The organism is Chryseolinea sp. H1M3-3 (assembly GCF_029360725.1).
Taxonomy (GTDB): domain Bacteria; phylum Bacteroidota; class Bacteroidia; order Cytophagales; family Cyclobacteriaceae; genus Chryseolinea.
Genome location: NZ_JARKMY010000010.1, coordinates 691774 through 749444 on the forward strand (window position 1 = coordinate 691774; position 57671 = coordinate 749444).

Consider the following 57671-nt stretch of genomic DNA (forward strand, 5'->3'; position numbering starts at 1 on the left):
CAATTCCTTTACGACCGAAAGATAAAGCTGCGGAAATGCGGCCGATGTAGTCTGCTCGACACAACCGTGGGGGTACTCCATAAGATAACGCAAGCGATAACCAAGGTTAATAGGGGGAATAGAGGAAACTTCCAGCACTGCTGAATTCGTTCCAGCAAGCCCTACCGGAATTACGTTTCCTGTCCATGATTTACCCGCTTCCAAAAACGTATCAGCTACCTGGCTTACCGGAGGATTCGGATTTCGAATATCAATTTCGATTTCATCCGAAGCAGTAAACGATCCTGACGAAGCTTTGACAGTAATTTTACCGACCCCAATGGCGGCTTTCACGGCGAGTTCAAAATCAACGGTCAGATCGCCGGATGCTGACATCGATACGTTTCGGGATGCATCACCAACCAGAGCAACCGGGCCTGTTACTTTAACTTCGATCTTAACATTTTTGATCGATTTGTCTTGCGTAAATAAAGTAATGGGCAGTTTCACATTTTCTTCCGGACCTAATACGCGTGGCAGCGTAGCGAGCACCATCAAGGGCTTACGAACCGGCGTTACTTTTTCGGCCTGGCCATATGCACCTTCGTAGCCGGCTACAACCATCGTTTTTACTGAACCGATGTACTGAGGCATCGTGAACTTAAAATCTTTCGTCTCGCCGGCATCAAGCGTAACAGGTCCAAAGTATTTAACAACAGGTTTGAAACGATTTGCACGGGGATCTTCCTCATTCGCCTCTAACTCTGCATCTCCCCCAACGGCGAGCAAACGTTCTATCCGCGATCCAAAAGCACCCATTACGTCGTCATACAAATCCCATGTTTTTACGCCAAGTGCCTCGCGCGCATAAAACTTCTTCCACGGATCGGGTGTTTTAAATTTCGTGATATCCAAAAGTCCTTCGTCTACCATCGCTAGTGTGAAGGTCATTTTTCGTTTTGTCTTTTCTGATACTTTAATAACCACCTCCTGACCTGGTTGAATTTCCTCTGCCATTGAAATAACTGGTTCCAGATGAGTAGCAGGATCCTCCACACCGATCGGCACGACGCCATACAAACGTATAGGGAGATCGTTAACGGTTTGCGAATGCGGTTGAAGCAAACTGACGTTCACAAAAATATTAGGCGTCATTTCAGCTGTGGCATCAATTGAAAATTGATTATCTCCCTTTTGGGTTTGGATCCAATATGTGGAAAGAACTTTACTGCCATTTTCCACAGAAATCAATGCCCTTCCTTGTCCACTTCCCGGGATCGTAAGATTTATTTTGTCACCAACATTGTACTTGGCTTTATCAGAAGTAAAGGAAAGTTGTGTGGCGCCACCTTTATCTTCGCGGCTGTAACGGCCATAATAACCGGGCTGATCAATGTATACTGTTTTACCGGTACAATGCCCTGAAACAGGATCGCAAACGCGGATATAATACGTTCCCCAATCCGCAGAACCAATTTTAAAGGACCAGTTTGCCTTACCGTTGGGTGCATTTACTTTACCTGAACTTACTAACTGTGCGTTTTGACCTTGTATATAGTTTGCAACGTTATCCTGAGCATTGTCCCACCACCAATAACGATTTAAGCGATATACGCCTATCGTCGCGTCTGTACGTGATACCGGTGCTCCGTTGATATCCAGAAATACAACGTCTAACCGTTGCGTTGTATCGGTGAATAACATGCCACTGTACCGTTCACCGGCCGGTGTTTTCAAACCCGCATACGATTCATAGGGAAAATACGGCATACTAATCCGATCGATACTGAAATTTCCGCTTTCCTCGAAAACTTTTCCACGGAATACGGCCGTCATAAAGCCGGGGAATCCTTCAGACGAAGGAAGTGTCGCATTAAATGTTGCCTTGCCTTCACCATCCGTGCTTCCCTGAAAAATAGATTGTGTCTCCGATGTATAAGTACCCGAAGGCTCCTCAAATACGTAAGCATCATACTTGGGAAAGGATGTATTTGCCCTTCCTAGTGTAACTTCAAACTCTGCCTTAAGATTTTTGCCAGGGGCACCATGCAGCCATTTCACTTCCAGGTTCCCGGTAATGTCTGGTGAAAGAATTTTATCGCCTCCAAAATCCAGGTTAATCTTTAGCCTGTTAGGCTTGATCGTTTCGATTTTTACTTGCTGATTGAATTCCGCACCCCCAACTTTTATACGTGCCATCCAATTGCCTGTCGGAGCATCAGGATCCGTAGCAGTTGCCAGGCGGTAAAATCCATTCTCCGATGACGATTTAACCTGGCGATTAACGACGGTACCCTGTGGATTCTGCAATTCAAATACAACAGGATGAGCCGCAGGAAGAATTTTATTTTTGTCCTCTAGTATAAAACTAAGATAGACAGAATCACCCGGTCGCCATACGCCACGTTCTCCATAGATAAATCCTTTTAATCCTTTGTTGATGTAATCGCCCGACACATCAAAACCACTGAGCGACAATGATTCGCCATCCATCATTCGCATATATCCACGCTGTGATCCATTTTTCGCAACTACAGCAAAGGGTACATCCTTCGAAACAAACAGCGCGCGGCCATCTTGTGATGTCGTCATAGAGCCAAGCAGTTGTTGCTGGAAGTCATAAAACTCCAGCGTGACGCCGTTCATGGGCTCGGTTGTTTTTAAATCGTTCACGATAACAGTTGTACTTCCATCATTGCCCCGCTTCGCCAGCAGCCCAAAGTCGGAAGCCAGGATATTTTTCTTAATAGTTCGTGAATTAGTATAATAGGACGAATTGCATGGATTGTCCCGCTGGTCCCAATCGTAATCCTCACCATAGTAATATTCTTCCTCATAATAACCTTCCCCATAATTCGAGTCTTCCAAAATTTCATCCTCCACTTCGGTTAACTCTTCAGACGAGTCTCCATCTTCACAAACGTAGGCCGCATAACCCTTTTTGAAACTGATTGAAAGCTGATAAATAGCACCCGGCTCGGCCTGAATAAATTTCGAAAGATCCAATGTATACCGGTTCCATTTTCCGATGTCTGTTATCCCGGTATTATCCAATTGAATTTTTTGCTTCAGCAACCTTTTGCCTACACGGTTAAGATCATAATTGCCGTCGAGGTTATTTACCTGGAGAAACTGCAGCATGTTGTTTTCAAAAATGCGGGTAACGGTGAGGTCGATCGCCTTCAGGTTTACTGCTTCAAAGGGTAGAATTAATCCATCGGTGCTCGGTAAAATGGTACCTTTGCCAACAAATCTTGCCAATGGCTTAAGCTGTTCGAAGACCACGGCGGAAGATGATGCAACCTTCATTCGATAATCATTGATATTGCGTACACCCGCTTCAACATAAACCGTTTTCGTGCCTGATTGCCTTACGGGGGGATAAACCCAAATTTCATTGTCGTGTATTTCATACTCCAGAATGAGGCCACGGTCTTCTTCTATAGAAATCAATCCCCGTAACTCCTGTTTTTCTTTTAAAGGGTCTGAAAACTGAAGCACAACGTATTGGTTAGGGTTTTGTACCACTTTCGCATTCACAATTTTAAAATCGCCAAGCGCGGGTATCTCGACCTCTTTTTTATCCTGCAAGCTGATGCCTAGGTTTTTACCATCGACAGATAAAACAACTTTACTTGCCGCTTCCTTTCGCACAACGTCTTCAACAATGAACATGTGTTGCTTTCCTTCGGCGGTATGTGACCAAGTTACTTTCAGGTTCTTCCCTTCTTGTTCCGCCGCAAGCATGCTTTCGATGGTAGCATCTTCAGCAAAATCTGCTGTGTTAAGAACTCCCTCAATGCGCTGGCGTGTCAGCTCTGTTTTCACATAAGGCTTAATGTTCTCAACGGCGACATCAAAGTTTTGAGGCATGATCTGAAAAGAGAACTTGAATTCAGACAACTCTTTGGCTACTGAAATTAATTTCGATAATTGAAAACCGACCTCATAAATCTGCCCTGATGTCATCCTTGACTCCGGAACAAATTCAACTGTACGCTTGTCAACCCAAACAGTCTTTCCTTTAAGGGAAGGCTCAAATGAAAAAAGGGATACACTCGATTCCTGACCAATGAAAGTCGAGTCAACGGCGTCATTGGCTAAAATAATCCTGATAGCAGAACCGGAGGAGACTACCCCTGCCGTATAGGAAGTTATGAATTCGCTGAAAGCAGGGTTGATATAAGTTTCAGTATGTTTTTTACCGCGGCTGTCCGTGATGTAGAATATTCCAAAAACAACAATACCAATGGCTATCACACCAATGGCGATCTTTTTCCAGGGGAAAGTTTGCATAAAGAGAAAATGAATTTTTGGAAGATCGAAAAAAATATAGGACTGACTAATACCCAACGCATTTAATTTGCATGGATGTATGAATCGCCCTCAGAATTTATTTTTTCCCTTACAGACACGAAGCAAAAAGCCTCTTACCAAGGGTAAGAGGCTTTATAAATGGGAGCTAACGGCTAAGGGAGCCAGTAGTCCCGCGTGTCCTTGGATGAAATATTCGAAATAATCATTCCCAATGCGTAAGGAATGTGTTACGAAATCTAAACCTAATTTGGAGCCCAAGGCTTTCCATCGGCAAGTACATCGTCAGGATCTGACACCTTATGGTACTAAATATACTGATAGCTTGCCGTTAAAGGCAACAGGTTTTCGTAAAACCCCTACAAACCGGGGGTTTTAAAAATCATTAAAATACCTGTTTTTTGCTGTTAATAAGCCGATTCTTTTAACTGTATCCAGGCCCCCACTCCTCTCTGTGTGCTTGTGTGCACGGCAACTTGAGCCCTAATATTCTTTCCCGGAAGGAATTGATACGCGTTTAATGAGTCAAAAAACGATCACAAAAAAATCAGTTTTTTTACAAAATATAGCTTATCGGTACAAAGGGCTGGTTAAAAGAAAGCACATTATACGAGCGTATTGCCGGGTTATGATGGCATTTCCCCCGATTACTGGGGTTGTAAGCGCTCCTTATTTAAGGGATATTTGAATTGATTTGTTTATATTTTTAGGCTAACCCAAAGAGTGAAGACGAATATTACTGTACTCGTAGCGGATGACCACTTGTTCATGCGAGAGAGTCTTAGAGCAATGCTTGAGAAAACTCAGTTTGTTAAAAAGATTTACGAAGTAGAAAATGGACAGAAAGCAGAAGAAATACTTTCTCAACACAACATCGATGTAATCCTCCTCGATATCAGAATGCCGGTTATTGATGGGTTTGAGGTGATCGAATACATCCATAAATTAAAATTATCCACCAAGATTATCGCATTGACAGCGTTCGACGAAGAGGCCATGATTTTCAATCTTATGCGCATGGGCATCAATGGAATTTTATTTAAGAAGACTACCCATCAACAAGAAATTTATACGGCGATCATAACAGTATTAGAAGGCAAGCACTATTACAACGAAAAAGTTAATATCGTTTTACAATCTAAACCAGATGGCCTGCAACATCCGCCGAGAATAAAATTGACGGCACGTGAATTTGAGGTAATTGTATTGTTAGGTCATGGTTTAAGTACGAAAGATATAGCCGAAAAACTTTTCTTAAGTGAACACACGATAGAAGGATATCGAAAAGATATTTTAAGAAAAACCAATACAAAGAATACGAATGAGCTGATCCATTTTGCACTTGGCAATGGAATCATTTCATCTTAGAATTTATAAGACACGATGAATAACGTTCCTTTGGGAATGTCTTCAGTCGTTACGGTTGCTCCAATTATTTCTGCTCTTTTTTGAATACCGACCAGCCCTCTTCCTGAATCGCGCCGGCCGCTTGCAGCTGCTTTTTCTTTTCCGACACCATCGTCTTTTATCTCAACTTTCAATTGCTTGTCGGTCCAAAACATTTTAATGTAAATGTTCCATGCCAACGAATGCTTCATGGCATTGCTCGTGATCTCCTGGATAATTCTAAAAAGCACAAGCTCAACTTCACTGCTAAATCGTTTTACTTGTCCCATTTCCAAAAACTCAATGTGAAATGACCGTAATTCTCTTAATTGGTCACACATTTTCCAGATGGCATGGGAAAGACCTTTCTCCTGAAAAGTTTCTGGTGCAAGGTTCCAGATAATATTTTGAACACGATTGAGAAGATCATTTAAGTCGTGATCGATCCTTAGCAAGAGACTTTTATTTCGACCAGAAAGTGTTGGTTCTAAACGAAGGTTCCCCAGCGCCAAACGGGTTCCGGCCAGTAATTGGGCAAGATCGTCGTGTAAATCGTGTGCAATACGCGCGCGCTCTTCTTCAAGCATCTGCTGTTGAGCTTTCAACACATTCTTAATTTCTTCGTTCTCTTTTGTCAGGCCTTCCTCACGCAGTTGACGTCGTGCCGATTGACTTAAATACATCGCTCCCAGCACCGCCAGAAATGCAACCATTGATAAAATTAGAAAAATATTGTATTCCATTTCGTGCTAACGACTAAAATGGAAAGTTAACGGCAATAAGTAACGCTCACAAAATTTATTTCACGAATTTTGCCAATCGGGTAACACCGCTCTACGTTAATCTGTTATCCTCAACTGAGAATCAACTTTATTGGTACTGTAATACTGTTTGTTATGAATGATGTCTTATCTGAAGTATATTTTGGCAACACCGTTCAAGATTATTTGATCGCCCTGGCAATAATCGTCGGAGGAATATTAGTACTCCAACTGTTCAGAAAAATAATTGTTACACGGTTAAAACAATGGGCGGACAGAACGGAATCGACCATAGATAATTTTGCCGTGAGCGGGCTTGAAAGATTTGCTCTTCCGGCTCTAAATTTTTTTATAGTTTACCTGGGCATTAACTACCTTTCTTTATCCGACAAGGCTGAGAAGGTTGTAAAAATCGCTGTAGCCGTCATCATTACTTTCTTTCTACTCCGGCTAATTTCCTCCATTGTTTTGCACGGCCTGCAAACATATGTCAGAAGACAAGAACAAGGCGAGGAAAAAATAAAACAGCTGGGGGGAATCATGCTTATCCTGAACGGCATCATCTGGATTATCGGGCTCATTTTTCTTTTTGACAATCTGGGGTACAACGTAGGGGCTATTATCGCAGGACTTGGTATAGGTGGTATTGCCATTGCACTGGCGGCCCAAAACATACTAGGAGACCTATTCAACTATTTTGTTATCTTTTTTGACAGGCCATTTGAAATTGGTGACTTCATTATTCTTGACGACAAAATGGGCACCGTTGAATACATCGGCATCAAAACGACACGTCTAAAAAGCCTTTCCGGCGAACAACTTATACTTTCGAACAGTGATTTAACGAAGTCACGCGTTCATAATTATAAACGCATGCAACGCAGAAGAATTCAATTTGATATAGGCATCGTGTATCAAACTTCCCTAGACCGTATTCAAGAGGTCCCGGCCATCATTAAAGATATTGTCACGTCAATAGACGGAATTACTCTTGACAGAACTCATTTTAAAGGATATGGCGACTTTAGTCTTATTTTTCAAACTGTCTATTTTGTAGAGAGTCCCGACTTTAATATATACATGGACAAGCAACAATTAATAAACTTGAGGTTGTTCGAAGAGTTTGAAAAGCGAAAAATCGAATTTGCTTATCCTACACAATCACTTTTCCTAACGCCCACAACGAAGGAAAATCACAATGATCAGCTTGTTTCGGAACATCGATGATGCTGGCCTATATATTATTGAGCCTCATGCTTCAAATTGCCTCATTCAAAGAAACCCAACGTCAATACAGTCGGGTAAAGACCGCGTATGAGGAAAAGGAACCCACGGTTGAAAATTATTTCAAAGACAAAAAGCTAAACACTTCTGAATTCAATCTTTTCGTGCGGGCTTTTAAGCATGAGAAAGAACTTGAAATTTGGATTAAACAAAAAGGCCGAGATACTTATGATTTACTGACCACTTATTCATATTGTGCAAATTCCGGAACGTTAGGTCCAAAACGAAAAGAAGGTGATTTGCAAATCCCGGAAGGCGTCTATCACATCAATCACTTCAATCCGGAAAGCAATTTCCATTTGTCGCTGGGGTTGAATTATCCCAATGCATCTGACAACATATTAAGTGATCGAAAACACCCCGGTGGCTCCATTTACATCCATGGCAACTGCGTGACTATTGGATGCATTCCCGTTACGGATGATAAAATAAAGGAGCTTTACATATTAGCGGTCGAAGCTCGGAACAACGGACAGAAAAAAATTCCAGTCCATATTTTTCCCACGAGGTTTACGAAGGATGGGGCTTTGCTGTTGAAAAATTCCTTTGCCCATACAGGCAATACAGACTTCTGGAACAATTTAAAAGAAGTATATGACGATTTTGAACGCACCAAAAAGTTGAGGACCGTACGAATAAATAGCAAGGGTGAATACTTTTTCGATGGTGTTTGATGAAACAATAACAGTCCCTTCCGACAGACCAAGAGCACCGCTCATTTCAACCTCCATCAGACTGTGATAAAACATCCATCTCGAAGATTCTCGTCAAAACTGTAATTCGCCAAAATTATTTCTTTTCCAGCACCAATGTAATTTTGTTAAAATCAGCTGCTGCATTTACTACTTTTCGAAAATCTTCATAACGAGAGAGTGGCGCGTAAATCTGCTTGTAGTATTCCTCAACGTGGACTTCAAGAAAGTTATCCTTCAATACGTAGTCAGACTTAAACAGGTATGGAGTTTGATCCTTCTCGTTGTAAGCGATATTTAATTTTAGATCTGCGAGGTTTTTAACCTGGTAACCTTTCGGCAATTCAATTTTGATAATACGATTATACATTCTGTTGAAATCATTTTCAACTTCCGAAACACGTTGTTCGTCTCTATACATTTCAACTTGGGGACCAATCAGTTCGCCAACCTTAAAAAGAATACGAGGCCCGGCCTTTTCCATGAAATGGGAAGATTCGAAATTTACATCTACTATGAAATTATTTGCTTTGGAATTTGGAACTGGATTGGCAGTCCATTTCTTGATCACTGCATCGGGTGCTATTTGCTTTGTGAGTTGATCGATCATTCCTATGCGCTGATCGGCCGACATCATATCATAATACGGTGAGAAATAAGCTGCGTTATATCCACCAAAGTCCCGTTTTTGACGAATTTGATTGGTAGCCAAATCATCATTAAAGGCAACTTCAATTTCCAAATTATCAGAATTGTAGGAAAAGTCAACGGCAGGAATTTCACCAATGGAAGAGAGCGCAGACTTCACCTCTCCGATTTGGAAGGGTTCAATAAATAATCCTTTTTGTGCGGTGAACTCCGGCTGAATCAGCGGATACCGAAACTCAAAAACATAGGGCGCCAAGAACTGTTTGGTTTCAGGAAAATATAGAACGTAATCATCAAGGTATGCCCATGAATCAAACTCTCCATCAAATTTTATGTTTTCTCTGCTACAGGTAATGACAGGGTGACATTGAATTTTTAACTTATCAAATACACCCAGAAACAACCGCGTCATACCTTGATGGGATGCTACTTTAACCTTAAGGATAGACGCAATTTGACTGAGTGACTCGCCAGCACCATCTTTGTTAACCTGTATTGTGGTTTTAATTTTATTCTCGATGGCCCTGATTCTATCCTCGAGGTTTTTAGCTGGATCGTCCGCAAGTGTCTTCACAAATTTATCCAATGCTTTTTGATCGTCTTTTGAGACCTCTGTTAGCATGGTGTAAAATGTTTTAGCCGCTTCATCCCAAGTGTATAAACGCGCATCTGATCTGGCAGTGTTGTACGCCAGCTTAAACTCGATACGTTTACGATTCGGGTCGAAATTAGAAAAGGCTTCTGTTTTCAATGCCGGCACATCCGTCATTGAAGTTTCGTATACATTCATTTCATCGCTATCCGCTTCTTTTACTTCAGGGAAATTATGGTATGTCTTAAAATCAAACTTCAAATGTTCAGGACATGTTAAGCGAAATGAATTGTGCTTTACAGGCACGTCAAATTGTACAAAAACTCTATCGAACACACTCGGACGCATCTTGCGTACGAAATAATATTCAATCTCACTTCCCATCTCGATGCCTTCAATAGCAAAAATTTTGAACGCCTTGCCAGTCTCTTCATCAGCTAGTTCCTTCAGATTACTTTTGTCAAAATAAACTGCTTTACCTTCTTTATTAATGGAACGTGCCTTCACATCGATCAAATCAAGTGCATTACCCATGGAGATTACAATACGGTTATGCTTCTGTACAGCTTCATTATTATTGACATAAATGATCCTGTGAATTGTAGAGTACAATACGAATTGATTGTTCTCAAACACATATTCATATTGGGTGTGTTGTTTCAAGATAATTTCCGAAAGGGCTCCGTCTTTTTCAGACAATTTATAACGCGTCCTTTCTTTCTCCCATTCATAAGGCTTGAAAGCATTTCCAAATAATGTTGTCGCAACAATGCAGCATGCTGCTACGCCTAAAAGTTTCACAAACTTCATTTTATTTCTTCTTTAAAATAATAGACTCTTTGTACGCCTCGCTGAGTGGCTTGACCGATGCATTCCAATGTTCGAACTGTTGAGGCTGCATCAATAAATAATTCACATAGAATTTTTTCCTGAATACGATTTTACCATTCTCCGATGTATATTCTGTTTCAAATCCCAACAACTCACCATCAGCTTTTGCGTTTGGAGGCAAGTATTCGACACTGTACCCTTCCGGGATGGTCAACTCACAGTATTCTATCTTCTCGTATTTATAATCACGTTCTTTTGGTGTTTCCCGCAGTGAGAGATTGATAAAGTCATTGTAATGCTCTTTTGTTAAGTTCATATTCACATACAACTCGTCACCAATCTTTTGAAAATAATCACCTATACGGAACGAATAATCGATCACTGTAGGTTTGTCCCTGTCATAAGCATCCGACAAAGCATAATTGTCGAGATAAAACTTGTTGCTGCCTTTTCCGATTAACCGGGTTACATACCGCTTTATATCCTCTTTTTCCGAACGATCAAGGGCATAACCGCCAAACACTTTCGGATAGCCGCCTAATGAACTAATACCCGATCCCACGATTTGATTCCCATCAAGTCTGATAGAGACAGAATCTGTCATAATGTTTCTTTCCTTCGGTATTTCAGGAATGGCCTTGATCTCATAATGTGTTGGGTCCAGACCAATCAAAGCCTCTTTTCCCTGAATCATGGAAGAGGGTAAACCGAAGGGAGTATGATCGCTTGTTGCATCGAGAAAATAATACTGTTTATCCGAGCTGATGTAGGTTGCAATCATATGATTATCAACCAACGGTGTGGGTACCTGACTATACTTGTATGGAAGATCTCGCGTTCCAATCCAGGTATGATATGATTTCACATCAGCAAGCCGAAGCATCGTCACTATAAGATTAGCCATATCCTTGCAGTCACCATAACGCTTCTCACATACATAAGAACCATGATGGGGGATGAAACCACGCATTCCTTGCTCAAAAGCAACGTACTGAATGTTTTCCTGTACCCAGTAGAAAACATTTCTTACAATATCAATTTCGGTTTTGCTGCTTTGCTTGATCTTATTTACAATTCCAATGAGTTCAGCAGATGATTCTTTATTCAAATCTTTAACAAAAGTGTTATACCAGGCATATAAATCATCCAAACTGGAAAGGACATTTACTTTTCCACTTTTGTTTTCATATGATTTCACATAACAAATAAGATGTGGCGTGAAGTATCTTACAGAAGGGCTCTCATCTTCATTTTTCCGGGCAGGTACATCCGTTGCCGTCCATTCATAAAAAACATAACCACCCTTCTCATACTTTTTGAAATTGATCGTATGTTTAGGATCATTCACAACCTCATAAACTAATTCGACCTGTCTAGTAGTCTTGATAGTGTAGGTAGCTTTTCCCTGAGGGATATAGCTTGTGAAAATGTATCCTGGCATAAAACGCGCATCCTTCATCATGGTGCGATACTGAAGATGTGTTCGATTACCCAACGAAACAGAGGGAAACGTAAATGAGTAATTGTAGGAGTCGTCGTAAAAAATACCATCAGCCTGATCATGGTTTTTCTTGAATTCAGTGACGTGCATCTCCTTGAATTTATTCTTTTCCCAAATGAGCGTTTTTGCTTTCAGATCTTTTACCTCTGTGAAATGCGAACCAAAAACTCTACCTGTTGAATAAACATCCGTTTGTGATTTCAGGTGAATCATGTCTTCCAATATATCACCAAAAATTTCAAGCGAGTCATTCTTTACCAATATGGCGATGGTTTCGGAACGCTCGATAAAAGCTGCTGGAGCATCCGGAAATTTCGCGGAATACTGTTTTAAAATTTCGGATTGCTGAGCGGGACTCGTACTGAAAAAACTAACGGCAATAAAGATGCTGGCAAATATTTTATTCATCGATCAGTTGTTGATATATTTAAGTCGGTCTACCATTGGCAACTCGAAGCAGTTGAAACGTACTGAATCATCAATGCCCACGGCGTTCATCATTTGCCAGATTAATTATTGCATGCTTGTCTCAAAAGGTAAACCACCAAAAAATTCATACTCCACCTTCTTCTGACCCTTTTCGAACAACACTGTTTTTCCATTTTTCGAACCCATCGCGTATTCTTCTTTCAAATGCAACGATCCATCGTCATTGTATTTTTCAACAACACCATGCAACTCATCGAACTTGTAGGTACCCTTCTCAATCAATCGACCGTCGGCTTGATGAATACGATATTCGCCGTCATAGTCACCGAGCACATAATTATACTCACTAAACAAGTTGCCGCTTTGGTAATAAAGTCGCTTTGGTCCCGTTAAAACTCCATTTTTGTATGTCTCCTCGTATGCTTTTTTTCCATTATCATAATTGATAATGATCTGCGCATTACCCGTAAAAGGCCTCCATGCTTTTGCAGCTTGTGTTGGGGTGATTTCACGAAAGCCAACGAGATGTCCTTCGATGTACAATTTCTCGAGCAGCGGTGTGCCTTCTGGCCCGAAATATCTGGTTATTCCATTGCGTTCGTCATTTCTAAATTCCGCGATAGAAGAAATTTGCCCATTCGGAAAATAATATAACCATGTGCTGTCATGCTTTCCAGACAAGTAAGCTCCTTCATAGTCCAGCTTACCATTTTCATAAAATCCTTTCCACCAACCTTCCTCCTGTCCATTAATAAAGTTTCCTTGAAGGAGTGTCTTACCTGTAACTGCGTTATATTGATACGGGCCGTCCTTTTGACCATTTAAAAAACTGAAGGCGTAGAAAATTTTTCCATCAGGGAACCACTTCGTAATTTTTGTGTAATTGCCGCATGTGGTTTCGAATACTGTCTGTTGCTTACCGCTGATATATGTGGTCTGAAATTTCACGTTCCCGGCTTGCTTAGTCTTTTGTGTGATGGCGGTGCCGTTTGAATTATAATTAATGATATCCTCCAGTTGATCAGCTTTATATTCACTTAAAGACGATAGTGTCCCCGTTGTGTTGTAATCAAGACACAATCCTGACAATTGGCCATTCAGATAATAATAATCCAATTCAAGTACACCATTAGGATAGTACGATAACCATTGCTGCTGGCGATCTCCATCGGTAAACCATCCTGCCTGTTTTAGCTGCCCATGCGGATAGAATTCCTGAAACCCGCCATCAAATTTACCATCTTTGTAGTTGAATGCGTATTTCTTTCCGCCAGACTTAAAATACTCTACGGCTGCCCCTTGGGCCAGACCATTTTCATATACGTACTCACTATGTTTGGTGCCTTCGGGGAAGTAATATCGCCAGGGCCCATGTATTTTACCTTCCTTGTAAGCGCCCTCGCCAGATAGCTGACCCGTTGGGTAAAATTGCTTAGCACTAAAATTACCGCTTGCGTGCCCAAATTTTCCCAGTTGTTTTCCAAGTGTATCCAGATATACAACGCCAATTAGCAAATCATTCTTGTAGTTGTTGATGTAGTGAACTTTACCATTGTGATAAATTGTATTGTCTCCGTTGAATTTGCCTGTAGCATCAAAATTCCTCTTTTCAATAAGTACGCCGCGTTCGTTATAGAATGTCCATTCACCAGCAGACTTTCCTTCGTGATATTTACCGGTGCTTTCAAGCCTGCCATTAGGATGATAATATCTCCACAAACCCGTTATCTGATCATTCGAGTAATTGCCTTCGGATTTCAATTTTCCATTTGCATGATTTTCAGCGTAGCGTCCCTCAAGAATGTCAGCTTTGTAGGTTAACACATTTCTTATTTTGCCGCTTTCGAAATAATTCGTAAAGACCCCCACGACTTTATTGGAGTCATAGGTATACGTCGATTTTGTGTTTCCATTGGCGAATAACGTTTTACCGGGTCCATGCCTCCGACCCCGATCATAATTCAAAATCTCATTTAGCGTACCACATGCGTCAAACAATTGGACCTTACCATGGATCTTTTCATTCTTCAGAAAAAAATGTTGATTTAAAACTCCATCATGATAAACATTCACTTCTCCTGTTTCTGAATTTTCTATGCTGCTGACAGTTCCATCATCGTTATAGTATTTCCATACACCAATTTTTTTACCGTTGTCTGCGTACGTGCCTTCAGCAGAGCGTTCATAATTTTGTCTGAAGTAAATCCATTTGCCTTTGCGCTTTCCTTGGGCATCTTCATTACCAATAGCCTCGATGCGATTATTCGCAAAATACCAGGCTTGTGTGGGCTTGTCGAAGTTTAAAAGTGGAGAGACAATAAGCTCACGCTTTTTCTTAAGCGACAGGTTGGTAACGTTATAAAATCCCTCAAGCTTCTTTTGATTTTTGTGATGCCATTTTTTAACGAGTTCAATGTTGGCTGATTTGAGAATATGAAAGATGAATGGCTCTACCATTTCATTTTCTTTTAAGGCTTGGTAAACGGGCAAATAATAACTGGCCCATGGATCGTCGGTATTAGCAGATGCAGTCCCCAACTGATCGAAGAACATTTGATATTGTTTTACCAGCGCGACGTCAAGATCAATTTTTGATTTATAATTCTTGTCCATCGCAATTTTCGCCCGGATGATCTGATCTAATTTTTCAAAAGCATTCGGATTAGTAGTGGGTAACGAGCCTTCCTCTGTAAACTGATTAGACACATATTTTTCCATAAACACCAGTCGTTCATTATCGTCGTTAGCCAACCCGAGGTACATCCCGAACGATAACATAGCGTGTGTTTTTTTACCTTGCCCTGCAGAAATTCTTCCGAGATTCAAATGACTTCCGGGATGGAACGGATTCATCTCCAGCACTCGAAAAAAGCAGGATATTGCTTTATCATAATCTTTATGATTGTAGTGTGTAATGCCTAAGTTATAAACGAGAATAGCATCGGTAGGATAAGCTTCAATAGCCTCGGTAAATAACGTGACTGCTTTATCATAATCCCCTTTGCGATCTGTGGCGATCGCTTGCGAACGCAGGAGGTGCGCGCGATACGGAGACGTCTTTCTTAATCCCTCCTGACAACTTGCAAGCGCCTTATCGAATTCCTCCGCGGCGATATAAGACAATGCAATTTCTGACAGCATATTTATGTATGCAGTGTCCCGTTTGGGAATAGTAAGATATTGCTGAATGGACTCCTTGTATTTACCGGAATCGTACAACTCCTTTCCTCGATTAATGACTTGAGCTGCATTAATAAAGGTTGGCTCCTGGGGATAACAAGGTAGAGAAATCGCTATAACGATGATTACCAGGCAAAAACGAATCATACGGAAGTCAAAAAGTTTGCTTGACTAAAGGAAAAAAAATTAGCGTTATGCTTCCGTTTGAAAATGACAGAATAAACCCTTCTGTAAGAAATGGCGGGTTTTAGTCAAAAAAATAAAATCCATTTGTGAGCAATTGTAATAGGGTAAAATCGCAAAAAGGCCGCAGAAAAAAGATTCTGCGACCCGTATGTATACTGTTTCGCAACTATGTTAAACGCGCGCTTCTGTTTTGTTCATCACCTTAGTTTGAATCTGGATAGATTCCTGGTGGATAAGTTTTAACAGGTCGCTTGTGAAGTCAGGGCTTAGTCCCATCGCTTTACCAAGTTGAACACGTGTTTGAATAATTTCCTCCCAGCGTGATACTTGGAGAATCGTAACACCATTTTCTTTTTTATACTGGCCAATCTTTTCGGATATTTTCATTCTTGCAGCCAACTTTGACATGATCTCGTCATCGAGGTGGTCAATCTCATCGCGAAGGATGCTGAGTGTATCTTTGAAAATCTTATTATCAGAGGACACGGAACGTACGACCAGGCCATCAATGATTTTAGACAAAACAGCTGGTGTTACTTGTTGCTTGGCATCACTCCATGCGGCATCCGGGTTAATATGCGTCTCAATCATCAAGCCCACCATGTCCAGGTCAAGCGCTTTTTGAGAAATGAAAGAAATTAATTCACGGTTACCGGCAATGTGACTTGGATCGCAAATGATGTCCAACTCAGGAATTCTGGTTTTCAATTCGATCGCCATATCCCACATTGGCGCATTTCTGAACGGACCTTTCTCAAACGCAGAGAAACCGCGGTGAATTGCTGCCATCTTTGTAATACCTGCTTTGTTCAAACGTTCCAAGGCACCAATCCAAAGTTCAAGGTCAGGATTTATAGGATTCTTCACCATCACCGGGATGTCCACTCCCTTTAAAGCATCAGCAACTTCCTGAACGGAAAAAGGATTTACGGTTGTCCGTGCTCCTACCCACAAAATGTCGACACCTGCCTTTAAACATGCGTCAACGTGAGCGGCATTCGCAACCTCAGTAGTGACCGGCAAACCGGTTTCCTTCTTAGCTTGAATGAGCCATTTTAAACCTTCGGCACCTGACCCTTCGTACTGGCCCGGCCTGGTACGTGGTTTCCAGATACCCGCGCGTAGTGCGTGTACTTTCCCCGTTGCCGCTAACTGTTTTGCAGTCGCGATGGTTTGTTCTTCTGTTTCTGCGCTGCAAGGACCACTGATGATGATGGGTTTGCTGGCGGTAGGTAACCATTTTGAAATGGATTCAAGCTGCAATGCCTTTTTCATATGTATTCAATTTTATTTTTCTTGTACTAATTTGGTTTGTTTATATTCTATGCCGTTTAAAATTTCTCTGATACGGTTAGCATCCTTCATGATGCGTTGAAGCTCTTTTCCATCTCTCTTCATTAAGAAATACTGAAATTTTTGCAGGTGCATGATGTACTCCAGCAATGCCTGACTTAAATATTCGGAATTTTGTTCAAAGATCGGTGCCCACATATCGGGTGAACTCTTGGCAAGACGAACTGTGGATGCGAAACCACTTCCAGCAAGCGCGAAAATATTCTTTTCGTCACGTTCAATATCCAACACCGTTTGACCTAACAAAAAGGAACTGACGTGCGACAAATGTGAGACATAGGCCACATGCTTGTCGTGCTCTTCGGGCTCCATGAAGATGGTGCTCATTCCTAACACAGTAAAAATTCGTTCTGCCAATTCAAGTGCTTCTTTGGAAGATTTCTCTTTCTCGCAGATGATATTTGTTTTGCCCCGGAACAGTCCTTCAAATGCCGCTTCCGGTCCGGAATTTTCTGTACCGGCAATTGGATGTGATGCTACAAACTGGCCCCTATTTGGATGGTTAGCAATCGCACGGCAGATCATTCGCTTGGTCGAGCCAGTATCAATAACTACTGCTTTCTTTTTGATCGAATCCAAAACTGATGGGAGCAATTGAGCCAATGCATTTACCGGTATAGCAAGGATAATCAGATCAGAAGTTGTAATGGCTGTTCCTTCGCTTTCAATGGAATCCACCAGCCCCAACGTTACTGCCTTGGCTGCATTTGCACCATTCAGATCCACGCCAACCAGTTCGGTGGCGATGCCTGCCTTTCGAAGATCGAGTGCAATTGATCCTCCGATTAATCCTAGTCCGATAACGGTTGTCTTCATGCTAAGCGTTGGTGTTAATACCTACCTCTGATTTTTTTCAGCTTTATCAGACGTTGACTTCAAAAATTTATCAATGCGGATAAGCGCTTCCCGTAACATCTGCTCAGTGCAGCACAGCGAAACACGAATGTATCGTTTACCTGCATCGCCGAAAATAAACCCAGGTGTAATAAACACCTTGGTGCCGTAAAGAATTTCATCGATCCACTTTTCAACATCGACAATGTGCTCAGGTGCCTTCGCCCAGACGAATAAACCAGATTGTTTGGAAGAAAAACTACAACCCAAACGCGTCAACAGTTCGCACGCAATTTTCTTACGTGCTCCATAAACTTTGTTAAGTGCAACAAACCATTCATTTCCGCTCTTCAGCGCTTCAACAGCGGCATGTTGTAAACCCAAAAACATGCCTGAGTCCATGTTGCTTTTGACTTTTAAAACAGCGTCAATATATTCTTTCTTACCAGCAACCCAACCGATCCGCCAACCTGCCATGTTGTGCGACTTGCTTAGCGAGTTCAATTCCAATGCTACTTCGTCTGCCCCTTCAATTGCTAAAAGGCTCAACGGCTCGTCATTCAGAATCATGCTGTAAGGATTGTCATTCACGATCAAAAATTGATTTTCACGAGCGAGGCCAATCAATGCTTTTAGTTCTTCACGGGTAGCAGTTCGTCCTGTTGGCATGTGTGGAAAATTAATCCACATCAGTTTTACTTTTGATAAATCACTTTTCCTGAGCGCCTCGATGTCGATGCCCCAGTTTGAATCCTCGCGCAATGCATATGGCCTCAACGTTGCACCAACAAGGTTTGCAACCGAGGAATATGTTGGATATCCTGGATTTGGAATCAACACTTCATCTCCTTCATTGACAAATGCCATCGAGATGTGCATGATTCCCTCCTTTGAACCCATGAGCGGAAGAATCATACTTTCCGGATCGAGGGTGACGTTGTAAATTCGTTGGTACAAGTCGGCGATACCTTTTCGCAATTGAGGAATACCTTTGTAATTCTGATACCCATGGTTTGAAGGATTTTTTGCAGAATTGATCAATGCGTCGATCGTAGACGGATCCGGTGCCTGATCAGGGCTACCAATTCCTAGATTAATCACACGCCATTCCGGAGAATCGAGACCCCTTACTTCAGCGAGCTTTCTGCTGAAATAGTACTCTTCAACATTTGCGATCCTTTTTGCAGTTTGTATCATATACTGTACTGTATTCGACTATTGTTTTGCTATTTGTATTCAATCTTGGCCTTCTTATACTCCCCTAAAACATTCAGATTTTTAACCTGGCGAAGAACCTGATGCATGGCATCATCGTAATTTTTTCTTTTGCGCCATTCTACATCAATATGGATGGAGTATTCACTCGGCCTTCCAATAATAGGTATGGATTGAATTTTAGTTAAGTTGATGCTGTTATCTTTTAGCGTCATTAAGGCGTCAGCCAGGCTTCCAACTTCATTTGCTACTTCAAAAGAAATCGATGCTTTGTTTGCATCAGCCTTACCGTTACTCCGTTTGGTCAAAATTAAAAATCTTGTAAAGTTCTTTTTATGAGTTTCAATCCGCTTTTCCAGTATCTGAAGTCCATATTTTTTCGCCGCATGTTCGTTCGCAATGGCAGCAGTATCCCTTAACTTAAGTTCTGACACACGTTTCGCAGAAAGTGCTGTATCATCGCTTTCCCGGATCTCCACATTTTTTAACCCGTGCAAAAATTCAGCACACTGGCGGATGGCCATGGGGTGAGACTCAATCGTTTTGATATCGCTCAAGTTCACACCTGGCAGGGCTAGTAAATTCATGTGAATAGGCAAATACAGTTCACCTATAATGCTGAAATGATACTCCTGCAAAAGAAAGTAGTTAGGCAAGATGCTTCCGGCAATGGAGTTTTCAATAGCCATGACTGCATAATCCGCTTTACCACTCTTAAGACTTTCACACAGCTGATGAAAAGTAAGGCATTCAATCGTTTCAATGGGTTCATTGAAATAGGTAAGCGCCGCCACTTCGTGAAAGCTGGTCGCTATACCTTGAATTGCAATCCTTAATTTTTTCTTCTTCGCCATACTGTTTTTCCTTTTCAGGGCCGAGGTCTTTCAAATTAAAAAGTCTATAAAAGCAAAAAGTCCCGTTTTACCGGGACCTTTTTGAGTTTTAGTTATCGTTAATCAACAACACAGCTACTCTTAAAGTCCCGCCGGGGCACTAAAAAAGTAATAAAAGTAAAAAAATGTGTTGTGAGCTTTCATTTCTTGTTCTTGATAGCTCAAAGATAAAATTTTTTTTTCGGCAGTTGCAAGCACCAGGTAATCTTTACTGTAAAATTTCTTTTAAACTAATGATTGTTAGTTCAGCCGTTGACCAATACATCTTAACTTTACGTCTACCTCACAGATAAAATGCCTTATAATATGAAAATCAGCTTTCAACCAATCCTTTTATGCGCTCTTGTCCTGGCTTGGGGATGTGGACAAAAACAACAAGATCATGAAGCGCATAGCCACAGCGACGAGAAAGGCGCCAACCAGCAATTATATGATGAGGTAATGAGCGTCCATGATGAGGTTATGCCGAAGATGGACGATCTCTATAAACTTAAGGAACATCTGAAAAAACAAGTAGCTGATTCACCCCAGATGACGGAGGAAAAAAAGAAAAAGATTGAATCCGCCATTCTTCAGCTGGATTCTGCCAGTGAAGGCATGATGGTATGGATGCGAAATTTTAACCCTTTGCCGGATAGTCTTGGTGAAGAAAAAGCGAGGACGTATTTAGAGGAGCAAAAAGTAAAAGTCTCCAAAGTTAAAGAAGATATGCTGAAGGCGATTGAAGAAGGGGAAGCTTTGAAAGAATAGCAGTCATGATCGCAACCTGCTTTATTTCAGGATCGGTAGCACATGGTTATCAAAAACAAATAACTAGATGGCTATAGGACAGTTTAGTACATCGAAATAATATTTGACTTGCCGTTTAATTAAAACTTATGCTTAAACCGAAATGGCGCGGCAAACTGCTTCTTTTTCTTTGGATGGCATTCTTTTGTTTCAATGCAACGCTCACGTTGGCTTCACATATGATTGCTGTCGAGATCCGGGCCAAGCCGGTTGACTGCCAGGCGCGTAGATATGAAATTACGCTCATCGCGTACGTTAACACAGCTTCGTCGGTTGCTTTTGGCGGCGGTGAACAGGATACATTATCTTTTGGAGACGGAACATCGTTACTGGTTCCTGAGCAACCTGCTACAATTATTGACCCGATTCTTAATATTGGCAGAGTTCAGTATACAGTCATTCATACTTACGCAGCTTCCGGTTATTACATATTGTCGTATAGTGAATATGCCAGAAACGAGGGCATCATTAATATGGATGAATCTGAATTTACAACATTCTATACTGAAACGGGGATTACCATCTCTTCTCAACACTGTGATTCATCACCGTACTTAACTGTTCCACCTGTCGATCGTGCCTGCAGTGGCATTGCATATTATCATAATCCTGGTGCCACAGATCCTGACGATGATAGCATTTCTTTTTCATTTATTCTTCCTAAAAGCAGTACCGATAAGGATGTAAAAAATTATCGGTACCCCAACCATACGCAATTTTATACTTCTGTCGGTATCAATTATAACCAGGCTAACGAAAATAATAATGGGCCTCCAACCTTCGTCATCGATGCGGCCGACGGCACCGTTACGTGGGACGCGCCAGGATCCCCCGGTGAATATGCTTTTGCTATTAAAATTACTGCCTGGAAATTTAATGAAACCGATAGTGCATGGGTTGAGTCAGGCTTTAGCATTCGCGACATGCAAGTTCTTGCGGAAGGTTGCTCAAATAATAAACCAGAACTAATTGTACCTGACGATATTTGTGTGACAGCAGGTACCGCTGTACAGTTCACGATACCGGCGTCTGATCCCGATGGCGATCTTGTTTCGATTGAAGCTTTCTCGGATGTTTTTTCTTTAGCGAATAGTCCGGGAAAAATAACACCTTCGGGTTCTCCCCTACAATCTACCATAGCACCTAACGATACCGCTTCAGTCCAATTTACATGGAATACAACATGCTTGCACATCAAAGGCCAGCCGTATAAAATCGTATTCAAAGTAACGGATAACCCACCCGGCGGGCCAAGGCTGGTCCAGTTTAAAACCGTTTCCATAAAAGTAATTGCACCGGTTCCTGAGATCGAAAGTATAAATGTCAACCCTGTTTCGAAAAGCGTAACGCTGGCGTGGAGTAACTATCCTTGTAAAAACATACAAAGCTTTCAGGTTTGGAGAAGGGTAGCCGAATATGTTTATGATCAGCCGGAATGTAATAATGGAATGCCTTACTTTTTACGATATACATTGTTAGCGACGCTTCCCGGCAATGTGATTACTTATACCGATTCTGATCTTTCAATCGGCGCGCAGTATTGTTACCGGATCGTCGCCCTTGTTGGTGAAAATAAAATTCCAAGCAGGATATCCCTAGATACTTGTCTTATACCAAAACCCGCAGAAGCACCAGTGATTACCAATGTTTCAATTATTGAAACCCACGAAATGAATGGAAGTATTCAAGTGCGTTGGACGTCACCGTTTGACATTGAAAAAACTCAATATCCTCCACCATACGCTTATAAAGTTTATCGCTCCAACGGGTGGGAGAATAATACCTTTACTGAACTTACCCAGGATCCCATCAGTGATACCGTCTTTATTGATACCCCTGTCAATTCTCAAACCTTCCCTTACGAATACAGAATTGAGTTGTTTGTTCCTACATTAAGTACGACACCGATCGATACTTCATCCATCGCTTCTTCAGTTTTTCTCACTGCCGAATCGCAACGGGGCCAAATCAAACTTACATGGGACGCCCAAACACCGTGGTCGAATTACGTCCAAACTTTCCCTTTCCATCTCATCTATCGCAGCGATCAAGGACTTAACGGACCGTTTATTTTGATTGATAGCGTTGATGTAATTAAATCCGGGTTTGAATACATCGATGAAGGGAAATTTCAAAACCAGCGCCTGGTGGAGGACAAGTTTTACTATTACAAAATTCTAAGCAGGGGCTCGTATGGTAACCCATCGATCAGTCAACCTTTGGAGAATTATTCGCAAGTCGTTGCTAGCGCTATCCTGGATTCAAAGCCACCGTGCACGCCAACCGTTGTAATAGACAAAATGGATTGCAGCAACCTGCCATGTGATACGGACACCTACTACAATTACATTTCTTGGAGTTATTCCGATAATAGCTGTTTGGAAGATGGCCTGACCTACCAGGTCTTTGAGGCAGACGCTGAAGGTGATGAATTCATTTTATTGACCACGGTATCGGACAATTCCTTTCGACATTCCAACCTCACTTCCCTGGCCAAATGTTACAAGGTAGTAGCCGTTGATGCTGCAGGAAATATGAGCTCTCAAAGTGAGGCTGTCTGTAACGATAATTGTCCTTACTTTGAATTACCCAATGTCTTTACACCAGGTTCTGAAGACGGCCGCAACGATCAGTTCATTGGCTTCGGGCCAGAGAATGGAGCCTCACGATGTGCAAGGTTTGTAAAACAAATCGATTTGAAAATTTATAACCGTTGGGGCACCGAGATATATTCTACAAATAAAATTGTTCCGAAGGGAGGTACTTTCCTTTGGGATGGAACATCAAATACAGGTAGACAGTTGGATTCTGGCGTTTACTATTATTCAGCCAACGTCACCTTCGATGTGAGGAATCCTGCGCAGCAAACTAAAATTATCAAAGGTTGGGTGCACCTCATTCGAAATAAATAAAAATGTTTGGATATCACGGAATATGAAAACCATTTCCGCCTCGCTCAACGCAGATTATTTCCCTCATTTTTTCGGAAATAGTTTACCTTTGTGCTCTTCAAAAGAACGCCATGGATTTAAAGCTTGTCCCCCTTAACGATTTACATACAAAACTCGGTGCTAAAATGGTACCCTTCGCAGGTTATAACATGCCTGTGCGTTATTCTTCAGATATTGAAGAGCACATGACCGTGCGTAAAGGTGTTGGTGTTTTTGATGTATCTCACATGGGAGAATTCCTCGTTCAGGGGCCGCAAGCATTGGATCTTATTCAACGCGTTACTTCCAACGATGCATCCAAGCTTATCGATGGGCAGGCGCAATATTCATGTCTACCCAACGAGACCGGCGGCATTGTCGATGATCTTATTGTATATAAAGTCAAAGACAATGATTACATGCTTGTAGTTAATGCTTCCAATATTGAAAAGGACTGGAACTGGATTACAAAATTCAACACAAAGGGAGCGACGATGAAAAACATTTCGGACGACATTTGCCTCTTTGCTGTTCAGGGTCCGAAGGCAGCGGCTACTTTGCAAAAATTAACCAAGATTGACCTGAATACTATTAAATATTATCATTTCAGCAAAGGAGAATTTGCCGGCGTTCAAGATGTTATTATTTCGAACACCGGTTATACGGGTGCAGGTGGATTTGAAATTTACATCGATAAGAAACATGCCGAGAAAACCTGGAATGCAATTTTCGAAGCCGGAAAAGAATTTGATATTAAACCTATTGGATTAGGTGCGCGCGATACATTACGACTTGAGATGGGCTTTTGTTTGTATGGCAATGACATTGATGATACTACCTCTCCACTGGAAGGAGGTTTGGGATGGATTACAAAATTTTCAAAACAGTTTACGAATTCTGATGCCCTTAAAAAGCAAAAAGAAACAGGCGTAAAACGTAAACTGGTAGGATTTAAGATGATTGATAAAGGTATTCCGCGCCATGACTACATTATCAAAACGGCCGATGGTTCATCCATAGGAAAAGTAACGTCGGGTACAATGTCGCCCGTCTTAGGAGTCGGCGTGGGGCTCGGATACGTAACAACAGAACATGCCAACCCTGACCATGAAATTTTTATCGACGTTCGCGGGCGGCTTCTGAAAGCTTCCATTCATAAATTACCTTTTATCTAACATGACGTACAGGCTTGCAGTTGCGTTTCTTTTGATCAGCGCTGGACTGTCTGCGCAAACCAAAGAAGAAGTTGCGTTAAATAATCTGGCAATATCGTTGATGGATGAAGGCAATTATAAAGAAGCGCTTATACACCTCGATAAACTCACTGCAGCCAGCGGCAATAATTTCGTCTACCGATATAATCGTGCCGTCACGCTTTTCAATTTAAAGCAATACCAGGAAGCGATTAAAGAATATAAGTTTTTGCACGAGCTGATTCCTGACCAAAGCGAATATGTATTTCAAATTGGCAATGCCTACGAACAAATCGACAGTGTAGAACAGGCGACTGATTTTTACACACAAGCAATTAACATGGATGCCGATCACTTTATTTATTTTTTCAAACGAGGCACTATCTTATTGAAACAAAACAAACTGCAAGAAGCTGTAGCGGATTTCACATCATCCATCGCCCTTAATCCAAAACATCATAATTCGTTGCACAATCGCGGCATTACATTTTATAAGCTGGGTCAAGAAAGTAAGGCCTGCGCGGATTGGTGCCAATCTTTTCAACTCGGAAATACTTATTCCAAAAGTCATATCGACCAAAACTGCAGCAAGATTCAAGCTTGTGTTCCTTCCAAATGAAAAAAGTAGATGTTTGCCTTAGTCCGGATTTAATGCATTTGTACAAAACAGATGACCGCACTGTGGTTGTTGTTGATATTCTCCGCGCAACTTCGTGTATGACTACCGCCTTCGCTTACGGAATACAAAGTATTACACCTTTTGCTTCGTTGGAGGATTGTCGGGCTATGAAGAGCAAAGGATATTTTACTTCAGGTGAGCGGGATGGCAAAAAAGTGGAAGGATTTGACTTGGGCAATTCTCCTTTTGAATACATGGCCGAAAAATTACAGGGCCAAAAAATTGCGTTCACTACCACCAACGGCACGCAAGCGATTGCCAAATCGATGGATGCAAAAGAAATTGTAATAGGGTCTTTTCTCAATTTATCAGCTGTTGCAAAACATATTCGACAATGTCAAAATGATGTACTCATTGTGTGTGCTGGATGGAAGGGTAGATTTAACTTGGAAGATACACTTTTTGCCGGCGCATTGATCGAGAGCCTTCGCAATGAAATTGAACTGGAATGCGACGCGCCGCAGGCATGCGTTCATCTTTACAAACTCGCCAAATCTAACATGATTGAATTCTTGAAAGAAGCAAGTCATGTGAAACGCTTGGCTAACCTCAATATTTTTGAAGACATTAAATTCTGTTTGACCATCGACAAATATGATGTTCTCCCAGTATTGAAAGGTTCGAAGTTTGAAGTTTGATATTCAGAAGGGTAATTCCTATCCTCTCATACATTTCATTTCCTGAGCGGTCACATCACAACATTTAAAATTCGCGGATAACATCCATCATCATACCCTCACATATATCTTCTTCTTGTCTAAGAGGTATCCTACACCCCAACACAATAGCATGAAGAATACCGCGAACAAGAACGAAGCGAAGATGGGACTTGCAAAGCTTCCAAAAAAATCCTCGTAAAGCCACGTTCTGATACTATGTTCCCGTGAAGGAACAATCAATAGCAAGATTAAACCTACTTCTGATAACAGATAAATGAAAAGTGGATTGCGTCCAAACACTTCGAAAAAATAAGTCCAGCGCCGGCTTTTCTTTATATCCACGACATACATTAAAGCAGCCAGAACAACTGTGCCCAGCCCAACCGTGAGCAATACAAATGAACTCGTCCAGAGTTTTTTGTTGATGGGAAAAAACATGTCCCAGACAAGTGCGGCAAAGATCAGAACGGCGCCTGTCAACAAAAGCTTAGTAATAGACTCGTAAGAACTTTTATTTTTCCGAATATAATCGCCAACCAGGTAACCAACGATGACATTTACAATTGCAGGAAGGGTGCTCAGCAGTCCTTCCGGATCAAATGCAACCCCTTCCCCGTGATATAAATGCTTTTCACCAAATATCAACAAGTCAAGTTTAGATCCATAATTTCCCAACATACTATAGGGGTCATTTGCATCACCGAAAGCATACAATATTATCCAATAACCGAAGAGTGCAAATACACTGAACCAGATGGCAAAGTTTCTCGAACTATAATACAGTATTATTGACGCAAAGAAATAACACAACGCTATACGTTGTAACACCCCAAGAATTCGTGTTTCCGCAATAGGCTTTAACTCCAATCCACCTCCTTCGGCTGTTTGAAAAAAAGGAAACCAATACATGAGATAACCCAACAAAAAAATGATCACGGTTCGTTTGATGGTCTTCTTCCAAAAAACGTCGGCCCCCAGCGACTGATACTTAGGCATTACAAAAGCCATGGCATTACCGACAGCAAACAGGAAGGACGGAAAAACGAGATCGGTAGGTGTAAATCCATGCCACGGAGCATGCAGCAATGGTGCGTAAGCAATGTGCCAGCTACCGGGAGAATTTACTACGATCATAAAACAAACAGTCATTCCCCGGAATACATCCAGTGCAAGGTAGCGTTGATTGTCGGTCATGGTGGCTCAGGATTTATCTAAAGCTCCTGGATTTTTCTCAGAGGTGCAAGCCGATTAATGTTATAATCTACTGGCACAACACACACCACGAAAGTGTTAACTGTGCCTACGGAAAAGTAAATTTGAGACCTGCCTACTGAAAGCAGGTCTCTGTATTCTGACAGGGGTTATGTGAGCTTGGGATTTTGATGGTGACGATCTTTGTCACGAAGTGTTTTTTTTTCCAGGTTTTTAGCGAAGACTTCTGTAAGGTTAACACCTGTTTGATTGGCCAGGCAAATTAATACCCAAAGAACATCGGCTAATTCATCCCCCAGATCTTTGTGTTTATCCGATTCTTTCTCAGATTGCTCTCCGTATCGACGGGCGATAATACGGGCAACTTCGCCTACCTCCTCCGTTAGCATGGCCATATTAGTAAGTTCATTAAAGTACCGTACGCCATTCGTCTTGATCCATTGATCCACCACCTGTTGAGCCTGCTCTAAAGTCATACAAATCTATTTGGTGTATTGAACAACAGCATCGATAATACTTTTCGAAACCTGCTGCTGATTGTTTTCATCCGTCATAAAGGAACGGTCTGTGTTATTTGATAAATAACCTAATTCCAAAATAATAGAGGGGACATTATTTTTACTTAAAATATAAGGATCAGATTTTTTTATACCCGTTACCGAAATTCCTTTCAACGACTGAAGTTGTTGAACAACTTTTTCAGCCAGCATTTTACTTTCATTGAAACGGCTATTCCTTTCACTTACAAAACATTCAATCCCAGAAGTGGAGGCATTATTGTCGTAGTTCATGTGGAGCGAAATGAATGCATCGGCCGCATGGCGGGTCGTCAGCATAACTCTGTCTTCCAACGTTAAGCCATTGTCGTTGTTACGCGTGAGAATCACTTTCACATTTTTAGCCTCGCCCATTTGTTGTATCTGCTTCGCCAAGGTGAGAACGATTGATTTTTCATTTATGCCTTTGGTTTCACTCCCAGCATCATTACCTCCATGACCAGCGTCGACAATAATAACCACTTGTCCATCTTTGTTATGGTCGTAGCTACTATCAAAAGACACTGATGACGCCACGGGGGTTGAGAAGGCAAACAACAACATGCAGACGACGGGCATAGAGATCGCATAAATGAGTAAGAACCGGAGAGAACTTTTGTTTTTGGTCATCATAAGAATTCTTTGTTTAATGGTTTGAGAATAAAATTTACTAATGTGTATGGTTGAGCTATTGGCTTGCAAGTGGAGCAGTAAACAGTCAAGATAATGTTCCAGCTGCGCTCCCTTGTTCAATACAAAAGCGTCCGCCTCATATTCATGTTGCATCTTTATTGACTGACTGTACCATATCATCACGGGATTGAACCAAATGACGATTCTTGCTATTTCAACAATCATCAAATCAAACCAGTGGCGATGCTTAACGTGAGCAATTTCGTGCTCCAATATCAAACTACTCACATTCCGCTTTGGCAAGAAGATGAGATTAAAAAATGAAAATGGTTCCTCAATATCACTATATACAATCACGGCCTGTCTATGTATTGATGTCGTTGACCGTCGCTTTAACTGCAGTAATCCTGTAACCGAGCATACAATCCTTAAGAGAACCGAAATACATCCAAGCCAGTAGATGATAGAAATGATCGAATAAACAGACAGCAACGGAGACTCGAGAAGTATCTCGGTATCTTGTTGCAGGGCTTGGAATGAAGTCGAGGAAATAAAATCTGATGCTGTCAAGTGGTAATCAGGTGCTACGCTGGAAAAATTCAATAATGGAAGTATAAAAGAACCTAACAGACAGACTACGAGGTAAATTCGATTCACCAGGAAAAAGGTCAAATTTCTAAAAAATATAACGTAGAGGATATAGAAAATTGTGATACACGCATTAACCTGAATAAGGTACCATAGATTCTCCATCGCCTACTTTTTTTTGGTTTTTAATTTTTTGATGCGGTCATCAATGAGCTTCTTAATTTCTTCGAGTTCATAAAGATTAAGCTTGGCGTTCGAGAAATAAGAAACCATGGTGGCTGGTGAGCCCTGAAAATAATTCGAAATCATCGGTTTTACCTGATGCTGAAAATATTCGGACTTGGAAATTTTGGGATAGTATTCATTTACTTTGCCATAAGTCCTGAAGCTGATGAAACCTTTTTTCACCAGAACTCTAATGACCGTTGACACTGTAGTGTATGCAGGGCGCGGCTCCGGAAATTTTTCAAGAATATCTTTTAAAAACCCCCGCTCCATCTCCCATAAATATTGCATCACCTGTTCTTCTGCCTTTGTAAGTGTTTTTAATATCATGGCAGAAAGGTATAACTATATTTATAGTAATCAAACTATTTTTATAGTAATTATGAACACATAATTATTTTTGAAATCAAAAAGTATAAGTTTTCAAAGATTGCTATTGAAGTTTTTCCCTGAGTTTTTCCGGAATCCTGGCAACCTTTCGTGTATCGTAATCAAAACAAACAATTCCGGTTTTACCTCTTGCAACTTCTTTCCCGGTTGCCTTATTATCGATGAGATAGTGCATATCGAATCCGTATTTATTAAAGTCCGAGACACCCACTTTGATTGTCAGCTCATCACCTAAAAATGATTCTGACTTATATTGAACCGCCGCATCTGCAATGACTTGACCGATGGATCCTTCAAAATTAAGTTCATTTTTAAATCCGAGGGTTTGGTAAAATTTTATACGTGCCTCTTGCATTATCGTAAGAATGGTATCGTGGCCAACGTGATTCCCGTAGTTGAGATCAGATGCACGAACCGTAAGTTCAGTAGAGAACAAGAATTTCTCAGGTAAATTAAGTTGGATACGTGCCATGATATTAATCTGATTTCTTAATTACAAACTCTTCCACAAATACAATGTGGCGTAAGCTTCCCAGCCTTTATATTTCTTAAATATTTTTTTAACTTCTTCCAACGTCGGCTTTCTTTTCAGTTTTTTCAAATTCTTTATTGCGTTGTGAATACCTGCATCCTCCAGCGGAAATGCATCCGCATGGCGAAAGGTTTTCATAAGTGCATAGTTTGCCGTCCAGTTACCGATGCCTTTGATTTTCATGAGCAATTCTTTTGCTTCTTTTAATGGAAGGTTTACAAGCTTCTCCTTGGAGACATGACCTTTTGCAAATGCTTGTGCAATATTAATCGTATATGCTGCCTTCTGTCTAGAGAACTGCAAAGGTAAAAGTTGTTCAGGTGTAAGTCGAGCAACTGCGTCAGGCGTGGGAAACAAATAGTATGTCTCTTCTTTTAGCGTTACTTCCTCTCCGAACTGCTCAACGAATCTTTGTTTCAAGGTGTAAGCAAATTGAAGATTGATCTGCTGGCCCAGTACCGCCCAAACGATTGATTCAAACAGGTCGGGCTGCCCAACAATACGGTATCCATAAAAACTTTCGACCAGACCCTTTAGTAATTTATCTTTTTGACACATAACGTAAAATGGCTTAAGGTCCGTATCAAGATCCAACCATTCCCGAATGTATTTAACAACTTCGGTTGCCTGTGCTACAGTGACATTGGTGTTTAGAAAATCTACTATTAAATCCTGCTCATCATAATGAATAGAAAAAATAATAATCGCATCATCAATCCTTAATGCCTTCTCGATTCTATCCTCAACAACTTTATGTAACAACTCCCGGGGTGAGCGCTTTAAGAAAGTCAGCGCAAGCTCGTAGCTGAATTCCTGGGGAGGTGGTATACGCAGAGATTTCATTAGACGTTTAAAAGAAATTTCAAGATAGTAAATCGCTGGTTCCTTGTGAAAAGAAAATAAGGTAGCAATGGAGATTCCAAATCGCTAAACAACGGAAATTATGCTATGGTTTCCGCAAGATCCGGGTTGATTGTACTATTTCCATAGAGAACCTTTGTAGACAAAACATTTATCTATGATTTCTACTTTTCCATCTCACGCTTCAGCATTGGACACCTCCATCAAAAACATGCATTGGAATAATATCGCCGATAATCTTAACACTAGAGGATTTAGTATTATTCGTAATGTTTTACCGCCTGAGATTTGCAGCGAGCTGATTGCCTTATATCAACACCCGGAACAATATCGAAGCATTATCAATATGCAGCGATACCGGTTCGGACAAGGAGAATATAAATATTTCAGTTATCCACTTCCATCCTATGTTCAATCTTTACGTGAATCGTTTTATCCGCCGTTGGCTTCTATTGCAAATGAATGGATGGGGAACCTTAATATCGATACGCTATTTCCGGAACAACATCGTAATTTGATAAATCAATGTCGTGAGCACGATCAATTGCGTCCTACTCCCTTGATTCTACGGTATGAGCGCGGTGGATTTAATACATTGCACCAGGACTTGTATGGCGAGATCTATTTCCCGTTCCAGATTGTTTTCGTACTAACCCAACCAGGGCAGGATCATGAAGGAGGAGAATTTGTGTTGACCGAACAGATTCCAAGAGCTCAATCACGGGTTTGCGTACTTCAACCTAACCAGGGAGATGCCGTAGTCTTTACCACTAACTTCAGGCCCGTGAAAGGCTCGAAAGGATATTATCGGGCTAAAATGAAACACGGTGTAAGTGAAATCAAGAGCGGCATCAGATATTCCTTAGGTATTATTTTTCATGATGCGAAATAACGTTGCATCACAAGAACATCTGGTTCAATTCGCTATGTCATGTGATTCTTGTAACCGCATCGAATAAAATGATAAACCATACAACCATTGGCCGTGAAAACCTGCTGAAAAAAATTAAAGATCAACGCATACGCTATGCAGGCAATGCACGCTTAAAAATCTTTGGCCGATTGAATTGTAAGTCAGGCAAAAGAATGAAAAAGCAACACAGAGTATTTTTTGAAACAGAAACGGAAGCCATCTTCTTTGGATTCCGTCCCTGCGGTCATTGCATGCCTGGTAAATACAAAAAATGGAAACTCGACAACTAATATTATTTTTTTGCAACCTGTGTTGCTTTCAGGTTGTCGGCAACCAGCAACACAAAATCTTTTCCTTTAACAAATCCTTTCCCCCATTCTGCATCGAATTTGCTAGCGATGGGCAGACCGGATAGTTCTTCTGTTTTTTTTCCTTTCTTCAACGCGGCGGCTACTTCATCACGAATTTCTGCCAAGTGGTCTCTGAAATTTTTAACATCCCCTTTCCTGCATAATTCCCCATGACCTGGAATCACTTTTGTATTGTCATCCATCATCGCCAAGATCGCATCCAACGATGAGATGAAGCCATTGATGGAGCCACCATTTCCATAATCAATGTAAGGATACCCATAGGTTACAAACATATCGCCCATGTGGAAAACATTTACTTTTTTAAAATGGACAACCACATCGCCGTCGGTATGCGCCGGGTTTACGTGAACCAGTTCAATGTCTTCCTGATTCAAATAAAAATTAAGTTTTTCCGAAAACGTAATAACCGGCCATGCCTCTTCGGGTCTTGGAGGAGTAACATTTTTATTGGTGGGATTCACCTGCTCTTTCGACATTCTTTCACGGACTTTATCATGCGCTACAATTGTTGCCCCCATCCGTTTAAAATTTTCATTTCCCCCTGAATGATCTCCATGAAGATGTGTGTTAATCAAAAAGCGTATATCATTTGGACTTAAGGTCTTAATAGCACCATTGATTTTATTGGACAGGGGTGCAAATTGGTCATCGATCATCAAGGTTCCTTCTTTTCCTATGAATACGCCTATATTACCCCCGGAGCCTTTCAGAAAATAAAGATTCTCGGCTACCAGGACCGGTTTGATGTTAACGGTATCAAAGTTATTCTGAGCCTGTGCCACGAGACAGGAACTACCAATGAGTAGTAATAGAAAAGTCTTTTTCATAAGTGACTAGTTGTTCTTAAATATAAGAAAAGGTGATTTACTTATTGTCACTAGATTTTTAAACGGAACGCTTTTGATTTATGAGGATTATGCGCAAGAACCGGGTTGAAGAGATGCACAGGCAATGGCAATTTTGAATCATAAATTCAATAGTTTTATGATACTGACAACGAACGAACACCATATCAATTACCAGCGAATAGAGCAGGCAATTCTATACCTGGAGGAAAATTTTAAACGTCAACCAGAACTGGATGAAGTGGCGGAAAAAGTACACCTGTCTCCATTCCATTTTCAACGGATCTTTACGGAATGGGCGGGAATAAGTCCAAAACGGTTTTTACAATTTCTCACGGTCGATTATCTGAAAGAACAACTTGATCGTACCAAGAATCTAAACGAAGCTGCTGAACAAGCGGGACTTTCAAGCCAGTCGAGGGTGTACGATCTTTTCACAACACTTGAAGCGGTCACCCCACAAGAGTACAGACAACAAGGCGCAGGCATTCGTATTGAATACGGTATTCATGAAACGCCGTTCGGGATTTGCCTGTTGGGTGTAACAGAGAGAGGCATTTGCTGGCTGTCCTTTCTACATACTGATGAAGATCCTAAACGAGAAATTGAATTGATGAAACAGCATTGGAATAACTCCACCTTTCATCAAAATCAAGAACTCACGGCTGCATTTATAGAGAAGATCTTTGCTGCCAACAAAAGCAAAAATCCGGAGAAACTCCATGTCTTTGTAAAAGGAACGAACTTTCAGTTAAAAGTATGGGAAGCGCTTCTGAAAGTTCCTATGGGGGAAGTAACTACATATCAAAATATTGCAGTCTCCATTCAAAGTCCAAAGGCTATGCAAGCGGTGGGATCTGCCGTGGGATCAAATCACATTGCATATCTCATCCCTTGTCACCGTGTTATTCGAAAAGATGGAATTCTCGGTGAATATCGGTGGAGCTCAGCGCGCAAGAAAAGTATGATTGGCTGGGAAATGGCAAAAAGTCAAAAACAGTTGCCGCTTGATTAATCCAATTTTTTCAATTGGATATTTCTGAAATCAATGGGCTGGCCTTCACTTTGTAATGCGATGTAGCCGGATTTTAACGGTTTGCCTACCTGCCACAGCGTACTGTCGTATCCTTGCACCACGCCTCCTCCCATCGTTGGCTTGCTGTATTGCAAAACCGTGTCACCGTTAATAATATGCGTGATGAGAGAGTCGCCTAAAACAATCAGTTCTGCTTTTACCCACTCATCTTTATCATAAGTTTTGGAAGAAGAATTCAAGCAATGACCATCATATATTTTTCCTTCATAGACTATTTCAGTGCCCGGTGAACACATGTTACCTGTGGGGCGAGGTTTGCCATCCCCCAGTCCAGCTAAAAATTGCATCTCGATAGAAATTGGCCAGTTTTGTTCTTTTAAAATGGTATTGGGATCCTGCGAATGATACATAACGCCACTGTTTAAGATTGTATAATCCGGAGCTCCCTTCTGCAATTCTCCTGTAAAGTGATATTCCAATTTTAAATGGAAGTGCGAGAAAGGTGTTTTATAATATAAGTGTGAAAACTGGTCGTTGAAGTCTTCATATTGATCGTATCTTACTTTAATGATACCATCTTCAACACGAAAGGTATTGCCAAAATTCACACCTGCATCATGATGGTGCACTTTAACAATCCAGTCATTCAAATCCTTGCCATTAAATAGTTGTATCCATTCCTCCGTTTTCTCTTCAGCGTCCCCTCCCGTTTTAGCATCTTTTGAAGTGCCGCAGGCGCTGAGGAACAAAACCAGCATGACAATTGAAAAGTAGTTTAACATATGCATGTTCATTCAATAGGTCGCGAAGGTACTATATGTTCACAGACAAGTCTAGCGAAGGCTAAACTTTTCGGAAATTTTGACCTTTACCTTCGATGGTTCGATGAACGCAATTCGTTATCTTTAATTCACATGTAAATTAGCCTTATGAAACGGATTCTGTTGTTTGCAACACTTTTTCTTATGACCCTGAATTTGCAACTGCTTGCTCAAGATGAAGTTGCTCAAGTGGTTGTTTATAGGATACCCGCGCATAGCCCTGTTAACAAAATGCCTTGGTATAATGATGTCTATCGCTTTTCAGATTTTCACTCTGGTACAGTTCTTTATGCATCACGGCGCAAAAACGCTGAAACCCTAAAATTGAATTACAATCTTTACTATGAAAAGATGGAGTGTATCAACGGGAAGGGAGACACAGTTTTATTAAAAACAGGTAAACTTAAATTTGTTAACATCGGCGGCAGGGATTTCCTCTTCGATAATGTTAAAGGTTTCATTGAGATCGTTGCTGATACACCTGTTGCTCTAGGCATAAAAACGTTTATGACTCAAATAACTATGGATTATATTATAGGAAAGGGTTGGGCTGCCGAGAACAAGACCAGTGGAATACTGGCAGGCCCGACCAGGACTTTTGAAGGAGTCTTTGACCTACGCACAAGTCCATCGATATATAGTCGTTACTACAAGAAAGACCTTGCCTTTTTCTTCATCGATCGTAAGACCAGTATACACAAAGCTGTCAAACCATCGATCCTGAAAATATTCGCACCATACGCTGAAAAAATCAATGAATACCTGGAAACAAATCCGGTTGATTTCAATCGTCAGGAGGATCTGATCAGGCTGCTAACGTTCTGTCACAACCTGACAAATTCATAATTGTTTTTACATTCTTCACGATGTTTACTTACCAAACTATACTTTTGTAAACTTTCCGCCGCCTCCTCCCAGCGTTGGCTTGTTGTATTGCAAAATCGTGTCTCCATTTACAATATGCGTGATGTTCACAAACAAAGTCCAGTGCTAAGTTTTTGGAAATTTTGATCGCTCTATTCGCTGGTTCAATGAACATTTTTCACTTATCTTTAATTAGCACTTAAAGTTGAAGCTATGAAAAGCATCCCGTTGTTTGCATTTCTATTGTTTACGATCCTGAATTTTTCAGCGTTTTCTCAGGATGAGGACGGTCAACAAATTGTAGTTTACAAGGTGCCTGCGCATAACGCTGTTAATAAAATGCCCTGGTATAATGAGGTCTACCGATTTGCAGAGTTTCAACCTGGCACCGTTCTTTATGCTTCCAGCCGCAAAGACACGGAAACCCTAAAATTGAATTACAATCTTACTATGAAAAGGTTGAATGGATCAACGAGCAGGGAGATACTGTCTTATTAAAAACCGGTAGACTTAAATTTGTTAACATCGGTGGGACGGCTTTCCTCTTCGATAATGTTAAAGGTTTTATTGAGATTGTCGCCGACGCACCAGTCGCTTTGGGTGTAAAAACTTTTATGGCTTCAGCAAAAATGGATTATGTTGTTGGAACGGGTTGGGTTGCCGAGTATGAGACCAGCGGAATACAGGCCAGTCCGAGTAGGACTTTTGAAGAAGGCTTTGACCTGCGCACGAGCCCCTCGGTATATGATCGTTACTATAAAAAAGACGTTTCCTATTTCTTCATCGATCGCAGAACCAGTGTACACAAAGCCATCAAACCTTCGGTTCTTAAACTATTCTCACCGTATGCTGAAAAAATAAATAAATACCTGGAAACAGATCCTGTTGATTTCAATCGTCAGGAAGACCTTATCAGACTGCTAAATTTTTGTCATAATCTGCGACATAACTAAATGATCATGTTCTTTCTGATGTCTTTTTTTACTTGGCCTCAATAATTTTATAAACTTTTCCAGTACTATATAGTAAAATCTTTTTGCTGTAATAGACCCACGGAGGTTTTGCCATCGTACCCTGCACCACGCAAATTATGATCGCTACATACTGATTCAATGGCGTTATTCATTATCTTTAATTACAGTTAAAATTAGCATTATGAAAAGCATCCCGTTGTTCGCATTTACATTATATATGATCCTGAATTTCCCAATGTTTGCTCAGGATGAGGATGGCCAACAAATTGTCATTTATGAGGTACCTGCGAATATCGCGGTTAATAAGATGCCCTGGTATAAGGACGTCTACCTATTTTCAGATTTCCAAGCTGGCACCGTTGTTTATGCTTCCAGGCGCAAAGACAATGAAACTCTCAAATTGAATTACAACCTTTACTATGAAAAGGTGGAGTGTATCAATAAGCAGGGAGATACTGTCTTGTTAAAAACCCAGAAACTTAAATTTGTTACCATCGGTGGCACACCTTTCCTCTTCGATAATGTTAAAGGCTTTATTGAGATTGTGGGTGACGCACCCGTCGCTTTGGGTGTAAAAACTTTTATGGTGGGAAATTTTGGCAATGACCTGCGCACGAGCCCATCCGCGTATGATCGTCGCTACATAAAAAATGTTTCCTATTTCTTCATCGATCGTAGAACCAGTGTACACAAAGCCATCAAGCCTTCGATCCTGAAACTATTCGCACCGTATGCTGAAAAAATCAATGAATACCTGGAAACAAATCCTGTTGATTTCAATCGTCAGGAGGATCTGATCAGGCTTCTAAACTTTTGTCATAGCCTGCGACATACATGATTGTATTACGTCATTCCGAATGTGTTACTTGGCAGCCATAAAATTTTATAAACTTTTTCGGAACTGTATGCCAGCACGGATAAAGTCTTGTTGCTGTCTTCATCAAAAGATGATAGACTCTCTGGAAGATTTGCTGCCGTAATCGGGTGCCAACTACGATATTTGAATGATTTACAATCACTTCTTCCGCCGAAATAGGGATTTCCTTAAGACTTATCTACCTTTGCCCGCCTAAACCGCCTTGGAATGATTAAGCTTATAATTTATGCACTCAAGCGTTTCGCTTGGTTTAAACGTCTAAATGCTAAAGTAACGTATGAGCTTTTGGCCAAACGTGTGCCGGCCGCAGAATGGCAGTTCATGAATTATGGTTACGTTCCAAATCCCAATGAAAAACCGATTGAGGTGCCTGAAGATCCGTCAATTCAAAAATATCCGTTACAAATGTATCATTACCTGGCACTGAAAACGGATCTTGGTGGAAAGAAAGTGCTTGAAGTGGGAAGCGGTCGTGGCGGTGGAGCAAAACACGTCGCAAGCGCACTTAAACCAGCATCCTATATTGGTATGGACCTCGCTCAAAACGCTGTCGACCTGGCAAACAAACTTCACCATGTTCCTAATTTAAAATTTATTCAAGGAAGCGCCGAGGAAATTCCTTTGCCCGACAATAGCGTCGACGTTGTTCTCAATGTGGAATCATGCCATGCTTATGGTTCTGTCGAAAAATTTATCAATGAAGTAAAACGGGTACTTAAGCCGAACGGCACATTTGCTTTGGTTGATTTTCGCGATGCGGATAAAATGTATGTACTCCGTCAGCAACTAAAAAATTCCGGACTTACCTGGATTGAAGAAGAAGATATTTCAAGCAATGTTGTTCGCGCAATTGAGGCAGAAGATGAAGTAAAGAAAGCTCGCATTAAAAAGTTGTTCCCACCCAAATGGCAAAAACTATTTGGAGAGTTTGCTGGAGTTGTAGGCTCAACATTTCATACTAAAATGAAAAATGGCGTAAAAGTCTACCACAGGTTTGTCTTAAAAAAGCCTGCTTAACGAAGTTAAACTTACCCATAACCTTTAAGTTCAAGATTTAAGGTTTCACCTTTTTATTATTTATTTTTTAAGGGCGGTTTGAATGAAACAAGCTTAATAAAAAGGCCTTTGTTTTTAATTGAATAAAAAATTACGCAACCGTTGGTTTCATTACATCTTCATTTCAGATATAAAATCTGAACATGGATACTCCCCCGCCAGAAAGCTCATATAGGTTAAGGTTGCAAGCCGCACTGGGTCTTGTAAATTCTTCACGTACTTAAATCATTACAATATGTTCCGAATAGCTTTTCTCATTGCATCCTTATGCATTTTCACGCTGATCGTGAACGCGCTGATTATTCAATTAGATAATTACTTCAACAAGAAAAAACAAAGTAAGAAATGACAACTATCCAAAACATGTTACCAATCACGAATTTTAAAAGAACTATCGTTTTAGGTGTCCTCATCGTCTTCGCGCTCATTATGTTTTTAATGATCAATCCATTCTCATGGAATGACGCTGGAAACCGAACGGTGGTTGAAAGAACTACCGGTGAACAGATCGTACAGTTCGCTCCGGGAATATTTTATGCAGGCTTTTTCGCTAAAGAAAAGGAATGGCCAAATCAAATCTCCGTTACATATCAGGCGGAAACGCCTACCATGGAGCTTGAAGACAATGGTATCGAAGTCGGTAAAATCCAAATACGATTTAGTGATGCGACCACGGCCGACGTAAAAGGAATCACCCAGTATATACTTCCGTCAGACGAAAAGGAAATGATATTGATCCATAATACGCACCGTACACCAGTTTCATTGGTGCAAAAACGCTTGGCACCCTATACCAAGGAATGTTTGCAATCTTCTGCACAGTTGATGAGCAGTGAAAAACACTACGGTGGAGGGCGTGCGCAAATGGCTCAGGACTTCTTGGATCAGCTGAAAGACGGTGTATACTTACTTCGTACGGAGGAAAACCTGGTATACGACTCTCTTGAGAAGGAAAAGAAGCGCGTATATCAAACGGAAGTGCAGGTGGATAAGAAAACAGGACAGGCAAAGCGAAAAATATCTTCCATAAAAGAATACGGTATCACAGTAGCTGACGCGGCGATAACGGATGTAGACTATGAAGAAAAAGTTGACACTAAGCTGGTGAAGTCATCGATGCAGCAACAAAGCCGGCCATATCCAAACAAGAACTGATGACTGCGCAACAACAAACTTTAACAGCAAAAGCGAAAGGTGAACAAGCCCTTGTAGAAATAGAATATCAGCAAAAACAGGAACAAACAAAACAAGTGGTAGAAGCTGAAACTCGGGTGAAGGTCGCTGAACAAGACCGTCTGCAACAAAAAATTGCGTATGAAGCAGCCATTTTAGAATCGAAGAAAATTAAAGAGTTGGCAGATGCTGAAGCGTATTCAAAATCAAAAATAATGCAGGCTGACGGCGCACTGGAAATGAAGCTGAAAGCACAGGTAGAGGTGCAACGGGTATGGGCCGATGCCTTTAGTAAGTATACTGGAGCCGTTGTGCCTCAATTCCAAACAGGAGGCGGTGCAACAACCAATGGTGCGTTGAATTTTATGGATATTATGACAGCCAAAACTGCAAAAGATTTCGCGATAGAATTAAAACAAAAGTAGATTTAATCTCAACATGGATTTAAAGGGCGGACGAACTCCGCTCTTTTTATTTGTGTCTCTGCTAAGGAACAGATCTATAAACTCGTTCCGTGACAAATTCGAGATTACCTTCTCCATATTTGGGACTATTTTTCTCCGAAAGCTTTCATTTAGCATGATTTTAAAGGGTTCATGTCCATGGCACGGTATTGACAATATACCATGGAAACTGACCTGTTATGAAACCTATATTCTTAATGTATTTTTCGCTCGTTGTTGTTAGCATGCTAATCTTTGCAGTCGTGTACACACTATTCAAGGATATCGTTGAAGCGCATCCTGAGACTTTTTCTATCGGACTGGGGACATCACTACTTATTGGAATGTACGGCATGATGGACAACATTATTTCAAATACCACACACGACAAATTACCGAAGTACGAATAATTTTTTAAACCTGGTTTAAAGAGCCCATTTTTTAAAAAGGCTGCTGGCAACAGTGGCCTTTTTTTATGTTTCTATGCTGAGACTATTAATCATCCATTGTGTGTAAACCAGTATCGTAAGGGTTAGACATCGTTATAAGCCGCTGTAATTTCATACGATGAAAAGAAATTTTTACGCGTAGTATAACCTTTCATGGCTAGAAAAGTTAGTAAGTCGTATATCTTTGCGTTCCAAAAAAATAAACAACTAAACTTTTTAAACATGATCGGAAAAACAAAATTCTTTGCAGGCCTGGTAGGTCTTGTGTTACTGGTTCTGGTGGCTGGATGTAAGGACGATGATCCGCAACCCGCATTCGAATATCAAACCCAAGGGTTTATTAAAGGGAAATTCACAGGTGTATCGAAAGACAATTCGTATACATTCAATGAGGATTTTAACTATTCACAATACAGCATCCTGTTTGGGGGCTTCGCTGAATACGAAATAAATGATGATGGAAGCTACTCAGTGCAACTATACCGGGCCAACTTTGCTAGCCTTGGTGCTGCTACCATCAGATTTGAATTGGATAACGCCACTGACACAACGCCCGACAATGTGATAATCAGTTTCGAATACAATAAAGAGTTGAATGACAAATTCCTTACTTTCACTATGGAGTCGGATTTTGATAACACAACTACCGTGACGGACCTGACATTCGATTCAGGCACTGGTAGATTTAAAGGAAAATTCTCTTTGACTGGTGCTGATAATTCATCAGGTAAGAACGCATCGGTGACGGGAGAATTTGATCTCATCGCAAAAAGACCGGTGCAATAACTTCTTGGATTGAATTGATTTTAAAAAAAGGGATGCAAAGTTTGTGTCCCTTTCTTTTTTACCTTCGCTATAGAATATCACCCTGCTGCCATGAAAAAAAAATCATTATTACTCTTAACTCTTGGCTTATGGTTCAATGCTCATGTCATTGCACAATCCGTTAATCTTTTTAACGGTAAAGATTTAAAGGGATGGCACATCGATGTCCCTGATATGGATAAAGATCCTCAGCTTAAAAGTCCCTTCATTGTGCGAAACGGTATGCTGGTCAGCTTAGGAACGCCTGGAGGCCATATTATTACTGATACGCAATACAAAGATTACCGGTTAGAGGCAAAATATCGATTTGTAGGAAAGCCTGGAAATTGCGGAATATTGGTTCATGCCTCTACACCTCGCGCGTTGTATAGCATGTTTCCAAAGTCAATTGAAGTACAGCTCATGCACGAAAATGCCGGCGATTTCTGGTGTATCGTGGAGGACATTCGTGTTCAAGACATGGAAAAAAGGAGAGGACCAAAAGAAGAATGGGGTGTTACAGAGGGTAAACAAAGACGAATAATTAATTTAACTGACGGCTCAGAAAAACCACTTGGAGAGTGGAATGATATTAAAATAGAGTGTTTGAATAACGCAATTAAGGTTTGGGTCAATGGCGACCTTGTAAATCACGGTTTTGATTGCACAGCGCAAAAAGGTCAGATCGCATTACAGGCCGAAGGGGCTGAAGTGGAATTTGAAAAGGTGACGTTAACACCAATTACAAAACTCACCGACTAGGTTAGGGTTTGCCTGCTAAATCAGCAGTGGTTAAAAATTTTTAAAGGGAGTGGATAAAAAATCCCTTAAACAATCTTATTTAAAATATTACTTCGCAGCCGCAAGTAACTCGTTTGGATTGGTCGACGCCGGTACCATCGCAGAATTCTCTGTTGCTTCCTCAACAACAACGATTTGCATTGCTCTTTTCTTACTTACCCTGCTGGAGAGTTTGCTATTCTCAGATTCAGGCAAATAAGCATGGTCCATTTTACTAATCGCATTTCCCAGCAATTCCAATTGAACCAAGCACAGCGATATCTTGTCAGCTTCAGCAGATTGTGGTACACCTGTTATGTTGAAACCCATTAATGATCCGTCATTATTATATATATGAGTGTAACCAAGTGTTGGATATTTTACATGCGCCTCATGCAATTTCGTAGCAAGATCTTGAATTGATTCAACAGCAGTTGTGTATTCGGCCTGCGAATTAATTGTATATAAATGGGCAGTAGCTGGTGCTTGAGCGAACAAATTAAAACTTGCTAAAAGGCCTGCTGAGATCCCTAGTGCAATTAACAATTTTTGTCTGATGGATGGTTTCATGGGGGTTCGGTTGATTTTTCTCTGCTCGTTTTATGTTATGAAAGTATAGGTGTTTTAAGCGCTTAACAATGACGAAAACATTCGGTTGAAGATGATCTGTGTCATCGCTTCTATTCCCAAACTTTTGGTGACTAATAGAGAAAATTTATGCCAAGTTGGAGAAACCGGCTTTTTTCGTTGAAATTCGGCTTTCGGGGGTTTAATACGTGGATTCTTCTCTACAATGCGCTGAGCGATTAAAAAACGCCTCAATTCTGGATGGATTTTTCCCTTTCTGGTACTAGGGCGCTGGAGTCATTTTTGCAAACGAAATGCGCGACGACCATTGATAAAAAAATCAAAACATCCATGCATAACTTATGTCTATATTTCATGCAATAAGACTTAAAAAGAAATGAAAACACTTCGAATTTTTTCTATCCTCATTGCGATAGTATGCTTCCAACAGGCAAACGGTCAGTCCGTGGGGGAGGCACCAACGCTTTATCTTAACCACATTGCGATGTATGTGAATGATTTGAAAAAAAGCACAACATTTTACGAAAATATTCTTCGGTTAAAACAAATACCCGAACCGTTTCATGATGGAAAACATACCTGGTTTACCATTGGCGCCGCGGGCAGTCTTCATTTAATACAAGGTGCGCCAGCAAACATTACCCGCGATAAAAATGATCACTTATGCTTTAGTGTAAATTCGATTGATGACTTTATTGCTAACCTTAACAAACATCAGATTGAATATACCAACTGGCCGGGAACAGAAAAAGCTCCAACGGTACGGGTGGATGGCGTAAAACAAATCTACTTTGTGGATCCGGATGGTCATTGGATTGAAATCAATGACGATGTAAAGAAAAAATAAGAAGGTAGGTTCTTCACTCAAGAGAAAGTACAATAAAACCCACGACCGTTATTTATATACGCGCCAACTCAGTGTGGACAAACCCCTATTAAAATAGATAACAGATTGTGGTGTCTCCGAATCATTAAATGCCAAGGATATTAAATACCCACCACTGACTCCTCAAATCACCAACTCATGAGTTACCCATCGTGTTGCTAAATCTTGCTGTTTTATTTGAACGTAGAAATTGTTGCGCGAAACTTCTTTATCTTCAATCAATCATAGTTCCGAGACACCGAACTTGTAATTTCTCAATTTAAAACACCAAAGCTATGAAAAGAATTTTAGCATTCGTCTTTTGCCTATGGGCAACGTTTCAACTGCACGCCCAGACATTAAAATCAGTATTAACGGAGCAACTCAAGAGCACCCATACCAAACAAGATTGGTTCGTACCCGTTAATGTTGCGCTAGAAGGATTGACTTCGGAACAAGCCATTTGGAAAGATGGGAGCGGTAACCATTCCATTGGCCAACTTGCTAATCACCTTCTATTCTGGAATGAACATCAGCTTTTGAAATTCCGCGGCGAAAAAGGACATCCATACAATGGTGACAATGAGGAAACCTTCAATGCTTTTAATAAAGAACAGTGGGAACAAACCGTCAGAAGGTTGAGTTCTGTATTATCAGAACTGGAAAAACTTATTCAGACTTCCGATGATGCTTTTATTCGTAAGTGGGCGGAAACTATCGGAAATATTAGTACGCATAACGCATACCACACAGGACAAATTGTTTTTATCAGAAAACAACAAGGATCCTGGAATCCCGAAAAGGGTGTCAAATAACATCTATGGTTGTTCAAAAGTGGCGTTCGCACTACTTCACTACTTTCAATCCCCACACAACAAAAGCTCTCTTGATGCATGAAAAAAGTATTTTTGCTGAGCGGACTGGGGGCTGACAAAAGGGTTTTCGATTTTCTTGATTTAGAGGACTTTTCCGTGGAGCACGTTGTATGGGTAAAACCTCTTTCAAAAGAATCAATGGCTGACTATGCCAAACGGCTGCTGCCTCAAATCACGGGCGAAAAACCCATACTCGTGGGCGTTTCATTTGGAGGAATGATTGCAATTGAAATTGCTAAACTTATTTCGGTCGAGAAAGTCATTCAAATCTCTTCTGCTCAATCATCTGCGGCGATACCCTCTTTTCTTAAAGTGATGGCGGAAACTGAGAATCCTCAAGTTAATTCCACCTGGTGCTCTTAAAAAGCCGAATGGAATGCTTTATTGGTTATTTGGCGTGGATTCTAAAGAACATAAAGCATTGCTGGCATCCATCATGGCCGATACGGATGAAAGTTTTTTCACTTGGGCAATTGAAACAGTTCCTTTGTGGAACAACACAACGACCCTCAATCAGGTGATTCGGATACACGGAAACAGAGACAGAGTGCTTAGCTTCCGTGCAGCCGACTTCACGATAAAAGGTGGTGGTCATTTAATGATCGTCACGAGAGCAAAAGAAATAAGTGACATCATTAAAAAAGTACTTGCCTAGTCGTTTCCAATTAGTACTACTAATACTACCTACTCCGTCCAGTAATCAACTACTGTTACTTTGTCTAAATGAGGCCCTAAGATTTTCCCGAATGCTTTGTGATCCGGATGAACTAAATAGGCATCCCTGTCTTTGTCGCTTGAAAATGTTAAGAAAAAGCAGTGCGTTAGTCCCTGATTCAGATTTTCGGGGCTGCTATTTTTTCCCCACTCATAACTCTTGATGAGCGGAAGTTTAGTTGCTAAGTCGGCAAAAGCGTTCTCAACTTTCTTAATATCTGCAGCAGTGGATCCGTCTTTAAACTTAAAAAGCACAACATGACGGAGTACTTTTTCATTTTTCGATTGAGCATGAATCATAGGTGTTGATAAAATAATTAAAAAGGCTGCAAGAATGGACGCTGCAAAAATTTTTTTCATATGCTTTGAATGAAGTGTTGAAGTGTTGAAGTGTTGAAGTGTTGAAGTTAAACCGAAATATTTATGCGGGTGGGTCTTTATTTGTATCCCCACTTTTTCATAGCCTCCAAATTCTCTTTCATGCATGAAATAGGAGTCTTCCCCTGATAAGATTCCTGCTCAATAATAAAATGCTTGGTGCCTCCGGACTTTCGCCCAAGATCAATCACCTCTTTTACAGGTACGATGCCTTTTCCAAGAATGGTACTTTCATATTTCTCATTCCCTTCACTGCTGGCGATTTCATCCTTTACGTGCATAGACTGAAATCTCCCGGGATACTTTGTCATCACATCGAGTGCTTTAGCACCACCGTTATACAAGTTACCAATATCAATTTGCTGAATCACTAATGCTGGATCAGTCTCGGTAAGAATAATGTCAAACATAGTGGTACCCTCCAATTTTTGGCTAAACTCGAAGTCATGATTGTGATACCCGAATTTCATCCCTGACTTCTTGCAAAGCTCACCTGATTTGTTAAAAACCTCCATGAATCCCTTTAGATCATCAGCAGATTTCCAATATTCTTTTTCAAGTGAAGGGCTGATGACAAATTCCTGGCCAACGATAGCCGCATCCTCCACTGTGTATTTCCATACATCGGTGAAATCTTTTTTGGCAGCATCCCAATGTTTGCCCCCCAAAACGGTATGACCGCTAGGCATATCCATGCCCAGATCACTCAATATCTTCTTAAATTCTTTAGCGCCGTATCCATAGAATTTTCTATCAACATAATTGGCATGCTCCACATGTTTATATCCCATTGCCGATATTTGCTTTAGTGTCCCCAGAGGGTCACTCTTCATTTCGGTTCTAACAGAATAGAGTTGTAAACCGACTAACTCGACTCCCGGTTTCGCTGCAAAAAGGGCGCGCGATGCAAAGGTGCTGGCCGCAATAGCCAAGGCACTTTTTTTGATAAAATTTCTACGTGAAGTATACATGGATGGAATGTTTTAGTTGTTGATCTTTAAAGTTAAACTATTTATTCACTTACTTCTAAGCGCCATTTGATAAGCCTGCTCATAATGTTTGATGAGATTAGACCAATCAAAAAGGAATGAGTTATTTTCCACATTTGTTCGCTGCAGGATTCGTTCCCGCCTGGATTGTTTTAGAAAATTATACATTACTTCTGTAAGTTGGTTGGCCGACCAATCGAAAGTTTTTTTGCCGCGCTCAATAACATGGAGGCCATATTCTTCATGTTGCGGTATATGGTGGAGAATGTAATCACCGAAACCGGCAAGGTCGCTGGTAATACTGGGCACGGCACTGGCCATACATTCTAAAGGAGTATAACCCCACGGTTCGTAGTAACTCGGAAATATTCCGAGGTGACATCCCCGCACAAATTGACCATAATCCATTCCCCACAGCGGATTGCCGGTACTTATAAAATCCGGATGGTAAACGATTTTTATGTTGTCGTCAACGTTGTTTAAAAGTTTCTTGGTGTTCAGTGTATTGAGAATGTCATCTTGCTCCTCGTTCACCAGGCGATGGGTTACAACGAGGGGGTTCTTCTTTGTTTTCCACGACTGGATAGTTCTGCGGTAGCGTAAATTCCAATACTCATCCACAAAATCATTCAAGTCTGGCATCTGATTCTCTGTGCGCACGGTGCTCTCATAAAATAACCGCCGCCCTACTTGTTGTTGGATTGCATTGCAGGTTTCTGAAATTTCCTGCATCATCGCCTTGGATTGTAGTACCTCGGGCCTAATGCTATAAAAGTCGCGCTTGGTGACAAAAAACATCACTACGGTTACTTCCGACTTCTCTTTTTTTAACCGCTGATTTAGTCTCGACAGTGCCTCCAATGTAAGATCAAACCCCTTGTTCTTAAATTCATATCTCCCTGAAGTAAAAAAATATAAAGTCTTGTCGAGATCAAAAGAATATGACTGAAAGAAATGAGCCATTACAAAACGATGGATTTCCTCTTTGAACATCACGTGTTGATTCTGAAATTCATGCAGCACTTCAAAACGTTCAATATTCAATCCGTTCGGTACAACTACATCTGGTTTCCGTTTCAGCAAATGTTTGCATTCTCTTGCAGTTACTTCACTTACTGTACTCAACACATCTGCCGCATTTGCCGTCAGATATTCGATACGCGCTTCTGCTTCAATTCCAAATTTTCTGGCTTCATCTTCCCATTTAAAAAATGGCAAGTGGGCATAAAACAACGGTGAGTTGATAGCGAGGTGGCGCCCAAGCTGCGTGGCGTGAGTTGTAAAAACAGTCTTCACCGGCATCCCTTCACGTTTCATATCCAGAATTGGCAATGAAGACATCCACTCATGGAAATGAGCAATAATGGATTGATCTTTTCCTGCAAGCTTAACCAGTTCGTCGAAGAAGAGCTTGGTGAGATACCCGAAAGAAATGACTTGATTAAGCAATGGAGTTTCCGTGTGGGTGTCTATGCCATGATTCTTCCACAGTAAATATTTGATAACATTAAGTGATTTATCTTGTACTGCATTTGGGTTTAACAACACAACGCGAGGCTTACCGGTAATTAACCATTGCGCATAATGGACGTCAAACCCCTTCTTCCTTAAAATCGCGGCTGCCTGTCCAAAAATATCCTGGGAATCATCCAGCGGCTCTAGTTCTGCTTGAATGTTCCTGCTCAGGTATGGGCCGACCATACAATATGGCCCATTGGCGTTTTCCACCATGCAAGGAGCTTTTGATCGAATAACAGTGTAGATTCCGCCTACCTGGTTGCATACTTCCCACGCCACTTCCACAACACAGGAGGAAGGAAATTGCGTTGAACTCGTTGTACGTTTTGACATTTGATGACTTTAAAACCAACTAATCACACCGATGTTTTCAATCTTGACAATCTGTTACTACGACATATTACTAGCCATTATGGCGCAAAACATACTTTTTGGTTATAGCTTTAAATGTCAAAATTTCTTAAAATCATTACAATCATTTTAATGGATTATGTTTTGAGGCACTCAAAAAAAATCATTGACCTATGAACTTTGAAAAATTTACCATAAAATCTCAGGAGGCTTTACAAAAGTCTGCCGAGATTGCTATGAGTTTACAAAATCAGGCAATTGAACCTGGGCATTTACTCAAGGCAATATTGGAAACAGATGAAAATGTTTCCAACTATCTATTTAAAAAACTTAATGTAAATGGTATACACCTTAACAATAAACTGGAAGAGATTCTGCACGCCTATCCCCGTGTCTCAGGTCAGCAGCCCTACTTATCTTCCACCAGCAATGGTGTACTGCAGCATGCTGAAAAAGAACTTCGCGAATTCAAAGATGAATACATAGCCGTTGAACATTTGCTACTTGCTTTGTTAGCAAGCAAAGACAAAGTTGGGTCCCTGCTGAAAGATGCAGGACTGGATCGTGTTCCGTTGATAAAGGCGATAAAAGAGTTGCGTGGTGGTTCAAAAGTGTCGGATCAAAACGCAGAAGCAAAATATAAATCGCTGGAACGCTATTCTAAAAATCTTAACGATTTGGCGAAGCAGGGAAAGATTGACCCGGTAATTGGCCGGGATGAAGAGATACGACGGGTATTGCAAATCCTTTCACGGAGAACTAAAAACAATCCGATTCTTTTAGGTGAGCCCGGCGTTGGTAAAACTGCCATTGTCGAAGGTATGGCGCAACGGATCGTTAATGGGGATGTACCAGAAAATCTGAAAGATAAGATCCTGGTTTCTCTCGACATGGGCTTATTGGTGGCGGGCGCAAAATATAAGGGAGAATTCGAAGAACGTTTAAAGGCAGTAATCAAAGAGGTGACTGATTCTAACGGACAGATCGTTCTCTTCATTGATGAAATCCATACGTTGATTGGTGCTGGCGGCGGAGGTGAAGGCGCAATGGATGCAGCCAACTTATTAAAACCTGCACTGGCCCGCGGAGAGCTTCACGCTATCGGCGCTACTACATTAAAAGAATATCAAAAGTATATCGAAAAAGACAAAGCGCTTGAACGCCGGTTCCAGGCTGTGATGGTAAACGAACCCAGCGTTGAAGATTCTGTGTCTATCCTTCGCGGTATAAAAGACAAATATGAACTACACCATGGGGTGCGTATAAAAGATGATGCAGTAATTGCTTCAGTCGAACTTTCAAGTCGTTATATCAGTGACCGGTTTTTACCTGATAAAGCAATTGACCTGATGGATGAAGCAGCTGCAAAGTTACGCCTCGAAATGGACTCTCTTCCCGAAGAACTGGATGAACTGAACCGCAAAATCATGCAGTTGGAAATAGAGCGCGAGGCCATTCGCAGGGAGAAGGATAAAGACAAAGAAGCCGTCCTCAGTAAAGAAATTGCTGAGCTTTCGGAAGAACGTAATTCGCTCAAAGCTCAATGGGAAAGCGAAAAAGGAGTTGTTCATGGAATTCAAAAAGAAAAAGAGAATATCGATAAGCTGAAATTTGAAGCTGAGCAAGCTGAAAAATCGGGTGATTACGGTAAAGTGGCGGAAATTCGTTATGGAAAAATAACCGAAGCCGAAAAAAGGCTGGACGAATTTCAACGCCAAATGAAAGAAATGCAAGGCGAAAAATCCTTGCTAAAAGAAGAAGTTGATAGTGAAGATATTGCACAGGTTGTTGCAAAATGGACTGGCATTCCGGTTTCTAAGATGCTTCAAAGCGAGCGCGAAAAGCTTTTACATTTGGAGGAAGAGCTGGGGAAAAGGGTGGCAGGACAGGAAGAAGCTATTCACGCTTTAAGCGATGCCGTGCGCAGAAGTCGTGCAGGATTGCAAGATCCTAAACGCCCGATTGGTACTTTCATTTTTATGGGTACAACGGGCGTTGGAAAAACTGAATTATCAAAAGCCTTGGCAGATTATCTCTTCAACGATGATAATGCCATGGTGCGCATCGACATGAGTGAATACCAGGAACGACACAGTGTAAGCCGCTTGATAGGCGCGCCTCCGGGATACGTGGGTTACGATGAGGGCGGGCAACTCACAGAGGCCGTCAGAAGAAAACCATACTCTGTTATCCTGTTGGACGAGATAGAAAAGGCTCATCCGGATGTCTTCAATATTTTGCTACAGGTTTTAGACGAAGGAAGATTAACAGATAATAAAGGTCGGGTTGCAAATTTCAAGAATACGATCATTATCATGACCACTAACATGGGATCACACCTGATCCAGGAGAACTTCGAAAAGATCACGGATGAAAACTATTTCGATGTGGTCGAAGAAACGAAGGAAGAGGTGCTGACGCTATTGAAAAAGTCTGTTCGTCCCGAATTCATCAACCGCGTTGACGAGATAATCATGTTCCGTCCTTTAACCCAGGCCGACATCCGTAAGATAGTAGATATTCAAGTTGATCAGATTGAAAGACGGTTGCAGGACGCTGGCGTAAGAATAGAAATTTCGGGTCCTGCCCGTGCAAGGCTTGCCAAGCTAGGGTTTGATCCTCAGTTCGGGGCAAGACCTTTGAAACGGGTAATACAGCGAGAGATTTTAAATGAGCTCTCAAAACAAATTCTTGCAGGAAAGGTTCAGAAGGATTCTGTAATTTTTATTGATATAATCAATGAAACAGACTTCTCTTTTGAGAACCTTGAGGCTGCTGAAGTTGTTAAATAGACGGTTTAAGGATTGTGATTCCCTCCCAAGCCATTGGGAAATGGATGTGTTGGTTCGAGGGGGTTTGGTTTAAGCCCCGGGGTGGTTCCCGGGGCTTTTTTATTGTTCTACCTCGAAATTTATGCCGTCTACTAATCCCTCAAGAGATTTACGAATATTTTCGTAACAAATATTGACAAAGTCCGTTTTGAATGTTATGATTGTAATACGAAATCATTCGTATATGAACACACCTCCAATTAAGGCCACAGAAAAAGAATTAGAAATCCTCCAGGTTATATGGAAAAAAGGAGCGACGTCGGTCAAAGACGTTCATGAAACGCTGGGAGGAGATGAGGCCAATGGTTACACGACCATATTAAAATTGATGCAAATCATGCATGAAAAAGGATTGCTAACACGCCAAAAGAGCGGCAAACTGCATCTCTATGAAGCCGTATCTACCGCTGAAAAAACCAGGCAACAGATCCTGGACAAGATGATACAAACGGTTTTTCAAGGCTCAGCAGCGCAGCTGGTCATGAGTGCTTTGGGCAACAAGAAGTCCTCAAAAGAGGAAATACGCGAAATCAAGAAATATCTGGAGAAATTAGAAGGTGAACAATGAATGCATTAATGGAACTTTTAAAAGCATCTGAGCTAAACATGTTAGGCTATACGTTGCTTCACTCTATATGGCAAGCTTTTATTATCGCCATGGTTGTGATTTTGGTGTTACGGTTTATCCCGGCAAAGCTATCCAATGTCCGGTACACGATCGCATCCATTGGGTTGTTGATTATCATCTCGTTCTCTGTTATAACATTCCTTTATCTTCTGTCAACACCGACAGATCTAATGGTAGTACATGCCATGTCCGTTCAGCAGGCGTCGGTTGAATCCTCCAAACACCTTTCTGATCTATCTTTAAACAGCAGCATTGCCATTTTGAATGGTTTTATACAATCAAGTATTCCCGCATTTTTAGCTGCATGGATCTTAGGAACCCTTCTTTTCACATTGCGCATAGTGACCGGGTTATGGTATGTTCAAAAGCTAAGAGTTGAATCCGTTTTGCTGGAAAATGAATGGAGTGATCGCATTCAATTCCTATCGAAGGAGCTTAATATCAATGCACTTGTTGCGCTGGCAGAATCGTCCGCCATTCACGCTCCCGTCATCATCGGCTACATCAAACCTATCATTCTTATTCCGATAGGAATGACGGCAAGCCTTTCTACGGCACAGCTGGAAACTATTTTCCTGCATGAGCTTATGCACATTCGCAGAAACGATTATTTGATCAATCTGCTTCAGGCATTTATCGAGGCAATTTATTTTTTCAATCCTTTCGTCTGGATAATTTCTGGAATTATAAAAAGGGAACGGGAACATTGCTGTGATGATGCTGTCGTTAAACATCAAGGAAATGCCAGGGACTATGTAAATGCACTTGCGACCCTAGAAGAAGTACGCCTGACAAAAGCTGGTATGTCATTATCGCTGGCTGAAAATAAGAATCAACTACTTAACAGAATTAAACGTCTTATGGAAAACACGGTAAAAAATTATTCCAGCAGGGAGAGAATCATTCCTGCCTTGCTGCTGGTCATTGGGCTTATTTGCGCATCCTGGATCTCATCACAAACAGGAAAACCTATTGATAGCACTACATCAGATACCCATAGCGTTGTTCAAGACACAACAAAAAAAGAAAAGAAAATCAAAAAAAATCAGAAAGTAACCTCAAGCAACAACGATAATCCATCGATTAAAAAAATCGATAAAGCACCAACAGCTAAGGATGATCGCGATTCCGGTCGTGAAGATGACCAACGGTTTTCCCAGGGCCCAGTGCCTCCACCAGACTTCGATTTTGAGCTACCTCCAATGCCCGAGGTAAATGTTATGATACCGCCACTGCCTGATATTGGTGTAATGCTCCAAGGTTTTGATGGTGCCGCATTCTCCCCGATGCAGGAAAAAGACTGGGAAGCATTCAGTAAAGAATTTGAAGAGAATTTCAAAAGCAAGTTTGGCGACTTCTACGAGAAACACGAGAAGGAAATTGAACAGATCATGCAGGATGTAGAGCAAAACGTCAACAACAAATTCGACGATAGGTGGGAAAGCCAGATGCAGGATTACGCAAGAAAACAAGAAGCCTGGGCGAAAGCTTATGCCGAAAGATGGGAAAAGCAGGCCGAAAAATTTTCTTCCGACTATGCTGCTCAGATGGAGAAATCACACGAGAATTTAAAACGATTCGAGGATCTTCATGACCTGCATCGAAAAGAGTTTGAGAAAAATCAGCAGGAATTCGAGAAAAGTGCAAAAGCGTTTGAAGAAAAAAATAAACGTTTCGAGGAGGAACTAAAGTCTGAGCTAGTCAAAGATGGTTATCTCGACGAAAATGAAAAGTTAGAAAATATGCACTGGCACAATGGGAAAATTGAAATTAACGGTAAAAAGATTAAACCTGAGCACGAGCAAAAGTACAATGAACTCCATGAAAAGTACTTTAACATTCACGGGCGCAAGTTTGATTGAGCATTTGCACCTTGGGCGGAAATAAATTGGGCTACTTAGGAATAGAGTTATTCTCTACGCGTAGCCCCACCGCTAAGATTCCCTGCAATGTATCTACACGCATCAGTTGTTCGAATTTCACTTTATATTTACCGCGGTATTTAAACTGATAGTCCTTTAGCAATTCAAATCGGTGATCATAAATATCGCCAAGGCCACTGTTCCCGAAAGGTTCGCCTGTCTTCGAATCGAAAAGGTATTGGGTCACTAATTTTTTTTCCAGCTCTGCTCCTGTAGAATCTTGAAGAGAGTAGTTGAAAAAAAGCCTTGCATAGGGATAGGAAATTGTATTTCGAACATTTCCATACAAGGTGTACCTATCGGCGGGTTTGTCAATGGTAAATTCAAACTCAGGCTTTTCACTGATCAGCCAGTACCTATCCTGAAAATCAGTATTTTGTTCATAGACTCGCGATTCGTCACAACCAGAAAAAAGCAAACAAAGGCTGCTTAGGAGAATAACAACTCTCATCGTTGATCGCCAGGTTTGGGTTTACGATTAGGATTAGGTCGATTATGTCGTGCCTGATCTCTTCCTTCACCTCCGCCACCACTTTTCTTCTTCTTTCTCTTTTTTGATTTGCCTTTAAACTTCTGATCCATTCGCGCCAAATCGCTATTCAGAGTTTCAACCGGAATTTTTTCAGCTTCCACATCAATTTCCAAACTTGCTGGCTTCTTGCCCTCACGATTCATTCGAAGAATGTGATTGACCCGTTGGATATTCAAAGGGTACCAAGTATTTTCTTCATTAAACCCAAACCACATGATCTTCCGGAAGATATCAGTTTTTTGAAGCGTAGCATCGCCCTTTTCTGTTAATAAAGGACCCTCGATCTTTGGAATGTCTTCTAAAGCCTCCATGTAAGTCTCCAACTCATAATTCAAGCAACATTTTAATCGTCCGCATTGGCCTGATAATTTGCTGGGATTAAGCGAAAGGTTTTGATAACGCGCGGCACTCGTCGACACATTCTTGAAATCACTTAACCACGTTGCACAGCAGAGCTCTCTTCCGCAAACCCCAATTCCTCCCAGCCGGCCAGCTTCCTGTCGTAAACTGATTTGCCGCATTTCTACTCGGATCTTGAACTCGCCTGCCAGCAATTTGATCAATTCACGGAAATCAACTCGGTCATCCGCCGAATAGAAAAAGGTGGCTTTCATATTATCAGCCTGATATTCGACGTCGGAAAGTTTCATCTCCAACTTGAGATCCCGGATAATTTCCCGTGTACGATAAAGAGTAGGAAGTTCCCGCTTCTTTACATCTTCAAATTTTTCTAAATCCTTTTGATGAGCGATGCGATAGACTTTTTTTATTTCATCGTCATTGTTCACCTTTTTCTTTTGCATTTGCAACCGGACAAGTTCGCCTTGCAAAGATACGTGTCCAATATGGTGGCCGTTAGGTACCTCAACGACAACAGCATCTCCTGTAGTAACCGTTAAGTTATCGGTAAGCCTGAAAAATTCTTTCCGCCCGTTTTTAAATCTGACCTCAACAATTTTGAATTTGTCTTCACTCGGCATGTCCATGTTGGAAAGCCAATCAAAGACATTCATCTTATTACAACCGCCTGTGTTACAAGCGCCATTATTATTGCAGCCAGAGACTACTCCACTTTTAGTTGTTCCACATGAGCATCCCATCCCGCTAACCTTTATAATTCATTAAATCTTGTCCGATATCTTTTCTATAATAAAGACCATCCCAATAAACCTGGGCAGCCGTTTCATACACTTGAGCACGTGCTTCTTCCAGGGAATTGCCCTTCCCGGTGATGGCCAAAACACGTCCTCCATCAGTTAATACATTATTGTTTTGTTTCTTGGTTCCAGCATGAAAAATAAGGGCATCAACATCCTTTTCTAGCCCGACAATCGACTTCCCTGTTTTGTATTCTCCAGGGTATCCGCCGGAAACCAAAGCTACCGTTACGGCGTGATGCGCATCAATTTCTACCTGTTTTCCTTTAAGATCACCTTTCGCGGCAGCAGCTAAAAGATCGACAAAATCATTTTTAATCCGCGGCATCACCGCTTGGGTTTCCGGATCGCCCATTCGCGCATTGTATTCGATCACGAAGGGTTCACCTCCAACATTCATAATCCCCACGAAAATGAAACCCTTATAATCAATTCCCTCCTGGATCAGGCCCTCAATGGTAGGTTTCACAACCCTTTCTTCAATTTTTTTCATGAATGATGGCGTAGCGAATGACACGGGTGAAACAGCCCCCATTCCACCAGTATTGAGACCAAGGTCGCCTTCCCCAATTCGTTTATAATCTTTTGCTTCGGGAAGGATTACATAATCTTTACCGTCGGTAAGAACGAAGACAGAAACCTCAATACCATTTAAAAACTCCTCGATCAATACCTTGGAACTGGCTTCCCCGAACTTCTTATTCACCAACATTTCCTTGATTACTGCCTTTGCTTCCCCCTGACTTAGACTGATGATTACACCCTTTCCTGCCGCCAGTCCATCTGCCTTGAGTACGATGGGTGGCTTACAGGTAGAAATGTAGTCGAATGCTTCGGTGAGGTTGGATGCATTAAAGGTCCTCGCTTTGGCAGTGGGAACATGATGCCTGATCATAAATTGTTTTGAAAAATCTTTGCTGCCCTCTAATTGAGCTCCAATTTTTCCAGGTCCTACCATCAGGATGTTCTTTAACAGCGCATTCTGCTCGAAAAAATCTCTGATTCCATTCACAAGCGGTCCTTCAGGCCCGACTACCACCAAGTCAACATCTTTTTCAAGACAAAATTTACCCAACGCATCGAAATCATTTATGCCAATGGGCACATTCTCGGCAATCAACGAAGTACCGGCGTTGCCGGGCGCAACAAAAATTTGATCACAAAGCGAACTCTGCCGCATTTTCCAGCAAAGCGCATGCTCCCTTCCGCCATTACCAATTACGAGAATGTTCATGGTTGTATTTTCGGTTGAATCCCAAAGATAACCGCGAATTCGGTGAAATAAAATATCGCTATCCCTTAATCACGATTTGAAGTAGACATGACATTGACTTCTGAGGGAAGCTCTCCGAAATAGGCTATAAAAAACGGTGACAAGGGATTAACCTAATCACCGTAATGTTATCATTTATTAAAGTCGCCCCTAGTTCGCGTATTCGGACATGAACTTGATACGCATCATTCTTACCTCCTCTTCGGAATAAGCCGACATCGACTGGTCGCCCAACGCCTCATCCAGACTGTCTGTTTCCGCGTTCATGAAATAGTCATGAATGTCATCCTGTTTATGCGGGTCAATTACCTGGTCGATATAATAGTTAAGATTCAG

Annotated in this window: 53 protein-coding genes (2 of these 53 only partly in view); 28 read left to right on the plus strand and 25 right to left on the minus strand. The window is 41.2% G+C overall.

What is annotated here, in order from left to right:
- Positions 1–4275 carry the 5' portion of an MG2 domain-containing protein gene (locus P2W71_RS19735; RefSeq protein ID WP_276373042.1) on the minus strand. It extends 1305 nt beyond the left edge of the window, so only the first 4275 of its 5580 coding nucleotides appear in the window; it begins with the start codon at positions 4273–4275; the stop codon falls past the left edge of the window.
- A gap of 741 nt (positions 4276–5016) precedes the next feature.
- On the opposite strand from P2W71_RS19735, the gene P2W71_RS19740 reads away from it, so the two are divergent.
- On the plus strand, positions 5017–5661 hold the full coding sequence (locus tag P2W71_RS19740; RefSeq protein WP_276373043.1) for a response regulator transcription factor: 645 nt from the start codon (positions 5017–5019) through the stop codon (positions 5659–5661).
- Here P2W71_RS19740 and P2W71_RS19745 read toward each other — a convergent pair.
- Positions 5658–6422 (minus strand): histidine kinase, encoded by a 765-nt coding sequence (locus tag P2W71_RS19745; RefSeq protein ID WP_276373044.1) that lies wholly within the window; start codon positions 6420–6422, stop codon positions 5658–5660. The two genes, P2W71_RS19740 and P2W71_RS19745, sit on opposite strands and share 4 nt — an antisense overlap.
- Before the next feature lie 153 nt (positions 6423–6575).
- On the opposite strand from P2W71_RS19745, the gene P2W71_RS19750 reads away from it, so the two are divergent.
- Both P2W71_RS19750 and P2W71_RS19755 read left to right on the plus strand, forming a co-directional pair.
- Positions 6576–7667 carry a mechanosensitive ion channel domain-containing protein gene (locus P2W71_RS19750; protein ID WP_276373045.1) on the plus strand — a complete coding sequence of 364 codons (1092 nt, stop codon included), beginning with the start codon at positions 6576–6578 and terminating at the stop codon, positions 7665–7667.
- A gap of 26 nt (positions 7668–7693) precedes the next feature.
- Complete coding sequence (locus tag P2W71_RS19755) at positions 7694–8398, plus strand: L,D-transpeptidase family protein (RefSeq protein WP_276373046.1); 705 nt, start codon at positions 7694–7696, stop codon at positions 8396–8398.
- Between the two features lie 115 nt (positions 8399–8513).
- Here P2W71_RS19755 and P2W71_RS19760 read toward each other — a convergent pair whose 3' ends face one another.
- The 7 genes from P2W71_RS19760 to P2W71_RS19790 form a co-directional block, all read right to left on the minus strand.
- The gene (locus tag P2W71_RS19760; RefSeq protein ID WP_276373047.1) at positions 8514–10466 is read right to left on the minus strand and encodes a DUF3857 domain-containing protein; all 1953 of its coding nucleotides are present in this window, start codon (positions 10464–10466) and stop codon (positions 8514–8516) included.
- Position 10467: 1 nt separating this feature from the next.
- Positions 10468–12396 (minus strand): transglutaminase domain-containing protein, encoded by a 1929-nt coding sequence (locus tag P2W71_RS19765; protein ID WP_276373048.1) that lies wholly within the window; start codon positions 12394–12396, stop codon positions 10468–10470.
- Between the two features lie 105 nt (positions 12397–12501).
- A complete protein-coding gene (locus tag P2W71_RS19770) occupies positions 12502–15744 on the minus strand; it encodes a tetratricopeptide repeat protein (RefSeq protein ID WP_276373049.1) in 3243 nt (1080 codons plus the stop codon).
- A gap of 210 nt (positions 15745–15954) precedes the next feature.
- Positions 15955–17058 carry a chorismate mutase gene (locus tag P2W71_RS19775; protein ID WP_276373050.1) on the minus strand — a complete coding sequence of 368 codons (1104 nt, stop codon included), beginning with the start codon at positions 17056–17058 and terminating at the stop codon, positions 15955–15957.
- 12 nt (positions 17059–17070) lie between these two features.
- Positions 17071–17952, minus strand: coding sequence for a prephenate dehydrogenase (locus tag P2W71_RS19780; RefSeq protein WP_276373051.1), 882 nt, complete (start codon positions 17950–17952; stop codon positions 17071–17073).
- Positions 17953–17973: 21 nt separating this feature from the next.
- Positions 17974–19167, minus strand: a complete 1194-nt coding sequence (locus P2W71_RS19785) for an aminotransferase class I/II-fold pyridoxal phosphate-dependent enzyme (RefSeq protein ID WP_276373052.1) — start codon at positions 19165–19167, stop codon at positions 17974–17976.
- A 29-nt stretch (positions 19168–19196) separates the two neighbouring features.
- Positions 19197–20039 carry a prephenate dehydratase gene (locus tag P2W71_RS19790; protein ID WP_276373053.1) on the minus strand — a complete coding sequence of 281 codons (843 nt, stop codon included), beginning with the start codon at positions 20037–20039 and terminating at the stop codon, positions 19197–19199.
- Between the two features lie 345 nt (positions 20040–20384).
- On the opposite strand from P2W71_RS19790, the gene P2W71_RS19795 reads away from it, so the two are divergent.
- From P2W71_RS19795 to P2W71_RS19815, 5 genes are all read left to right on the plus strand, one after another.
- Positions 20385–20828 (plus strand): hypothetical protein, encoded by a 444-nt coding sequence (locus P2W71_RS19795; protein WP_276373054.1) that lies wholly within the window; start codon positions 20385–20387, stop codon positions 20826–20828.
- Positions 20829–20956: 128 nt separating this feature from the next.
- Complete coding sequence (locus tag P2W71_RS19800; RefSeq protein ID WP_276373055.1) at positions 20957–23779, plus strand: gliding motility-associated C-terminal domain-containing protein; 2823 nt, start codon at positions 20957–20959, stop codon at positions 23777–23779.
- 110 nt (positions 23780–23889) lie between these two features.
- A complete protein-coding gene (gene gcvT / locus P2W71_RS19805; RefSeq protein WP_276373056.1) occupies positions 23890–24972 on the plus strand; it encodes a glycine cleavage system aminomethyltransferase GcvT in 1083 nt (360 codons plus the stop codon).
- Between the two features lies 1 nt (position 24973).
- Positions 24974–25609 carry a tetratricopeptide repeat protein gene (locus tag P2W71_RS19810; RefSeq protein ID WP_276373057.1) on the plus strand — a complete coding sequence of 212 codons (636 nt, stop codon included), beginning with the start codon at positions 24974–24976 and terminating at the stop codon, positions 25607–25609.
- Complete coding sequence (locus tag P2W71_RS19815; protein WP_276373058.1) at positions 25606–26307, plus strand: 2-phosphosulfolactate phosphatase; 702 nt, start codon at positions 25606–25608, stop codon at positions 26305–26307. The genes P2W71_RS19810 and P2W71_RS19815 overlap by 4 nt, the downstream gene beginning before the upstream one ends.
- 90 nt (positions 26308–26397) lie before the next feature.
- Here P2W71_RS19815 and P2W71_RS19820 read toward each other — a convergent pair whose 3' ends face one another.
- From P2W71_RS19820 to P2W71_RS19845, 6 genes are all read right to left on the minus strand, one after another.
- Positions 26398–27522, minus strand: coding sequence for a DUF5009 domain-containing protein (locus P2W71_RS19820; protein WP_276373059.1), 1125 nt, complete (start codon positions 27520–27522; stop codon positions 26398–26400).
- 167 nt (positions 27523–27689) lie between these two features.
- Complete coding sequence (locus P2W71_RS19825) at positions 27690–28016, minus strand: nucleotide pyrophosphohydrolase (protein ID WP_276373060.1); 327 nt, start codon at positions 28014–28016, stop codon at positions 27690–27692.
- Between the two features lie 6 nt (positions 28017–28022).
- Positions 28023–29462: a M56/M15 family metallopeptidase gene (locus P2W71_RS19830; protein ID WP_276373061.1), complete on the minus strand. Its 1440-nt coding sequence runs from the start codon at positions 29460–29462 to the stop codon at positions 28023–28025.
- A 3-nt stretch (positions 29463–29465) separates the two neighbouring features.
- Positions 29466–29852, minus strand: a complete 387-nt coding sequence (locus P2W71_RS19835; RefSeq protein WP_276373062.1) for a BlaI/MecI/CopY family transcriptional regulator — start codon at positions 29850–29852, stop codon at positions 29466–29468.
- A 103-nt stretch (positions 29853–29955) separates the two neighbouring features.
- Entirely contained in the window at positions 29956–30384 is a 429-nt protein-coding gene (locus tag P2W71_RS19840; RefSeq protein WP_276373063.1) for a thioesterase family protein, read from the minus strand.
- A gap of 21 nt (positions 30385–30405) precedes the next feature.
- Positions 30406–31287, minus strand: coding sequence for a DNA-3-methyladenine glycosylase (locus P2W71_RS19845; RefSeq protein ID WP_276373064.1), 882 nt, complete (start codon positions 31285–31287; stop codon positions 30406–30408).
- A gap of 175 nt (positions 31288–31462) precedes the next feature.
- Here P2W71_RS19845 and P2W71_RS19850 point away from each other — a divergent pair, with 175 nt between their 5' ends.
- Together P2W71_RS19850 and P2W71_RS19855 are read left to right on the plus strand one after the other, a co-directional pair.
- The gene (locus tag P2W71_RS19850) at positions 31463–32197 is read left to right on the plus strand and encodes a 2OG-Fe(II) oxygenase (protein WP_276373065.1); all 735 of its coding nucleotides are present in this window, start codon (positions 31463–31465) and stop codon (positions 32195–32197) included.
- Between the two features lie 68 nt (positions 32198–32265).
- On the plus strand, positions 32266–32508 hold the full coding sequence (locus tag P2W71_RS19855) for an Ada metal-binding domain-containing protein (protein WP_276373066.1): 243 nt from the start codon (positions 32266–32268) through the stop codon (positions 32506–32508).
- A 2-nt stretch (positions 32509–32510) separates the two neighbouring features.
- Here P2W71_RS19855 and P2W71_RS19860 read toward each other — a convergent pair whose 3' ends face one another.
- Positions 32511–33419, minus strand: a complete 909-nt coding sequence (locus P2W71_RS19860) for an MBL fold metallo-hydrolase (protein WP_276373067.1) — start codon at positions 33417–33419, stop codon at positions 32511–32513.
- Positions 33420–33576: 157 nt separating this feature from the next.
- On the opposite strand from P2W71_RS19860, the gene P2W71_RS19865 reads away from it, so the two are divergent.
- Entirely contained in the window at positions 33577–34452 is an 876-nt protein-coding gene (locus P2W71_RS19865) for a methylated-DNA--[protein]-cysteine S-methyltransferase (RefSeq protein ID WP_276373068.1), read from the plus strand.
- On the opposite strand, the gene P2W71_RS19870 is transcribed toward P2W71_RS19865, so the two are convergent.
- On the minus strand, positions 34449–35255 hold the full coding sequence (locus P2W71_RS19870) for a DUF1080 domain-containing protein (protein WP_276373069.1): 807 nt from the start codon (positions 35253–35255) through the stop codon (positions 34449–34451). The genes P2W71_RS19865 and P2W71_RS19870 overlap by 4 nt on opposite strands.
- Before the next feature lie 147 nt (positions 35256–35402).
- Here P2W71_RS19870 and P2W71_RS19875 point away from each other — a divergent pair, with 147 nt between their 5' ends.
- The 10 genes from P2W71_RS19875 to P2W71_RS19920 all read left to right on the plus strand — a co-directional run bounded on the left by P2W71_RS19875 (position 35403) and on the right by P2W71_RS19920 (position 42696).
- Positions 35403–36140 (plus strand): hypothetical protein, encoded by a 738-nt coding sequence (locus P2W71_RS19875; protein WP_276373070.1) that lies wholly within the window; start codon positions 35403–35405, stop codon positions 36138–36140.
- A gap of 231 nt (positions 36141–36371) precedes the next feature.
- Positions 36372–36656 carry a hypothetical protein gene (locus P2W71_RS19880; protein ID WP_276373071.1) on the plus strand — a complete coding sequence of 95 codons (285 nt, stop codon included), beginning with the start codon at positions 36372–36374 and terminating at the stop codon, positions 36654–36656.
- A 116-nt stretch (positions 36657–36772) separates the two neighbouring features.
- Complete coding sequence (locus P2W71_RS19885) at positions 36773–37111, plus strand: hypothetical protein (protein ID WP_276373072.1); 339 nt, start codon at positions 36773–36775, stop codon at positions 37109–37111.
- Positions 37112–37313: 202 nt separating this feature from the next.
- The gene (locus P2W71_RS19890; RefSeq protein WP_276373073.1) at positions 37314–37970 is read left to right on the plus strand and encodes a hypothetical protein; all 657 of its coding nucleotides are present in this window, start codon (positions 37314–37316) and stop codon (positions 37968–37970) included.
- Between the two features lie 246 nt (positions 37971–38216).
- The gene (locus P2W71_RS19895) at positions 38217–39026 is read left to right on the plus strand and encodes a class I SAM-dependent methyltransferase (protein WP_276373074.1); all 810 of its coding nucleotides are present in this window, start codon (positions 38217–38219) and stop codon (positions 39024–39026) included.
- 384 nt (positions 39027–39410) lie between these two features.
- Positions 39411–40220, plus strand: a complete 810-nt coding sequence (locus P2W71_RS19900) for an SPFH domain-containing protein (protein WP_276373075.1) — start codon at positions 39411–39413, stop codon at positions 40218–40220.
- Complete coding sequence (locus P2W71_RS19905; RefSeq protein ID WP_276373077.1) at positions 40220–40663, plus strand: hypothetical protein; 444 nt, start codon at positions 40220–40222, stop codon at positions 40661–40663. Before P2W71_RS19900 ends, P2W71_RS19905 begins: the two co-directional genes overlap by 1 nt.
- 218 nt (positions 40664–40881) lie before the next feature.
- A complete protein-coding gene (locus tag P2W71_RS19910) occupies positions 40882–41091 on the plus strand; it encodes a hypothetical protein (RefSeq protein WP_276373078.1) in 210 nt (69 codons plus the stop codon).
- A gap of 261 nt (positions 41092–41352) precedes the next feature.
- Positions 41353–41916 carry a hypothetical protein gene (locus P2W71_RS19915; protein WP_276373079.1) on the plus strand — a complete coding sequence of 188 codons (564 nt, stop codon included), beginning with the start codon at positions 41353–41355 and terminating at the stop codon, positions 41914–41916.
- A 90-nt stretch (positions 41917–42006) separates the two neighbouring features.
- Positions 42007–42696, plus strand: coding sequence for a DUF1080 domain-containing protein (locus P2W71_RS19920; protein WP_276373080.1), 690 nt, complete (start codon positions 42007–42009; stop codon positions 42694–42696).
- A gap of 87 nt (positions 42697–42783) precedes the next feature.
- Here P2W71_RS19920 and P2W71_RS19925 read toward each other — a convergent pair whose 3' ends face one another.
- Positions 42784–43284, minus strand: coding sequence for a hypothetical protein (locus P2W71_RS19925; RefSeq protein ID WP_276373081.1), 501 nt, complete (start codon positions 43282–43284; stop codon positions 42784–42786).
- Between the two features lie 394 nt (positions 43285–43678).
- Here P2W71_RS19925 and P2W71_RS19930 point away from each other — a divergent pair, with 394 nt between their 5' ends.
- The 4 genes from P2W71_RS19930 to P2W71_RS19945 all read left to right on the plus strand — a co-directional run bounded on the left by P2W71_RS19930 (position 43679) and on the right by P2W71_RS19945 (position 45697).
- A complete protein-coding gene (locus P2W71_RS19930) occupies positions 43679–44149 on the plus strand; it encodes a VOC family protein (RefSeq protein ID WP_276373082.1) in 471 nt (156 codons plus the stop codon).
- Between the two features lie 314 nt (positions 44150–44463).
- The gene (locus P2W71_RS19935; protein ID WP_276373083.1) at positions 44464–44982 is read left to right on the plus strand and encodes a DinB family protein; all 519 of its coding nucleotides are present in this window, start codon (positions 44464–44466) and stop codon (positions 44980–44982) included.
- 78 nt (positions 44983–45060) lie between these two features.
- A complete protein-coding gene (locus tag P2W71_RS19940; protein WP_276373085.1) occupies positions 45061–45405 on the plus strand; it encodes an alpha/beta hydrolase in 345 nt (114 codons plus the stop codon).
- A gap of 13 nt (positions 45406–45418) precedes the next feature.
- Positions 45419–45697: a hypothetical protein gene (locus P2W71_RS19945; protein ID WP_276373086.1), complete on the plus strand. Its 279-nt coding sequence runs from the start codon at positions 45419–45421 to the stop codon at positions 45695–45697.
- A 29-nt stretch (positions 45698–45726) separates the two neighbouring features.
- Here P2W71_RS19945 and P2W71_RS19950 read toward each other — a convergent pair whose 3' ends face one another.
- The 3 genes from P2W71_RS19950 to P2W71_RS19960 all read right to left on the minus strand — a co-directional run bounded on the left by P2W71_RS19950 (position 45727) and on the right by P2W71_RS19960 (position 48974).
- Positions 45727–46056, minus strand: coding sequence for a Dabb family protein (locus P2W71_RS19950; RefSeq protein WP_276373343.1), 330 nt, complete (start codon positions 46054–46056; stop codon positions 45727–45729).
- Positions 46057–46193: 137 nt separating this feature from the next.
- Positions 46194–47105 (minus strand): TIM barrel protein, encoded by a 912-nt coding sequence (locus P2W71_RS19955; RefSeq protein ID WP_276373087.1) that lies wholly within the window; start codon positions 47103–47105, stop codon positions 46194–46196.
- A 45-nt stretch (positions 47106–47150) separates the two neighbouring features.
- Positions 47151–48974, minus strand: coding sequence for a glycosyltransferase (locus P2W71_RS19960; protein ID WP_276373088.1), 1824 nt, complete (start codon positions 48972–48974; stop codon positions 47151–47153).
- A gap of 191 nt (positions 48975–49165) precedes the next feature.
- Here P2W71_RS19960 and clpB point away from each other — a divergent pair, with 191 nt between their 5' ends.
- From clpB to P2W71_RS19975, 3 genes are all read left to right on the plus strand, one after another.
- Positions 49166–51784 (plus strand): ATP-dependent chaperone ClpB, encoded by a 2619-nt coding sequence (gene clpB / locus P2W71_RS19965; RefSeq protein WP_276373089.1) that lies wholly within the window; start codon positions 49166–49168, stop codon positions 51782–51784.
- A 223-nt stretch (positions 51785–52007) separates the two neighbouring features.
- On the plus strand, positions 52008–52391 hold the full coding sequence (locus P2W71_RS19970) for a BlaI/MecI/CopY family transcriptional regulator (protein ID WP_276373090.1): 384 nt from the start codon (positions 52008–52010) through the stop codon (positions 52389–52391).
- Positions 52388–54313: a M56 family metallopeptidase gene (locus P2W71_RS19975; RefSeq protein ID WP_276373091.1), complete on the plus strand. Its 1926-nt coding sequence runs from the start codon at positions 52388–52390 to the stop codon at positions 54311–54313. Before P2W71_RS19970 ends, P2W71_RS19975 begins: the two co-directional genes overlap by 4 nt.
- Before the next feature lie 31 nt (positions 54314–54344).
- Here P2W71_RS19975 and P2W71_RS19980 read toward each other — a convergent pair whose 3' ends face one another.
- The 4 genes from P2W71_RS19980 to recQ form a co-directional block, all read right to left on the minus strand.
- Positions 54345–54824: a gliding motility lipoprotein GldH gene (locus P2W71_RS19980; protein WP_276373092.1), complete on the minus strand. Its 480-nt coding sequence runs from the start codon at positions 54822–54824 to the stop codon at positions 54345–54347.
- A complete protein-coding gene (ricT, locus tag P2W71_RS19985) occupies positions 54821–56005 on the minus strand; it encodes a regulatory iron-sulfur-containing complex subunit RicT (RefSeq protein ID WP_276373093.1) in 1185 nt (394 codons plus the stop codon). The genes P2W71_RS19980 and ricT overlap by 4 nt, the downstream gene beginning before the upstream one ends.
- Before the next feature lie 4 nt (positions 56006–56009).
- Positions 56010–57296: a phosphoribosylamine--glycine ligase gene (gene purD, locus P2W71_RS19990; protein WP_276373094.1), complete on the minus strand. Its 1287-nt coding sequence runs from the start codon at positions 57294–57296 to the stop codon at positions 56010–56012.
- A 189-nt stretch (positions 57297–57485) separates the two neighbouring features.
- On the minus strand, positions 57486–57671 hold the final stretch of the coding sequence (gene recQ / locus P2W71_RS19995; RefSeq protein ID WP_276373345.1) for a DNA helicase RecQ. It continues 2004 nt past the right edge of the window; 186 of the gene's 2190 nt are visible here — the last part of the coding sequence; the start codon falls outside the window, past its right edge; it ends in the stop codon at positions 57486–57488.

Excerpts from the sequence above, each read along its gene's own strand:
- P2W71_RS19755 (WP_276373046.1), top strand. The coding sequence starts at position 7,694 with ATGCTTCAAATTGCCTCATTCAAAGAAACCCAACGTCAATACAGTCGG.
- gcvT (WP_276373056.1), top strand. The coding sequence starts at position 23,890 with ATGGATTTAAAGCTTGTCCCCCTTAACGATTTACATACAAAACTCGGT.
- P2W71_RS19920 (WP_276373080.1), top strand. The coding sequence starts at position 42,007 with ATGAAAAAAAAATCATTATTACTCTTAACTCTTGGCTTATGGTTCAAT.
- P2W71_RS19845 (WP_276373064.1), bottom strand. The coding sequence starts at position 31,287 with ATGAAATCTCTGCGTATACCACCTCCCCAGGAATTCAGCTACGAGCTT.
- P2W71_RS19975 (WP_276373091.1), top strand. The coding sequence starts at position 52,388 with ATGAATGCATTAATGGAACTTTTAAAAGCATCTGAGCTAAACATGTTA.
- P2W71_RS19810 (WP_276373057.1), top strand. The coding sequence starts at position 24,974 with ATGACGTACAGGCTTGCAGTTGCGTTTCTTTTGATCAGCGCTGGACTG.
- P2W71_RS19980 (WP_276373092.1), bottom strand. The coding sequence starts at position 54,824 with ATGAGAGTTGTTATTCTCCTAAGCAGCCTTTGTTTGCTTTTTTCTGGT.
- P2W71_RS19915 (WP_276373079.1), top strand. The coding sequence starts at position 41,353 with ATGATCGGAAAAACAAAATTCTTTGCAGGCCTGGTAGGTCTTGTGTTA.
- P2W71_RS19855 (WP_276373066.1), top strand. The coding sequence starts at position 32,266 with ATGATAAACCATACAACCATTGGCCGTGAAAACCTGCTGAAAAAAATT.
- P2W71_RS19815 (WP_276373058.1), top strand. The coding sequence starts at position 25,606 with ATGAAAAAAGTAGATGTTTGCCTTAGTCCGGATTTAATGCATTTGTAC.
- P2W71_RS19945 (WP_276373086.1), top strand. The coding sequence starts at position 45,419 with ATGCTTTATTGGTTATTTGGCGTGGATTCTAAAGAACATAAAGCATTG.
- P2W71_RS19970 (WP_276373090.1), top strand. The coding sequence starts at position 52,008 with ATGAACACACCTCCAATTAAGGCCACAGAAAAAGAATTAGAAATCCTC.
- P2W71_RS19865 (WP_276373068.1), top strand. The coding sequence starts at position 33,577 with ATGATACTGACAACGAACGAACACCATATCAATTACCAGCGAATAGAG.
- P2W71_RS19885 (WP_276373072.1), top strand. The coding sequence starts at position 36,773 with ATGGCTTCAGCAAAAATGGATTATGTTGTTGGAACGGGTTGGGTTGCC.
- P2W71_RS19960 (WP_276373088.1), bottom strand. The coding sequence starts at position 48,974 with ATGTCAAAACGTACAACGAGTTCAACGCAATTTCCTTCCTCCTGTGTT.
- P2W71_RS19745 (WP_276373044.1), bottom strand. The coding sequence starts at position 6,422 with ATGGAATACAATATTTTTCTAATTTTATCAATGGTTGCATTTCTGGCG.
- P2W71_RS19870 (WP_276373069.1), bottom strand. The coding sequence starts at position 35,255 with ATGTTAAACTACTTTTCAATTGTCATGCTGGTTTTGTTCCTCAGCGCC.
- P2W71_RS19925 (WP_276373081.1), bottom strand. The coding sequence starts at position 43,284 with ATGAAACCATCCATCAGACAAAAATTGTTAATTGCACTAGGGATCTCA.
- P2W71_RS19890 (WP_276373073.1), top strand. The coding sequence starts at position 37,314 with ATGAAAAGCATCCCGTTGTTCGCATTTACATTATATATGATCCTGAAT.
- P2W71_RS19850 (WP_276373065.1), top strand. The coding sequence starts at position 31,463 with ATGATTTCTACTTTTCCATCTCACGCTTCAGCATTGGACACCTCCATC.
- P2W71_RS19950 (WP_276373343.1), bottom strand. The coding sequence starts at position 46,056 with ATGATTCATGCTCAATCGAAAAATGAAAAAGTACTCCGTCATGTTGTG.
- P2W71_RS19880 (WP_276373071.1), top strand. The coding sequence starts at position 36,372 with ATGAAAAGCATCCCGTTGTTTGCATTTCTATTGTTTACGATCCTGAAT.
- P2W71_RS19905 (WP_276373077.1), top strand. The coding sequence starts at position 40,220 with ATGACTGCGCAACAACAAACTTTAACAGCAAAAGCGAAAGGTGAACAA.
- P2W71_RS19825 (WP_276373060.1), bottom strand. The coding sequence starts at position 28,016 with ATGACTTTAGAGCAGGCTCAACAGGTGGTGGATCAATGGATCAAGACG.
- P2W71_RS19760 (WP_276373047.1), bottom strand. The coding sequence starts at position 10,466 with ATGAAGTTTGTGAAACTTTTAGGCGTAGCAGCATGCTGCATTGTTGCG.
- P2W71_RS19780 (WP_276373051.1), bottom strand. The coding sequence starts at position 17,952 with ATGAAGACAACCGTTATCGGACTAGGATTAATCGGAGGATCAATTGCA.
- P2W71_RS19955 (WP_276373087.1), bottom strand. The coding sequence starts at position 47,105 with ATGTATACTTCACGTAGAAATTTTATCAAAAAAAGTGCCTTGGCTATT.
- ricT (WP_276373093.1), bottom strand. The coding sequence starts at position 56,005 with ATGGGATGCTCATGTGGAACAACTAAAAGTGGAGTAGTCTCTGGCTGC.
- P2W71_RS19785 (WP_276373052.1), bottom strand. The coding sequence starts at position 19,167 with ATGATACAAACTGCAAAAAGGATCGCAAATGTTGAAGAGTACTATTTC.
- P2W71_RS19750 (WP_276373045.1), top strand. The coding sequence starts at position 6,576 with ATGAATGATGTCTTATCTGAAGTATATTTTGGCAACACCGTTCAAGAT.
- P2W71_RS19930 (WP_276373082.1), top strand. The coding sequence starts at position 43,679 with ATGAAAACACTTCGAATTTTTTCTATCCTCATTGCGATAGTATGCTTC.
- P2W71_RS19795 (WP_276373054.1), top strand. The coding sequence starts at position 20,385 with ATGAAAATCAGCTTTCAACCAATCCTTTTATGCGCTCTTGTCCTGGCT.
- P2W71_RS19910 (WP_276373078.1), top strand. The coding sequence starts at position 40,882 with ATGAAACCTATATTCTTAATGTATTTTTCGCTCGTTGTTGTTAGCATG.
- P2W71_RS19875 (WP_276373070.1), top strand. The coding sequence starts at position 35,403 with ATGAAACGGATTCTGTTGTTTGCAACACTTTTTCTTATGACCCTGAAT.
- P2W71_RS19935 (WP_276373083.1), top strand. The coding sequence starts at position 44,464 with ATGAAAAGAATTTTAGCATTCGTCTTTTGCCTATGGGCAACGTTTCAA.
- P2W71_RS19765 (WP_276373048.1), bottom strand. The coding sequence starts at position 12,396 with ATGAATAAAATATTTGCCAGCATCTTTATTGCCGTTAGTTTTTTCAGT.
- P2W71_RS19800 (WP_276373055.1), top strand. The coding sequence starts at position 20,957 with ATGCTTAAACCGAAATGGCGCGGCAAACTGCTTCTTTTTCTTTGGATG.
- P2W71_RS19940 (WP_276373085.1), top strand. The coding sequence starts at position 45,061 with ATGAAAAAAGTATTTTTGCTGAGCGGACTGGGGGCTGACAAAAGGGTT.
- purD (WP_276373094.1), bottom strand. The coding sequence starts at position 57,296 with ATGAACATTCTCGTAATTGGTAATGGCGGAAGGGAGCATGCGCTTTGC.
- P2W71_RS19835 (WP_276373062.1), bottom strand. The coding sequence starts at position 29,852 with ATGATATTAAAAACACTTACAAAGGCAGAAGAACAGGTGATGCAATAT.
- P2W71_RS19830 (WP_276373061.1), bottom strand. The coding sequence starts at position 29,462 with ATGGAGAATCTATGGTACCTTATTCAGGTTAATGCGTGTATCACAATT.
- P2W71_RS19840 (WP_276373063.1), bottom strand. The coding sequence starts at position 30,384 with ATGGCACGTATCCAACTTAATTTACCTGAGAAATTCTTGTTCTCTACT.
- P2W71_RS19900 (WP_276373075.1), top strand. The coding sequence starts at position 39,411 with ATGACAACTATCCAAAACATGTTACCAATCACGAATTTTAAAAGAACT.
- P2W71_RS19820 (WP_276373059.1), bottom strand. The coding sequence starts at position 27,522 with ATGACCGACAATCAACGCTACCTTGCACTGGATGTATTCCGGGGAATG.
- P2W71_RS19895 (WP_276373074.1), top strand. The coding sequence starts at position 38,217 with ATGATTAAGCTTATAATTTATGCACTCAAGCGTTTCGCTTGGTTTAAA.
- clpB (WP_276373089.1), top strand. The coding sequence starts at position 49,166 with ATGAACTTTGAAAAATTTACCATAAAATCTCAGGAGGCTTTACAAAAG.
- P2W71_RS19775 (WP_276373050.1), bottom strand. The coding sequence starts at position 17,058 with ATGAAAAAGGCATTGCAGCTTGAATCCATTTCAAAATGGTTACCTACC.
- P2W71_RS19770 (WP_276373049.1), bottom strand. The coding sequence starts at position 15,744 with ATGATTCGTTTTTGCCTGGTAATCATCGTTATAGCGATTTCTCTACCT.
- P2W71_RS19790 (WP_276373053.1), bottom strand. The coding sequence starts at position 20,039 with ATGGCGAAGAAGAAAAAATTAAGGATTGCAATTCAAGGTATAGCGACC.
- P2W71_RS19860 (WP_276373067.1), bottom strand. The coding sequence starts at position 33,419 with ATGAAAAAGACTTTTCTATTACTACTCATTGGTAGTTCCTGTCTCGTG.